General features: G+C 70.9%; 33 protein-coding genes, 1 pseudogene and 2 CRISPR repeat arrays. Of the genes and pseudogenes, 32 read left to right on the top strand and 2 right to left on the bottom strand.

Annotated features, from left to right (window positions below; translation table 11 throughout):
• Positions 1-116: 116 nt before the first annotated feature.
• A complete protein-coding gene (locus tag ACFP3R_RS34425; protein WP_380642600.1) occupies positions 117-491 on the bottom strand; it encodes a helix-turn-helix domain-containing protein in 375 nt (124 codons plus the stop codon).
• Between the two features lie 883 nt (positions 492-1374).
• On the opposite strand from ACFP3R_RS34425, the gene ACFP3R_RS34420 reads away from it, so the two are divergent.
• Positions 1375-3777 carry a LuxR C-terminal-related transcriptional regulator gene (locus tag ACFP3R_RS34420; RefSeq protein WP_380642598.1) on the top strand — a complete coding sequence of 801 codons (2403 nt, stop codon included), beginning with the start codon at positions 1375-1377 and terminating at the stop codon, positions 3775-3777.
• Positions 3778-3835: 58 nt separating this feature from the next.
• Here the strand turns inward: ACFP3R_RS34420 and ACFP3R_RS34415 are convergent, their stop codons facing one another.
• Entirely contained in the window at positions 3836-5077 is a 1242-nt protein-coding gene (locus tag ACFP3R_RS34415) for a cytochrome P450 (protein WP_380642596.1), read from the bottom strand.
• A 905-nt stretch (positions 5078-5982) separates the two neighbouring features.
• Between ACFP3R_RS34415 and ACFP3R_RS34410 the strand changes: the two genes are divergently transcribed.
• The 31 genes and pseudogenes from ACFP3R_RS34410 to ACFP3R_RS34260 all read left to right on the top strand — a co-directional run bounded on the left by ACFP3R_RS34410 (position 5983) and on the right by ACFP3R_RS34260 (position 43130).
• On the top strand, positions 5983-6381 hold the full coding sequence (locus ACFP3R_RS34410; RefSeq protein WP_380642594.1) for an SsgA family sporulation/cell division regulator: 399 nt from the start codon (positions 5983-5985) through the stop codon (positions 6379-6381).
• A 322-nt stretch (positions 6382-6703) separates the two neighbouring features.
• Positions 6704-7261, top strand: a pseudogene (locus ACFP3R_RS34405) (HD domain-containing protein); the annotation flags it as partial.
• A gap of 295 nt (positions 7262-7556) precedes the next feature.
• Positions 7557-8929: a CRISPR direct-repeat array (repeat unit 28 nt; unit sequence GTGCTCCCCGCGCGAGCGGGGGTGGTCC).
• 781 nt (positions 8930-9710) lie between these two features.
• Complete coding sequence (gene cas3, locus ACFP3R_RS34400) at positions 9711-12506, top strand: CRISPR-associated helicase Cas3' (RefSeq protein WP_380642592.1); 2796 nt, start codon at positions 9711-9713, stop codon at positions 12504-12506.
• Complete coding sequence (casA, locus tag ACFP3R_RS34395) at positions 12493-14166, top strand: type I-E CRISPR-associated protein Cse1/CasA (protein ID WP_380642590.1); 1674 nt, start codon at positions 12493-12495, stop codon at positions 14164-14166. Before cas3 ends, casA begins: the two co-directional genes overlap by 14 nt.
• Entirely contained in the window at positions 14163-14846 is a 684-nt protein-coding gene (gene casB / locus ACFP3R_RS34390; RefSeq protein ID WP_380642588.1) for a type I-E CRISPR-associated protein Cse2/CasB, read from the top strand. The genes casA and casB overlap by 4 nt, the downstream gene beginning before the upstream one ends.
• Before the next feature lie 26 nt (positions 14847-14872).
• Positions 14873-16012, top strand: a complete 1140-nt coding sequence (gene cas7e / locus ACFP3R_RS34385) for a type I-E CRISPR-associated protein Cas7/Cse4/CasC (RefSeq protein ID WP_380642586.1) — start codon at positions 14873-14875, stop codon at positions 16010-16012.
• The gene (cas5e, locus tag ACFP3R_RS34380) at positions 16009-16737 is read left to right on the top strand and encodes a type I-E CRISPR-associated protein Cas5/CasD (RefSeq protein WP_380642584.1); all 729 of its coding nucleotides are present in this window, start codon (positions 16009-16011) and stop codon (positions 16735-16737) included. The genes cas7e and cas5e overlap by 4 nt, the downstream gene beginning before the upstream one ends.
• On the top strand, positions 16737-17402 hold the full coding sequence (gene cas6e, locus ACFP3R_RS34375; protein ID WP_380642583.1) for a type I-E CRISPR-associated protein Cas6/Cse3/CasE: 666 nt from the start codon (positions 16737-16739) through the stop codon (positions 17400-17402). Before cas5e ends, cas6e begins: the two co-directional genes overlap by 1 nt.
• A gap of 24 nt (positions 17403-17426) precedes the next feature.
• Entirely contained in the window at positions 17427-18404 is a 978-nt protein-coding gene (gene cas1e / locus ACFP3R_RS34370; RefSeq protein ID WP_380642581.1) for a type I-E CRISPR-associated endonuclease Cas1e, read from the top strand.
• The gene (cas2e, locus tag ACFP3R_RS34365; RefSeq protein WP_380642579.1) at positions 18401-18760 is read left to right on the top strand and encodes a type I-E CRISPR-associated endoribonuclease Cas2e; all 360 of its coding nucleotides are present in this window, start codon (positions 18401-18403) and stop codon (positions 18758-18760) included. Before cas1e ends, cas2e begins: the two co-directional genes overlap by 4 nt.
• A gap of 338 nt (positions 18761-19098) precedes the next feature.
• A CRISPR array of direct repeats spans positions 19099-20834; the repeat unit is 28 nt; unit sequence GTGCTCCCCGCGCGAGCGGGGGTGGTCC.
• Positions 20835-21509: 675 nt separating this feature from the next.
• Positions 21510-23339, top strand: a complete 1830-nt coding sequence (locus tag ACFP3R_RS34360; protein ID WP_380642577.1) for a ParB/RepB/Spo0J family partition protein — start codon at positions 21510-21512, stop codon at positions 23337-23339.
• 626 nt (positions 23340-23965) lie between these two features.
• Entirely contained in the window at positions 23966-25042 is a 1077-nt protein-coding gene (locus tag ACFP3R_RS34355) for a PP2C family protein-serine/threonine phosphatase (protein ID WP_380642575.1), read from the top strand.
• Positions 25039-25503 carry a hypothetical protein gene (locus ACFP3R_RS34350; RefSeq protein WP_380642573.1) on the top strand — a complete coding sequence of 155 codons (465 nt, stop codon included), beginning with the start codon at positions 25039-25041 and terminating at the stop codon, positions 25501-25503. The genes ACFP3R_RS34355 and ACFP3R_RS34350 overlap by 4 nt, the downstream gene beginning before the upstream one ends.
• Before the next feature lie 704 nt (positions 25504-26207).
• Positions 26208-26876, top strand: a complete 669-nt coding sequence (locus tag ACFP3R_RS34345) for a Crp/Fnr family transcriptional regulator (RefSeq protein WP_380642571.1) — start codon at positions 26208-26210, stop codon at positions 26874-26876.
• A 494-nt stretch (positions 26877-27370) separates the two neighbouring features.
• Positions 27371-27835 (top strand): hypothetical protein, encoded by a 465-nt coding sequence (locus tag ACFP3R_RS34340; protein ID WP_380642569.1) that lies wholly within the window; start codon positions 27371-27373, stop codon positions 27833-27835.
• A gap of 230 nt (positions 27836-28065) precedes the next feature.
• Complete coding sequence (locus ACFP3R_RS34335; protein WP_380642567.1) at positions 28066-28434, top strand: DUF6884 domain-containing protein; 369 nt, start codon at positions 28066-28068, stop codon at positions 28432-28434.
• Positions 28431-28703, top strand: coding sequence for a hypothetical protein (locus ACFP3R_RS34330; RefSeq protein WP_380642565.1), 273 nt, complete (start codon positions 28431-28433; stop codon positions 28701-28703). The genes ACFP3R_RS34335 and ACFP3R_RS34330 overlap by 4 nt, the downstream gene beginning before the upstream one ends.
• Positions 28704-28816: 113 nt before the next feature.
• A complete protein-coding gene (locus tag ACFP3R_RS34325; protein WP_380642563.1) occupies positions 28817-29299 on the top strand; it encodes a hypothetical protein in 483 nt (160 codons plus the stop codon).
• 269 nt (positions 29300-29568) lie between these two features.
• On the top strand, positions 29569-29922 hold the full coding sequence (locus ACFP3R_RS34320; RefSeq protein ID WP_380642561.1) for a hypothetical protein: 354 nt from the start codon (positions 29569-29571) through the stop codon (positions 29920-29922).
• A gap of 473 nt (positions 29923-30395) precedes the next feature.
• Positions 30396-30911, top strand: coding sequence for a hypothetical protein (locus ACFP3R_RS34315; protein WP_380642559.1), 516 nt, complete (start codon positions 30396-30398; stop codon positions 30909-30911).
• A 195-nt stretch (positions 30912-31106) separates the two neighbouring features.
• Positions 31107-32357, top strand: coding sequence for a hypothetical protein (locus tag ACFP3R_RS34310; protein WP_380642557.1), 1251 nt, complete (start codon positions 31107-31109; stop codon positions 32355-32357).
• Between the two features lie 265 nt (positions 32358-32622).
• On the top strand, positions 32623-34122 hold the full coding sequence (locus ACFP3R_RS34305) for an ATP-binding protein (protein ID WP_380642555.1): 1500 nt from the start codon (positions 32623-32625) through the stop codon (positions 34120-34122).
• A gap of 71 nt (positions 34123-34193) precedes the next feature.
• The gene (locus ACFP3R_RS34300) at positions 34194-35606 is read left to right on the top strand and encodes a hypothetical protein (RefSeq protein WP_380642553.1); all 1413 of its coding nucleotides are present in this window, start codon (positions 34194-34196) and stop codon (positions 35604-35606) included.
• Between the two features lie 183 nt (positions 35607-35789).
• Positions 35790-36269, top strand: coding sequence for a hypothetical protein (locus ACFP3R_RS34295; protein ID WP_380642551.1), 480 nt, complete (start codon positions 35790-35792; stop codon positions 36267-36269).
• Positions 36270-37136: 867 nt separating this feature from the next.
• Positions 37137-37556: a hypothetical protein gene (locus ACFP3R_RS34290; RefSeq protein WP_380642549.1), complete on the top strand. Its 420-nt coding sequence runs from the start codon at positions 37137-37139 to the stop codon at positions 37554-37556.
• A 119-nt stretch (positions 37557-37675) separates the two neighbouring features.
• Positions 37676-38737, top strand: coding sequence for a DUF4192 domain-containing protein (locus ACFP3R_RS34285; RefSeq protein WP_380642547.1), 1062 nt, complete (start codon positions 37676-37678; stop codon positions 38735-38737).
• Positions 38738-39065: 328 nt separating this feature from the next.
• On the top strand, positions 39066-39986 hold the full coding sequence (locus ACFP3R_RS34280) for a bifunctional DNA primase/polymerase (RefSeq protein WP_380642545.1): 921 nt from the start codon (positions 39066-39068) through the stop codon (positions 39984-39986).
• Between the two features lie 224 nt (positions 39987-40210).
• The gene (locus ACFP3R_RS34275; protein ID WP_380642543.1) at positions 40211-40699 is read left to right on the top strand and encodes a hypothetical protein; all 489 of its coding nucleotides are present in this window, start codon (positions 40211-40213) and stop codon (positions 40697-40699) included.
• Positions 40700-41021: 322 nt separating this feature from the next.
• Positions 41022-42074, top strand: a complete 1053-nt coding sequence (locus ACFP3R_RS34270) for a hypothetical protein (protein ID WP_380642541.1) — start codon at positions 41022-41024, stop codon at positions 42072-42074.
• A gap of 39 nt (positions 42075-42113) precedes the next feature.
• A complete protein-coding gene (locus ACFP3R_RS34265; protein ID WP_380642539.1) occupies positions 42114-42395 on the top strand; it encodes a hypothetical protein in 282 nt (93 codons plus the stop codon).
• A gap of 144 nt (positions 42396-42539) precedes the next feature.
• Positions 42540-43130, top strand: coding sequence for a hypothetical protein (locus tag ACFP3R_RS34260; protein ID WP_380642537.1), 591 nt, complete (start codon positions 42540-42542; stop codon positions 43128-43130).
• Positions 43131-43567 lie beyond the last annotated feature (437 nt).

The following is a 43567-nucleotide window of genomic DNA, read 5'->3' as shown; positions in this document are numbered from 1 at the left end:
GAACAGCCTCACCCCGGCACCGGTTACGCTGACCCACGCCGCATAATCCCGTGTCCAACATCCGGGGTGAAGTCCCGGAGCCTCGAAGTAGCACTCCCTGCTCTGGACGGCATCCATCAACACGACGAGTCGGCCGGTTGTCGTTCCAGTGTGGCATCCGACCACTCCGACCACACCGGCCCCAACGTGTAGCGACCACGATCCCGCTCCAAAGCACGCAGTCTCACCAAGGCCTTGGCCAGACGGTACGTCGTGGGCAGCGGCAACCTGACCGCACGGCTCATTTCGGTCAGGTTCATCGGCCGCTTCTCGTTGGCGACCAGCTTCAGCATCTGAAATGCGCGCTCCAGCACCGAGGATCGGCTGCCGTCACCCGCTGCTGTATCCGGATCTCCCGGGGCGCCGGGGGCTTCCGGCTCGACATGTCGATCCTCCACCGGGCGCTCAGACCGCAGCACGCCTCTGTCCCGGCCGTCGTCGATGAATGACACCTACATTCCTTTCCTTGTCCGACATGACCGGTCGTGTGGCGGTCATGCACATTGTCGAAGATCAAGGGCCCTGCGTGGTCATGCGCTCGATGCTCTTGCCACGGCATCCGCCATCGTTGTGGACCGATTCATCTCCGGCTCTGCGAACCCATGCACGGACATCAGCAGGGCGAGATCGGCACTGGCCCGTTCGTGTGGAGTGTCAGTCATCGCGGTAACTCTTTCGCGGCCCCACGAACTCGGGACGTGGGTGCTGTCGTGTGTCGTGTGCCCCGCAGCAGCCATCGTTGGCCTCTGGTGCTCCACAGGTCGACGACGTTATCCAACCGGGTGTCAGTACCTTCAGCCGTACCGACGCCGTGACATCGGCCATTCGGTAACGGCCTCGGAGCACCGGGACGCTTCAAAGCCCCGTACACCAGGGAGCAGACTTGCGTCGCGTAGCCATTCGCCTCCCGTCCTCGCACAGCCGATTGCTTCCTGCGGCCCTTTGGCCTGTCTTTCGTCCCGGTCTCACCGGGTCGGGTTGGTACGCATCGCACCGCGTGCAGATCAGCATCGCGATCGCAACCTTGTTGGCCATCGGGGCGAGCCCCAGGTCCACCTCAAATCCGCATGATTGCGGAAAATCTCGAAACCTGAATATCACTTCGGGTAACAGCCCACTACCGGCGGTAACACCCCGGTTCGAGGCGATCGACCGGACGAACCGGTGCGGCGATCCCGGTCGATCGAATGGCTCACCGCCAGGCCCTCATCGACGGGGACGGCCACGCCGCACCACGGTGCGCGAAGTCGTGTCGCCGATCCCTGCCGAGGAGGGCAGGCCGTGACGTGCCGAAACAGGCGGCCGGACCGAGCCGGGTGTCGTACGGTGCAGGGCATGGGCACGTCGCTTGGGACCGCAGCATCCGATCAGGACGGAAGCATCGAGACGCTCGACGCCTTCGTGGGCAGGCGTCGGCAGTTGACCGACCTGAGGAACGCGATGGGCGGGTCCAGACTTGTCACGCTGTCGGGTGGGCCCGGTGTGGGCAAGACCAGACTGGCCCAGGAATACGCCAAACAGGTGAAGTCCGTCTACGAGCACGGCTGGGCGTTCGTTGACCTGCGGGGCGTGCCCGCCGGGGACACGGCGTTGTTGGAGCAGGCGGTGGCATCGGCGGTGCGGCTGCCCAGCCAGTCGGCCCGTGATCTGCGGGCGTCGTTGGTGGCATTCCTGCGCGACCGTCGGATGCTGCTGATCCTGGACAATTGCGAACACCTGAAAGAGGACGTGAGCGGCGTGGTGGACACGCTGCTGCGCGGAGCGCCCCGGCTGCGAGTGCTGGCCACCAGCCGTGAACTACTCGGTCTGATCGGCGAAATGCTGATCATGGTGCCGCCGCTGGAGCTGCCCGACGAGGACGAACCGCTGAACCCCAAGGTGGAGGCCGTCCAGCTGCTTGTCGAACGCGCACACGCGGGAGTGCCCGGGTGGAAGCTGACTGAACAGAACTGGCCCGCGGTGCGGCTGATCCTGCGCCGTGTCGGCGGACTGCCCCTGGGCATCGAGCTGGTGGTGGGACAGATGAGGTCGCTGTCGCCGGAGGCCATCGCCGCCCGGCTGGACCGCTCGCCCCACCAGCAGGCCCTCAACGAACTGATCGGTCCCAGCTACAAGGTGTGCGAGCCGGCCGAACGGCTGTTGCTGGCGGCGCTGTCGGTGTTCACCGGCCCTTTCGACCTGGAGGCAGCCGAGCAGGTGTGCGCCGACGAGGCGCTGCCCGAGCACGAGGTCGCCGAGGCACTGGCGGGGTTGGTCGACCGGTCGCTGGTGGTGCCCTCCCCCTCCCGCACCCACTACACGCTGTTGGAACCGGTCGTGCAGTTCGCCGGCCAACAGCTGCAAGAGTTGCCCGACGGGGGCGCCGCGGTCCGGCGGCGACACCGCGACCACTACCGACAGGTCGCGGCGCGGCACGCCGCGGGGTGGCGAGGAGAGAACGAGATCGAGATCCTGCGGGCCGTCGAGGTCGACATGCCCAATCTCCGGGCGGCGTTGGGGGCGCTGGTGGCCGATCCGGCGTGCGCCGGCCAGGGCCTGGAGATGGCCGTGGACGTCGCGCGGACCCGGTGGTGGACCTACTCCGGGCGCCTGCCCGAGCAGTCGTTGTGGCTCAACCGCGCCCTGCTGGCCACCCCGGCCGCGCCGTCGGTGCTGCGCGCGAGCGCGATCGCGCTCGACGCCTGGATGATGCTGTGCCTGGGAGAAGGCCGCGAGGCGGTGCTGCGGCGCATCGCCGATGCCGAGGCGATGGCCCCGGCCGACGAACCGGTCGCCGCGCTGCTGTTCATCAAGGGGGCCCAGGTCGCGCTGCTCGACGGCGACCGCCACGGGATGGATCTGCTGCGCCGGTCGCATCGCCTGTGGCTGTCCTACGGGCCGGACACCCTGGTCGACGCACACCTGACCGAAACGCTGCTGACCATCGGGTCTGTGCTGGTGGAGGACGCCGAGCAAGGTCAGCGCGCCGCGCAGGAGTTCCTGGACGGCTGCCAGCGGCTGGGCGCCGAATGGGGCATGGCATGGGCCCGCTGGTGCCAGGCGGTGGCACTGATCAGGTTCGACGACGAACCGCGCGCGGCCGTGCGGGTGCTGCTCGAGGGCGTACGCGGTCAACAACGGATCAACGACCGGTGGACCCCGCTGTTCACCCTGCCCGTGCTGGCCTGGGCACTGGCCCGCTGCGGACAGCGCTCCGCCGTCGCCGCGGCCCGGCTGCTGGGCGCGGCCGACGGCCTACACCGGGCAACCGGCATCCAACTCTCCCGCGATCTGCGGGTCTTCGCCCTGGTGCACGAGAACGCCGAGGCCGCGGTATCCCAATACCTCTCCCCCGAACGCTACGAGCAGGCCCGTGATGTCCGGGTGGGCACCGTGGACGACGCCGTCACACTGGTGCTCAACGGCAGGTATGCCGATGCGGCCGCCGACGGCAAGGACGAGGCCGCCGCCGACAGGACCGCCGCGGACAAGCCCGCAGAAAGGGAGCCAGATCCGGATCCCGCCTGCGATGACCGGCCGATCGACGGGGCGGTGCTGCCGCACCGCCAGTTCACCGCCACCGAGAACGACGTCGCCCGCTGGCTGATTCAGGGCTTGGGCAACAAGGCGATCGCCGAGAAGTTGTACATGAGCCCCCGGACGGTGGAAAGCCACGTACGCAACATGCGCGACAAAGTGGGCGCGGCCAACCGCGTCGAACTCGCCACCCGCCTGATCCAACGACGCGAAACCCACTGACCCCGGAAGAACGACACGACCGGTCCAGCCGGCCCGAGGACGACGCGGCGGTTACCGCTCACCCGACCAGGACGACGCCGACCTCGGTGAACCCGTTGGTGACCAGGTAGGGGTTGCGCGGCATCCGCTCCACCGCGATCGCCGGACGTGCCCGCGGCCAGCGAGCGAGGACCTCGCCTACCGCGATTTCGGTCTCCATCGTGGCCAGGACACTACCCACGCAGCGGTGCCATCCCATACCGAAGGTCAGGTGGGACCGGGCGGGGCGGGGCCGAAAGGGCACGAATCGGTGCGCGTCCGGGCCGAACGCCTCCGGATCACGGTTGGCCGAGCCGAGGTTGACCATCACCAGGGCGCTGGGCGACAGCGTCACACCTCCGCCCAGGTCGACGGGCTCGCGGACGAGGTAGTGCGGGATGTTGCGGGTGGGCGGGTCCCAACGCAGGCTTTCCCGCACCACGTCGGGGACGGAGTCGGGGGCCGCCGCGACCGCGGACCACTGTCCGGTGTGCAGCAGCGCGGCCAGGGTATTGCCGATGGCGGCGGTGGTGGTCTCGTGACCGGCCAGCACCATGAGCACCGCGGTGGTCAGCACCTCCTCCGGAGCGAGCCGATCCTCGCCGCCGGTGTGCACCAGCATCGACAGCAGCCCCTCGTCGGGCCTGACGCGCTTGTCCTCGATCAGCGCGGCCAGATAACCGGCCATCGCCTCCGAGGCGGGCTGCTGCTGTTCGGGTACCTCGGTCATCATCGCCGAGGACCAGCCGGCCAGCATGCCGCGGTCCTGCGCCGGCACGCCGAGCAGTTCGCAGATCACCATCAGCGGCAGCGGCAACGCCAGACCGGCCACCACGTCGACCGGCTGGCCGGGGTCCACCTCGTCCAGCAGCGCGCGGGTGATCCCGACGACGTTGCGGCGCAGCTCCTGCACCCGTCGTGGGGTGAGCACCGCCGCGACCGGGCGCCGCAACCGGGTGTGCTCCGGCGGGTCGGCGTTGATCATGCTTCCGCCGATGACCGCCGTCACGTTCGGTTCCACCCCCGCCTCGATCATGTGCTCCCTCATCACCGAGGCGATGCCGACGGCATCCTTGGTCAAGCCCGCGTGGTTGTTCAGCAGCGCCCGTGCCTGCTCCCACCCGAGGGTGAGGATGTGGACCCGCACACCATTGGCCTGGTGGGCCAGGTGCACCGGCCCGATTCCGCGCGCGGCATCCTCGACCTGGTGGTGCAGGTATCCGGCGGACTCACCGCCGACCAGCCGGGCGTGGTCGACACGGTCGTGCTGGATTCGAGTCATGGTCCGCAGCTCTCCTCTGGATCTCGGCAGGCCGATCGGCGACGAGGGACACCGGCAACAATGCCGTGTCCCAACCCCGTGGCACATCAGTGTCTACACGAGGACCACCGCCATCACGGCCCGGTCGATACCTCGACGGCTTGGACCGTCGCAAGACACGTTGTTGCTGGTCAAGCCATGATCCATGGCCAAGATACGAGTCGGCGCATCACCCATCCGACCTCAGTACAATGCCGAGAGTAACCGTATTATCACCCAACGCGACATGGCTGGCCCGGGGTTTTCCGCAGTGATGCGGTCTCGCGATCGGCCTCCGGGTTTCGTGCGATGCCGAACCCGCCGGGAATCACGATGCTGATCTCGACACCCGACCGAACCCGTCACCCCATCGGGGACCAGAAGAGCGGCAACTCGAGATCCAGTATGCGGCGAACATCCGACAGCACCACAGACAACCATGGCGAGACGAGCAAGGAAGTACGAACGGCAACCGGACACAGCGACCCGCGGCCGGAAGCCTCCACCCCGAAGACCCGCCCTTCCGGATCCAGCACCGCGAGAACCTCACCGACACCCGGAAGCGCCGGGGCGACCCAAGAGCGCCCCGACCGGCTCGCCGAAACCCTGGCCAACCTCCACCGGGCGGCTCGACCCTCCCGCACCGGGTACAGAAAGCACACCGACTCCAAGTGCACACCCGACTCCGCCCTCCCGACCGGCCACCACCGCCAAGCCCAGGGCTGCGCCACTCGTCGAAGCACCCATGTGCGCTGCCGACCGCGCGATCCGACACTCCCGGCCGCAGAGCACCCCACCCGAGGTCCGACCGCTGCCGCACCCAGGGGTGCCGCGCCACATCGACACCCCGAACCCCTCCACGGCCACACGAGCCAGGGACTACTGCCATGACAGAACCGCTCGAGATCGAAACAATCGGCGTAACAGGCATGACCGGCGTGAAGGTCCGACTGGTATATGACCCCACCGACCCGTACACCATTTTCCTATATGTCTGGAACTGGTACGGCAAACACTGGCTCAAGTGGGTCTGCGAGCGCGACCTCCTCACCCAGGCCCTCCAACACAAAACGGACAACACCGTAACCGGAGAACTCGACATGCTTGTCACTCGCGTCAACAGCCAGACAACCAAGATCACCAAAATCACGCGTGGCGAACAGCTCGAACGGACCGAAGTCGTCCTCGGCAGAGCCAAGCTGGCTTCATTTCTCGAGAAAACCTTCACGCTCGTCCCCCCTGGCCAAGAAAAAATCGACCTCAACGTCGAGCAACTGTTGCACTGACCGGACTCTTCAACACAAAAACACTTATCGAACCGAGCTCATACGGCGACATAATGGACGTAAGGCGCCCGAACCCGGCACGGAGGCACGCTGCTCAACCACCTCGCCAGGCGCCTCGACCGGCCACATCCCCGCCTCCCGATGAATCTGCACCCTCATCCCTCATGACTGCCCTGCCCGATGCCCGCCACACCGCCGAACCCCACACGCCCAGTCCCCGGACAGGCTGGCGTCCGACAATATGTTGGTCGATCGGTTACGAGCAGAACCAGGTCGTCGGCCTTCACCACGCTCTCCGTATTCCGGTCACCAGGGAGAACACGTGCCCGACGACGCCGCGGCCCTCGCCGCCTTCGGCTACGAACTCGGGGTGCTCAAGCGCATGCGCCGCGCCGGATGGTGGCACGCCGGGGTGCGCGACCCCGAGTCCGTCGCCGAGCACACCATGCGGGTGGCCCAACTCGCCGCCCTGATCGCTGCCGAGGAAAGCGCCGACCCCGCCCGCGCAGCCTTCCTGGCCCTGTGGCACGACACCCAGGAAACCCGCACCGGCGACCTACCCCACACCGCCACCGACTACTTGACCAAGCCGGACCCGCAGGCGATCACCGGAGACCAGACCGCGAAGCTGCCGGAGCGTTCACGCGACGCAGTCCGGGACGCGGTGAACGACTACGAGGCGAAACAGTCCGCCGAGGCCCACTGCGCCGCCGACGCCGACAAACTGGAGGTGCTGCTCCAGGCCGTCGAATACCGCGACACCGGCGTGCAACGCGTGAACGGATGGATCGACTCCGCCCGCAAGAACCTCAAGACCCACACCGCACGCCGCATCGCCGAAGCCGCGATCACCCTCTCACCACTCGCCTGGCGAGACCGCCAACACGCACGCGAGGGCAGTCCGACCACGGCTTCGAACAAGAGCGGCATCGCCCGGCCTTCCCTGCATGAGCGAGGAGGGGTCCAGTCTTCGGAGTCCACCGACATGACCTGTTCACCCACAGAACGGCGTGCTCGACCGAAGTCACGGCCGGTTCTTGACGGTACCGGGACCGAACAGCCGTGCCGGTACCGAATACCCCTCCCGGGGACATCAGACGACCACCGATATACGAGACCGGAACGAACCGAATGAAAACGCATACCTCGACCTGTAAAGTCCCTGGTCAAGAAGTGTGCTCCCCGCGCGGGCGGGGGTGGTCCGGGTGTCACGCGAGGCGTCGCAGCCGCAGCGGCGTGCTCCCCGCGCGGGCGGGGGTGGTCCGCGCGCGGATCTCACGGTCAAGCTGAACGTCTGGTGCTCCCCGCGCGGGCGGGGGTGGTCCGCGTGGGCCGACGGCGGGCGCGTGCCGGACCCGGTGCTCCCCGCGCGGGCGGGGGTGGTCCCAGCGGGCCTCCCTCGCTGACTGCGAGGACACGGTGCTCCCCGCGCGGGCGGGGGTGGTCTCCCGTCAGCACTAAATGGGGAAGTGCCTCGCCGTTGTGCTCCCCGCGCGGGCGGGGGTGGTCCCCTGGTCCGCACCGACACGGCCGCGAAGTCCATGTGCTCCCCGCGCGGGCGGGGGTGGTCCCATCTCGGCGGACAACGAAGCCCTCTCGGGGGTGTGCTCCCCGCGCGGGCGGGGGTGGTCCAAGACCGGTGACGGTGTGCACCGGACTGGGGAGGTGCTCCCCGCGCGAGCGGGGGTGGTCCGGCCCGCCGCGAGGCCGCCGGCCGGCAGCTGGAGTGCTCCCCGCGCGAGCGGGGGTGGTCCGACAGCCTCGATGCCGGGCCTCACCCCGGCCGTGTGCTCCCCGCGCGAGCGGGGGTGGTCCACGAACACCCCGAGTTGCGCACGTGGGCGCCGGGGTGCTCCCCGCGCGAGCGGGGGTGGTCCCAGCGCCCAGGCAACCGAGGAACTCGTCGGCACGTGCTCCCCGCGCGAGCGGGGTGGTCCGCGGGCAGCGACCGGGCGAAGTCCAGCACGACCGTGCTCCCCGCGCGAGCGGGGGTGGTCCCTTCACTGCGGACCCTCCACGGGGATGATCGGGGTGCTCCCCGCGCGAGCGGGGGTGGTCCCGGGCTGTACTGGTTGGCGAGGTAGCTCCCGACGGTGCTCCCCGCGCGAGCGGGGGTGGTCCATGCGAACGTTTCCAGTGGGTCTACGTCAAGAGGTGCTCCCCGCGCGAGCGGGGGTGGTCCCACCGAGCCGAACGTGCGGCCCAGGTTGCCGACGTGCTCCCCGCGCGAGCGGGGGTGGTCCCCCAAATCCGCAGATCATGCGTCTGGACGCTTAGTGCTCCCCGCGCGAGCGGGGGTGGTCCGCGGCCGGACCCGCGCTGGCGGGTCTCGCCCTGGTGCTCCCCGCGCGAGCGGGGGTGGTCCGTCGAGGATCGCCGCCGAGTTCGCCTGCTCGCCGTGCTCCCCGCGCGAGCGGGGGTGGTCCGCCTACGCGGGAACCGGCCGTATCCAGCTGCGGGTGCTCCCCGCGCGAGCGGGGGTGGTCCCTCCTCCTTGAGCTGCTCGGCCAGCTCGGCGTCGTGCTCCCCGCGCGAGCGGGGGTGGTCCGCACGGCCAGGTCCACGAGCCCGCCGTTTCTGCTCAAGCAGGCGGTGCGACCAACTGGCCGTGCATCTGAGTCCAGGCCGGACCCAGCTCGCGCTGACCACAGCCCACAAGGACGGACCAGGTGATTTGCACGCCGAAGGGGCGAGCTGTAACCTGGCACACAGCGCAAGCTGTCATAGGTACCAGTAAGGGGCCGCTGGAATGCTGAATTCCCTCGTCGATCTCCGCGCCCGCGGAGGTGCTCCCCTGTCGTAGGTACCAGTTGCGTCTTCCCTGCCATGGCGGGGAGCACTGCCTGCTCGACACCCCAGAAGAGCTGCACCCGTTCGCAAAAGCGAACGGCCCCCGTTGCACCGGGGGCCGCTCTTCTTCCCAACACCCCGACAAGGATGAGGAAGCGGAGGCCATGTTACGCCGCACCCCTAGATCACCAGCCGATGATCCTCCCGGGCCGTTGATGACGGGACGCACACTGCTGATCGTCTTCGTGGCCGTAGCCATCAGCTCCCTCGCCGCAGGAGCAGCCGCTGCAACCGCGTGGTTCAGCGTATCGGGCCTCATCGCCCCTACGGCCGCAATGGTCGTATCAGCCGCAGCCGGTGTCATCGTGTTCGTACCGCTACTGGTTCGCACCACCGAGTTCCTTCACCGTCACATCGACTAGTCGCGTGAGGCCCGACACGTGCGGGCCTCACCGCATATTTGCGGACCCAGCGCTCGTCGGTGCATCCGAATGGGTGTAGTGACTGCAGCGTGAGTAACGCCGTCCGGGTGCTCGAGTATGTCCTCGCAGTGGCGCCGCTACGGCCACCGTTCAGAGGAAGGGTTAGTGGTCGGTTTGATCGACTGGCGTGTGGTGTGGGCGAAGTCCGTGCATGACCCGCACGGTCGTCTCACGCACTGGCTGCCATTGCAGCAGCACTTGGACGACACCGGAGCGATTGCCATCCGGTTGGTGGATGAGTGGCTGTCCCCACAGGTCGTGTCCCGGATCGCCCACGAGTTGCCTGACGGTGCCGCAGGTGTTCCGGTGTTGGCGGCTTGGCTGGCGCGGATCCACGACGTAGGCAAAGCGAGTCCGGCGTTTGCGGTTCAAGTGCCGGTGCTGGCGGATCGGATGCGCGAGGTCGGTCTGGTCGCGCATCCGATCCTGAGGTCCCATCCTCAGCGGAGTCGGGTGACCCATGCGCTGGTGGGGCATTTGGCGGTCCGCGATTACCTCTTGGGCCACCTGGGTTCGTCGAGTTCGATCGTGGCCGAGCAGTTGGCCAGTGTGGTGGGCAGTCACCACGGTGTGACGCCGGAGATGTCGATGCTGCGCGAGGCCGAGGATCAGCTGGATCTGGTCGGTTCGGGTGCGTGGTCGCAGGCGCGGGAGTTCTTTCTCGACCGGGCGTCGGCCGGGATCGAGCTGGGGCGCTACCGGGACGTGCGGTTGAGCCGGCCTGTTTTGGCGTTGTTGACGTCGGTCGTCGTCCTGGCCGACTGGATCGCATCGAACGCCGACCTGTTCCCGCTGCTGGAGGGCCACGAGGATCCTGTCGAGTTCGACTTGGCGCCGCGCGTGGAGTCGGGCTGGGAGAAGCTCGGTCTGCCGGGGCGGTGGCGGGCTCGTCCGGTGGGGTCGGACGTGGACGCGGTGTTCCGGGAGCGGTTCGTCGCCGCGGCGGCCGGGGCGCGGCCGGTGCAGGTGGCGGCGGTGGAGGTGGCGGCGGCGTTCGAGCGTCCGGGGTTGATGATCGTCGAGGCGCCGATGGGGGTGGGCAAGACCGAGGCGGCGTTGCTGGCGGCGGAGGAGTTGGCGGCGAGATCGGGCGCGGACGGGGTGTTCGTGGCGTTGCCGACGCAGGCGACGACGGACGCGATGTTCGGCCGGGTACGGCGCTGGTTGGACGTGTTGCCGGGGCGTGACGGGTCGGTGAGCGTGACCTTGGCGCACGGCAAGGCGTCGTTGAACGACGAGTTCGCCGGGTTGGTGCGGCAGGGGCGGTTCGCCTCCAACAGCAGGAACGACGAGACGCCGGCTGTGGCGCACCAGTGGCTCAGTGGCCGCAAGAAGGGTGTATTGGCGTCGTTCGTGGTCGGCACGATCGACCAGGTGCTGTTCGCCGGGCTGAAGAGCAGGCACCTGATGCTGCGGCACCTGGGGTTGGCGGGCAAGGTCGTGGTGATCGACGAGGTGCACGCCTACGACGTGTACATGTCGCAGTACCTGCGGCGGGTGCTGCACTGGTTGGGCGCCTACGGGGTGCCGGTGGTGCTGCTGTCGGCGACGTTGCCCGCCGAGCGTCGTGCCGAGTTGGTGGCCGCCTACGACGGGCGGCCGGTCGAGGTGCAGCGTGAGCTGGGGTATCCGGTGATCGTCGCGTCGGGCGGGGTGGAGCCGCGGGTACTGCCGGTGCCTTCGCGGGACACCCTGGTGGCGCTGGACAGGTTGCCCGACGATCTGGAGACACTGGTCGCCTACATGGAGGAGCACTTGGCCGGGGGTGGCTGTGCGGTCGTGGTCCGCAACACCGTCGGGCGGGTGCAGGAGACCGCCGCGCGGTTGGGGCGCGAGTTCGGTGAGGACAACGTCACGATCAACCACTCGCGGTTCCTGGGGTGTGATCGGGCGCGGATCGACAAGGGCCTGTTGCGGCGCTTCGGGCCGAAGGGCGAGCGCCCCGGCTTGCACATCGTGGTGGCGTCGCAGGTCGTGGAGCAGTCGCTGGACGTGGACTTCGACCTCATGGTGACCGATCTGGCGCCGATGGACCTGCTGTTGCAGAGGTGGGGTCGGTTGCATCGGCACGAGCGGGTCAGACACGGACCGGTCGCGCGGCCGCGGTGCGCTGTGGTCGGTGTCGAGGACTGGGGTGCCGAGCCCGTGCGGGCGGTGCCGGGGTCGCGTCGCGTCTACGGCGAGCACCTGCTGCTGCGGTCGGCGGCGCTGGTGTCGGACCGGGAGCAGGTGGCGTTGCCGTCGGACATCGCGCCGCTGGTGCAGCGCGCCTACGGCCCCGACCCGCTGGGACCGGTGTCGTGGCGGGTGGCGATGGACAACGCCGCGGCGCAGGCGGCTGAACTGGCCGGGCAGCGGGCGCGGGCGGCGCGGGCCTTCCTGCTCGACGAGGTCGGCTCGACGAGGCATTCGCTGGTCGGGTGGGTGCGTGCCGGGGTCGGCGACACCGAGGACGACCCGCGCGGCGCGGCGCAGGTCCGCGACGGCGCGGAGTCGCTGGAGGTGCTGGTCGTCCAACGTGACGCCGCGGGTGGCTTGTCGACACCGGAGTGGATCGGACGCGGGGGCGGTGAGCCGCTGCCCACGGACCTGCCCATCGAACCCGCGCAGGCCAAGGTGGTGGCGGCGTGCGCGCTGCGGTTGCCGGTGGCGCTGAGCCACCCCGGCGTCGACCTCGACGTGATCGCGGCCTTGGAGGTCAACCGCTTCCCCGCCTTCGACGCCTCTCCCCTGCTGCGGGGCCAGCTGGTCCTGGTGCTCGACGGGAACCGCACCGCCGAGGTCAAGCACGGCAAGGCCGACTTCCGGTTGACCTACAGCCCCCGTGAAGGACTGGTGCATGAGAGTCGATGAACCCGGCTCGTTCAACCTCGTTGATCAGCCGTGGCTGCCGGCACGTCCCCTGGCGGACCGCCCGGTCGCGCACGATCACCCGGATGAGCGGGGCCGCCCGGTCGAACTGTCCCTGCTGGACGTCTTCGACCACGCCCACGAGTTGTCCGGGCTGGTCGGGGACGTTCCCACGCAGGTGTTCGCGTTGACGCGAATGCTCGTCGCGGTGCTGCACGGCGCGGTCGACGGCCCTCGCGACCTCGACCACTGGGAGCGGTTGTGGTCGCAGGAGAGACTCCCCGGCGACGAGGTGCGCGCGTACCTGGAGCGGCACCGGTCGCGGTTCGACCTGTTCGACCCCGAGGTCCCGTTCCTCCAGGTCGCCGGGTTGAGCACCGCCAAGGGCGAGGTATCGGAGCTGAACAAGCTCATCGCCGACATGCCCAACGGACACCCGTTCTTCACCACCCGACTGGGTGGACGGGTGAGGTTGTCGTTCGCCGAGGCGGCGCGCTGGCTGGTGCACTGTCACGCGTTCGACCCGTCGGGCATCAAGTCCGGGGCGGTGGGCGACAAGCGGGTCAAGAGTGGCAAGGGCTACCCGATCGGCACCGGCTGGGCCGGGTACCTCGGCGGTGTGCTGCCCGAGGGGCGCACCCTGCGGGAAACGCTGCTGCTCAACCTCATCGCCGCCGACTCCGTCGCCCTCACCCGGAACACCGCGGTCGACCTGCCCGCGTGGGAACGCCCGCCGGTCGGTCCGGCCGAGGAGGTCGACGGCGGTCGGGAACCCACGGGGCCGGTCGACCTGTACACGTGGCAGTCGCGCCGGGTTCGGCTCGTGCGCGAGGGCGCCGAGGTCGCCGGGGTGTTGATCTGCAACGGCGAGCGCATCACGCCGCAGAACAAGGAGCACCTCGAACCGCACACCGCGTGGCGGCGCAGCAAGGCGCAGGAGAAGAAGCTGCGCGTGGCGCAGGTCTACATGCCGCGGGAGCACGACCCGGAACGGGCGGTGTGGCGTGGTCTGCAATCGTTGCTGCCCGGCGCGGAGAAGAACCAGGACGACGAGGCGGCCCCGTTCGTCTCTCCCCGCGTGCTGGAATGGGTGGCCGAAGTCGGCGGCGTCATCGGCAACGACCTGCCCGTGCGGCTGCACACCCTCGGCATGACCTATGGCGCCCAGAGCGCCACCACCACCGACATCCTCGACGACGGGCTGGCGCTGCGCTCGGTGTTGCTCGGCCGCGACGCCCGCCCGTTGGTGCGCACCGCGCTGGACAGCGTCCAGGCCGCCGAGAAGGCCGCCCAGGCCCTGGGCAGGCTCGCCGCCAACCTCGCCGCCGCCGCGGGCGCGGGCAAGGACGAACGCGACGGGCCCCGCACCCGCGCCACCGAACTGGCCTACGCCGAACTCGACGTGGGGTTCCGCCGGTGGTTGCAGTCGCTGCGGGCGGACACCGTCCCCCTGGAAGCCGCCCTGACCTGGCACGTCACCGCCGAACGCCTCATCCGGGGACTCGGCGCGGACCTCCAAGCCCAGGCTCCGGTGACGGCGTGGGTGGGCCGGGTGGTGGACAAGCGGCTGATGACCTCCGCGCACGCCGACCGCTGGTTCCGCAGGGACCTGCGTACCGCACTTCCCCTGGCCTACTCCGAGACGACCGAGGTGGCGTCGTGACCGTCGCACAGCAATCCGTCCCCGCGGCGGACTCCCGGTGGGCATCGCTGACCCCGGTGGGTACCGAGGTGCACGCCCGCGTCCAGCCCTTGCAGGAGGGGGTGTTGGCCAACCGGTCGGCGGCGGTGGCGGGGTTGGCCAGGCTGCGCCGGGGCGTGGGCAAACCGGCCGGCAGCGTCAACGAGATCCTCCAGTACACCGTGTCGGAGAAGTTCGCGGGCCCCGGTGCCGGTGATGGCCCGACACCCGCCGAGACCGCCGCCCACGTGGCGTTGACCCTGTACGCGGTGCACCAGCAGTCACAGCGCAAACGCATGCACCAACGCGGCTGGGGCCTGGGCCGTTCGGTGCGGATGCTGCACCCCCAGGAGTTCGACGCGAACGTGCCACCGGTGCTGCGCCGGTTCCAGTCCCTGGGCACCGCGCAGAGCATCGACGAACTCGTGCACCACCTGCGGGGAACGGTGCAACTGCTGCGCGGTCAGGCCACTCCGCTGGACTACGCGTTGCTGGCCGACGAACTGGTGCTGTGGCACCGCCCCGGCGGTGCCTCGATCGTGCGCCTGCGCTGGGGACGCGCCTTCTACCGCACTCCGAACCCCGATGAACCGGTCACCGACGACCCGGGCAGCGCGCAGAACACCGGGCTGTCCCCCGATCAGCCCACCGACTCCCCCTGACCCCAGGCTTGCGAAGGATTCCGCCCATGACCCGCACCATCGTCGATGTCCACGTCATCCAGACCGTGCCGCCCAGCAACATCAACCGCGACGACACCGGCAGTCCGAAGACCGCCGTCTACGGCGGGCGGCGGCGGGCGCGGGTATCCAGTCAGGCGTGGAAGCGCGCCACCCGCGACGCCTTCGAGCAGTTGCTCGACCCCGCCGAGCTGGGAGTGCGCACCAAGAGGGTCGTGGAACTGCTGTCCGACGAGATCACCCGGCAGAACCCCGCGTTGGTCGAACGCGCCGGCGAGTTGGCCGAGGCCGTGCTGACCGCGGCCGGGATCAAGATCGTCCCGGCGCGGAAGAAGGAGGCTCCCAACGAGTCGGGCTACCTGCTGTTCCTGAGCAACCGGCAGGTCCAGGGCTTGGCCGAACTCGCCGTGACCGCCGTCGCGCGGGCCGGTGAGAGCAAGCTCGACATCAACAAGGCCGAGGCTCGGGCACGGGCCGATCAGGCGCATTCGGTGGACGTGGCCTTGTTCGGGCGCATGGTGGCCGACGCCACGGACCTCAACGTCGACGCGGCCTGCCAGGTCGCGCACGCGCTGAGCGTGCATGCGGTGGACAACGAGTACGACTACTTCACCGCCGTGGACGACCACAAGAAGGCCGACGAAGCCGAGGACGCCGGGGCCGGGATGATCGGCACGGTCGAGTTCAACTCCTCCACCCTCTACCGCTACGCCACCGTCGACGTCGACCGCCTGCACGACAACCTCGGCGACGCCGAGGCCACCACGCGCGCGGTGGAGGCGTTCACCAGGGCGTTCGTGACCAGCATGCCCACCGGCAAGCAGAACACCTTCGCCAACCGCACCCTGCCCGACGCCGTCCTCGTCGTGGTCCGGCGAACCCAGTCGATCAACCTGGTAGGCGCGTTCGAGGAGGCCGTGGAGGACAACGCCGAGGGCGGACGGGTCGTGGCCGCCATCTCCCGGCTCGCCGACCACGCCCGCGAGCTGCACGAGGCGTTCGACGAGCAGCCCGTCGCGGCGTGGGTGTTCGGCGTCGGTGAGAAGCGGGTCGCGCCCCTGACCGAACTGGCGCAGCGCACGACCTTCGAACCCGCCGTGACGGCGGTGGGCGCACTGGTCGCCGACCGGCTGGCAGGCGAGCGGTGAGCACCCTGCTGCTGCGGCTGGGTGCCCCGTTGCAGTCCTGGGGCACCAGCAGCCGTTTCGTGCGCCGCAACACCGACCGCGCGCCCAGTCGCAGCGGTGTCCTCGGCCTGCTCGCCGCCGCCCAAGGGCGCCGCCGGACCGATCCGCTGGAGGAACTGCTGGGTTTGCGCATCGGGGTCCGCGTCGACCAGCCCGGCAGGCTCGAACGCGACTTCCAGACCGCGCGCACCCGTGACGGGGCGAACTCGATGCCCCTGTCCTACCGGTTCTACCTCGCCGACGCCGTGTTCGCCGTCGCCGTCGAGGGCGACCGGGCACTGCTGGAGAGTCTGGAGCGTGCGTTGCGCTCGCCGGTGTTCCCGCTGTTCCTGGGCCGCCGGTCGTGCCCACCGGCGGGTCGGCTGCTGCACGGGCTGGCCGAGGGCGGTGTGCGGGACCGGCTGGAGCAGCACCCGTGGCTGGCCTCACCCTGGGTGCAGCGCCGCCACCAGGAGCCGACCAAGGACCTCGACATCGTGGTGGACTGCCCGCCCGGCGAGTCCGATGCCGAACTGGTGCGCGACGAGCCGATCAGCTTCGACCCGCGGGAGCGCCGCTACGAGTGGCGTTCGATCCACCGCACCGCGGTCACCGTGCCCAACCCCGCCTACCACGCACCCACCTCAGGCCCCGGCCCGGCGGTCGACCCGTTCGACCCGATGGCGGCGTTCGAGGGGATCGCCTGATGCACCTGACCCGCTTCGAGATCAACCCCGCCCGCCGTGACGCCCGGACCATGCTGGCATCGCCCCAGAAGATGCACGCCGCGGTCATGGCCGCCTTCCCGCCCACCACCGCCGCACCCGAGCGGGGACGCGTGCTGTGGCGGGTCGACCGCCACCAGCACCGGGTCGTGCTGTTCGTGGTCAGCCCGCACCGCCCGGACCTGACCCACCTGGTCGAACAGGTCGGCTGGCCCACCACCCACACCTGGGACACCCGCGACTACCAGCCCCTGCTCGACCGAATCACCGCTGGCCAGCAGTGGGCGTTCCGGCTTCGGGCCAACCCGGTCAGCAGCCGCCGCAAGACCCCCGACTCGACCCGGTCCCAGCGGTTCGGGCACGTCACCGTCGCCCAGCAGACCGACTGGCTGCTCACCCGCGCCGAACGCCACGGCTTCACCGTGGTCCCCGGCGAGAACAAGGAACCCGACGTCGCCGTCCGCGGCCGCGAGCACGTGACGTTCAAGCGACAGGGCGCCGACGTCACCCTGTCCACCGCGGTGTTCGAAGGCCACCTGGAGGTCGTCGACGCCGAGGCGCTGCGCACCGCCCTGGTCACCGGCATCGGCCCGGCCAAGGGCTACGGCTGCGGCCTGCTCACCCTCGCCCCGATCCGCCGGATCTGAGGACTTCCGTGCCCGAGGAGTTCCGTGCCTGACATCCCCGGTGCCAAGCCGGTACCGCTGTCCCAACTCGTCCGCGCCCAGGACCGCCTGTCGTTTGTCTACCTGGAGCACTGCGAGGTCAGTCGGGACGACAACGCCATCACCTCCACCGACAAACGCGGCACCGTGCACATCCCCGCCGCCACCCTCGGCGCCCTGCTGCTCGGACCCGGCACCAACGTCACCCAACAGGCCATGGTGCTGCTGGCAGAGAGCGGCTCCACCGCCGTGTGGGTCGGCGAGCACGCCGTGCGCTACTACGCCCACGGCCGCACCCTGGCCGCCTCCTCCCGGCTGCTGGAGATCCAGGCCAACCTGGTGTCCAACACCCGCACCCGGCTGCGCGTGGCACGCGAGATGTACGCGATGCGCTTCCCCGGCGAGGACACCGACAGCCTCACCATGCAGCAGCTGCGCGGCCGCGAAGGAGCACGCGTGCGCCGCCTGTACCGCGACCACGCCAAACGCACCGGCGTAGAGTGGCAGCGCCGCGACTACGATCCCACCGACTTCGACTCCGGCACCCCGGTCAACAAAGCCCTCTCCGCGGCCAACACCAGCCTCTACGGCGTCGTACACGCCGTCATCGTCGCCCTGGGCTGCGCACCCGGACTCGGCTTCGTCCACACCGGCCACGTCAAATCCTTCGTCTACGACATCGCCGACCTCTACAAAGCCGACATCACCATCCCCATCGCCTTCGACGTCACCGCCCGCGAGGTAGCCGACATCGGCACCGAAACCCGCCGCGCCGTCCGCGACCACATGCGCGACGGCGCCTTCCTCGACACGTGCGTCCGCGACGTCAAAACCCTGCTCCGCGAAGACGACGGCCTGGTCGAATACGGACCCGAAGCCTTCGAAGACCCCGACTTCGACAGCAACGTCGTCCTGCTCTGGGACGACAACGGCCGCGCCGTCGCAGGCGGCACCAACTACGACGACCAGGACGGTGACTTGTGACCGTCATCGTCGTCGCCGCCTGCCCCATCGGCCTGCGCGGCCATCTCACCCGCTGGCTGCTGGAGATCTCGCCCGGCGTCTTCGTCGGCAAAGTCAGCAGCCGCGTCCGCAACCTCATGTGGGTCCGCGTCGTCGAGATGGTCAAAACCGGCCGCGCCATCATGGTCTTCCACGCCAACAACGAACAGGGACTCGACTTCAAAGTCCACCGCCACGACTGGCACCCCATCGACTACGACGGCATCCAACTCATGCTCCGCCCGGCAAACCCCGGCGACACCGACGACGCCCCACCCACCGCCGGTGGGCGCAACTGGAGCAACGCAGCCCGCCGACGCCGCTACAACAAGCGCTGACCAACCTTCCGGCCCATCCGGTCGTCAACCCCTCACACGCTCGACGAAGTGGCATGAGGCCAGAGCCGAACGAACTTGCTGTCCGATGAACGTGATTCCTCCGCGAGCGGGGCGGCGCGGTACTGCGAGGTTCACCGGCCCGGCACACTGGGCTCGCGTAACGGTGTGCCGGGCCACAACTATGTCTCCTTGCAGGTATCGGCCAACAGTTGGCCGCCCTCGGTTACGCCGCCCGCGGTTGGGGTCCATCGGTCGAAGACACAGCCACCGATATACGAGACTGGAACAAACCGAATTAAAACGCACCTCGTGGCCTGTAAAGTCCCTGGTCAAGAAGTGTGCTCCCCGCGCGAGCGGGGGTGGTCCCAAGGGGCAGTGGCGGCACCCCGTGTTCGGCGGGTGCTCCCCGCGCGAGCGGGGGTGGTCCCTCGTTCACCAGGCTCTGGGCGTGCGGCAACACGTGCTCCCCGCGCGAGCGGGGGTGGTCCCACCATCGCCATCCAGTCCCCGAAGGCGTCGACGTGCTCCCCGCGCGAGCGGGGGTGGTCCGTCGTTCGCACCCGGGATGTCGTCGTCGGCCAGGTGCTCCCCGCGCGAGCGGGGGTGGTCCGAAGCTCACCCACGACATGCGGCCGTCGCGCTGGTGCTCCCCGCGCGAGCGGGGGTGGTCCCTGGCCGCCGCGCTCAAGCCCGTGATGCTGGACGTGCTCCCCGCGCGAGCGGGGGTGGTCCCTCACTAGCGTGCTGCTGCGTGATCCGCAGCGTGTGCTCCCCGCGCGAGCGGGGGTGGTCCAAACCGCTCCGTCCAGGGCGAACCCCGGAATCAGTGCTCCCCGCGCGAGCGGGGGTGGTCCCCTCGGGAGCCTCACCGCTTGTGTCCTGGGGCAGTGCTCCCCGCGCGAGCGGGGGTGGTCCGGCGTGCACTCGGCGGCGCGTTGTTCCGCGCGTGTGCTCCCCGCGCGAGCGGGGGTGGTCCGCACGATCGATGGTGTTTCCCCTGGTGGTTGGGGTGCTCCCCGCGCGAGCGGGGGTGGTCCGTCCCTGTCCGACGTCGGCGACGCCGCCGCAGGGTGCTCCCCGCGCGAGCGGGGGTGGTCCGGCGTCGACGTCGCGCGGCAGAGGACGGTGGCGGTGCTCCCCGCGCGAGCGGGGGTGGTCCCCCTGTCCTCCCCGCCCCGTCGACCAGCTCGGCGTGCTCCCCGCGCGAGCGGGGGTGGTCCCAGAGGGAGGGGACCGCGCCGGCGCTTCAGCTCGTGCTCCCCGCGCGAGCGGGGGTGGTCCGTTGTTCGCCGTGGAGAACAGGCTGGAGAACCAGTGCTCCCCGCGCGAGCGGGGGTGGTCCGTGGGCCTTCACCGTGTCGGGGGCCAGGCTCAGGTGCTCCCCGCGCGAGCGGGGGTGGTCCCTCGTCCACGGTCAGGTCGTACCAGTCCAGCTCGTGCTCCCCGCGCGAGCGGGGGTGGTCCGTCCCCGGCGGTCCCGGCCTCCGACGCCACGGCGTGCTCCCCGCGCGAGCGGGGGTGGTCCTGCTTCGGCAGGGTCGTTCATCATCCGGTGTCCGTGCTCCCCGCGCGAGCGGGGGTGGTCCCGCCTGGGGAACCGCCTGCGGCGCCAGGGGCCAGTGCTCCCCGCGCGAGCGGGGGTGGTCCCACAGGTAGCAGCGGTTCCCGTCTTGGTGCTGGGTGCTCCCCGCGCGAGCGGGGGTGGTCCGCCGACCGAGAAGTGGACCGGACACGACGTGGCGTGCTCCCCGCGCGAGCGGGGGTGGTCCCTGTTGCTGGAACCCCTGAGAGGGCTTCGTTGTGTGCTCCCCGCGCGAGCGGGGGTGGTCCCGTCATCGCCGGGGCCGACATGACGATGGTCGGGTGCTCCCCGCGCGAGCGGGGGTGGTCCCCCCGTGATGCGCTCCGCGACGAGGAGGTTGGTGTGCTCCCCGCGCGAGCGGGGGTGGTCCTCTGCCGCAGGTTCGACTCGTACGTGGCCAGCAGTGCTCCCCGCGCGAGCGGGGGTGGTCCCACGATCAGCGTCAGGGGGTGTCGGACGGCGTCGTACTCCCCGCGCGAGCGGGGATGGTCTAGGACCTCCCAACCACCAGGACATGGTGTGCGAACGACGCTCCAGCCGGCCCGGCCCGCTGGCATCGAGCACGCCCAGACCCACCGCGCGAGCACCACCTCGTCGATCACCAGGACGCCGAGCCGGAACCGCCGAGGAGCGCCCGTTGACCGACTCGGCCCTTGACCCTGTCACCGGCTGCCTGTCCGGCCGCCCCGGACCGCGTCACCGGTGGCTCTATGTCTTCGACGGACAGGCGCTACGCGTCTTGCGCAACCAGGACGACCGCCGGTGGGTGCCGATGTAGGACTTCACCACCACTGACCTCGCCGCTCTCGCCGGGGCGGGTCTTCCGGACGTCGGCTTCGATCAACCCCTTACCGATCCCTCGACCGTACCGGTGCTGGGACGTGCCCGTCGCGGCGCGGCCGAGACCACCTGCCCGTCTCATGTGAGCCCGGTGTGCGCGCCGGCCTGGTCCGGTGTGCGTCGCCCAGCGTGCTCTGCCGGGGGTGGGGTGTCCAGCAGAAAGCGCTGGACACCCCACCCCCGGCAGAGCCTCGCGGCAGGCGCACCACCGGACCGGGCCGGCGCGCCACAATCCCGGTTACAACCTTTTTCTTTTCCACATCAACACCTTTCGCATTCATACCAGGGCACCGCCATGCCCCTGACACCTGGAACGAGGCCACCACGATGACCACGATCCCCGACTCCACCGACGTCGACACCGTTGCCCGCGATACAGTGTCCGACCAGGCCGCCACCGACAGCCGGACCGTCTACCCCTACGTCCTGCACAACATCGACCCCAGCACGCTGCGCGCGGTGGACAACAGCCGCGAGGTCGGCGACATCCGCCAGACCCGGCCCACGTTGGTGGCCTCCGTCGCCGAGCACGGCGTGGACCCGAAGGTCTCGATCATCAACGTGGCGCCGGACCCCGACGGTGGCCTGCGGGTGCTCGTGGGACATCACCGTCACGCCGCCGCGGTCGCGGTCAAGGAGCTGGAGAACCCCGGCCTCACCGTCGACGTCCTGGTGCACGCGCCCGGGACCAGAAGGGAGGTGCTGGTGGCCCAGGGCTTGGAGAACATCCACCGCGAGGGCTACACCGCGGTCGAGGAAGCCGAGCTCTACGGCCAGCTCGCCCTCGAAGGGCTGGACGCGGAGACGATCGCCCGGAAGTTGAGCCTGCCCGACGAGCAGATCAACGCCGGTCTCGTCGTCGCCGCCAGCACCCGCACCCGCGCCGCCAGCAGGTCCCTGCCCACCGCCGACATGTTCCTGCTCTCCCAGCTGGCCGAGTTCGGTGACGACGAGGAAGCCCACCAGAGGCTGGTCGACGTCCTGACCACCAGTCCCCGCCAGTTCCCGTGGACGCTGGAGAAGCTGCGCGACGAGCGGGAGCAGCGGGCGGTGTTGGCCCGGGAGATCCGGTGGTTCACCGATCTGGGCTACGCCCTCGTCGACGCCGCGGGTGACCTGCCCGACGGGGTCGAGCGTCTCGAGGAGCTGTGCGCCGGCGACGGCGTCGAGCCGCTCGACCCGGCCGGGCACGCCGACTGTCCGGGACGCGCGGTCTCGGTCTGGGTGGACCGCGGCCAGGAGGCCGAGGTCCACCACTTCTGCGTCGACCACACCGGCCACCGCCACCGCACCCTCGCCTCGGTGCGGATCGCCCAGGCCCACGACCGGCTCCACGCCGACGGTGTGCCGATCGTCGATCCCACCGCCGACGGCGTGACCCACCTGTCCCGGCTGCTGGCCGACGACCGGGCCCGGCACGCCCTCACCGCCGAGGACCACGCCGGCTGCCCCGGGCACGCCGCCTACGTCATCGACATCCCCTTCCGGTCGACCGCGGACGTCGGATACGTCTGCACCGACTACGCCACGCACGGCCACGTCCTGCGCTTCGCGTCGACAGCGCAGCAGCCCCAGCGCGACGCCGCCTACCAGGCCGGCGAACGCAAGCGCGCGACCACGAACAACCGGCTGTGGCGCGACGCCAAGATCGACCGCCGCAAGTGGCTGACCCGCTACTTCGCCGACTGGCGTAAGCGCAAGGCCGCCGCGCTGCCGGCGCGCCTGCACCACTGGCTCGCGCTCGCCCCGATCCTGGCCGGCGACTACCTCGCCGAGGCCGCGCCCGCGCACGCCTACGCCTGCACCCTGCTCAAGCTCGCCGAGCCCAAGGACCCCCGCCGCGACCACAACCCGATCACGGTGCTCCTGCGGCGCAAGTCCACCACCGAGACCCAGGCCGTCCTGATCCGCCTGGCCCAGGTCGTCGGCGCCTGCGAGGCGCACTGGAACGCCAAGTACACCGAGCAGGCCGACGGCAGTTGGCGCTCCCCCTGTGACGACACCCGCTTCTACGTCGAGCTGCTGGCAGCCCTGGGCTACCCCCTCTCCCACATCGAGAAGCTGGTCACCAACCCCGCTCTCGACCACGAGACGTGGCCCCATCTCGCCCCCGCCACCACGGCCGGCGAGCAGACGCCCGACGAGCAGGCTGCGTAGTCACCACGGCCTGGGCCGTGCCGGCTCCCCCGGCCCGGCCCAGGCCCTGCTCGTCCCACACTCCCACCCGGCAGTCGCGACCGCGGCGGATGACGGCGGAGAAGGAAGTCGACCGCCCCGGCTGGAGGGCGAATCGACCGCCGCGGCTGTGGGCCACAGTCTCGCGCCAATCCCGAAACGCCTCTCGGAGACCAGCGCGGAGGCAACACGGCGTGTCCCGACGGGCCCGAGTGCCCGTGAACCACCCACCAGGACCTCACGGCGTCACCACCGGCACTCGGCGTCCACGGTGGCGCAACCACCGTGTCCACTGCCGAGCGGGCCCCGACCGGGGTCACCGGTGAGGGCGGTGGATTGCCCGGCACCGGGAAGAGCCGGGGAACGCACCGGTGCGTCGAGGACCGGAGGTACACCGACCGACGTCCCCCTCGAGTCCTGCACCGGGCCCGGCGGTCCGCCTCCGCGCCACGTGGACCGGCGCCAGGTCGGCACACCGGAGACGGGGTCCGCGGCGATGAACCCGGCCTGAAAAGCACAGGCCGGAACCCCCGTCGCCCCTACGGGCCCCGCCTCCGGCGCGCTGCGCACCACCCGTCCACGCACCACGCCGGCTGAAGGGTCACATCATGAACACCCCGTCCCGCGACATCACACCCACCACCGCCTCGGCCGGGCATCCGCACGAGATCAGGTCCCGGCCCACCGCCGAACTCGACCACTACGAGCGGCAGCGCCTGTTCGGCATCACGACGCCCACGACAACCCTCACCCGGCGCCGCTGCGGCTGCGGCTGCGGCTGGAGCACCGCACCCGACAACGTCCTGCCCCGCCCGACCGCGGTGGCCCACCTCGACCGCGACCCCGCGCTGCCGGTCCACCACGTCGGCGGGCACACCCGCGTCGGCTCGCGCCCGCTCAACGCCGACAGCTACGGCAGCACGGTCGACGACACCACCGGCCTCGCCGCGATCGCCGTGGCCGACGGCATCGGCAGCCACCCCGGCTCCGCGACCGCCGCCGCGACCACGACCACGGCGCCGGGCGCCGCGCTCACCGCCTCCACGTCGAACGCGGCGTCCAACGCGGCGGTCAGCGGTCTGCTCGCGGCCCGGGACGCCCTGACCGCGCACGAGGACCTGACCGGCGGCCGGGACACCGTGACGGTCGTGGCCGTATCCCGGCCGCCTGCCCCGCACGACAGCCTCATCCGGGACATCGCCTGGGTGGGTGACTGCCGCGCCTACCTGCTGGAGGACACCCTGCTCACCCGGCTGACCACGGATCACACCGTCGGCGAACGCATACGACAGGCGGACCGCCCCGAGCCGCCGGCCGCGTGCAACGACAACGTCGTGGTCACCAGCGTGGGCACCGCCGACCCCCTCACCCTCGGTACGGCCGTGGCGCGTACCGAAGGCGGACGACTCGCGCCGGTCGGCGACGGGGGCGGCAAGGGCGTGGAGCCGGCCGTCCTGCACGAGGTGCTGCGCGAGGTCGGCGACCTGGGCGAAGCCGCGGAATTTCTCGTCGGGTTCGGCGTGGACCGGCCGCGAGCGGACAACGCCACCGCCCTGGTGATCGACACCCACCCCCTCCGACCCCGCATCCACCCCGCCGCGAGGCCGGCCGTGCCCGTCCTCGCGGCACTCACCGTGCCCGTCAACCGGCGCTGCGCCGACACCCGGGCCTGGAGGTTGCCGTGACAGCCACGACCGGTTCCGACCAACCCCCGTCCCCTTGCGACATCCAGGCCCGCCCGTGGAGCCCGCACAGCCGGTGGAGCATCGGCTGCCGCGTCCACCACTGCGAGGCGTGGGCCGACTACCCCGACGAGGCATCCGCCCGCGCCGCGTTCTGCTGCGACCACGGCGCCCGCTGGTGGTTCCTCGTCCACCACCTCGACGACGACCCTCCGCCGGCACTGGTGGACCTCACCGGCCTGGTCGACCACGTGCGCACCTACATCCAGAACGACGCCCTGGGCCAACCCTGTCTGCTGGTCGTGTGGCGCTACCTCGGCGGCGAGTGCCGTGCCGTCGACGTCGAGATCACCACCACCGGCAAGGACGAATGGCTGGTGCACGTCACCGACGCACCCGACGACGTCCGACGCGCAGGCCGATCCCCCCGGATCTACCTGACCTTCCACCACATCCTGGAATAGCCAGGCGGCCACCGTCGCACGGTGGCCAGTCCGTCCGGCCACCACCGGCAGCCTTCCAGCGCCCTGTCCCCGCCGCCGGCATCCGGCCCTCGGCGCGCCGGCCATGCTTCGCACGCCCCGCTCTCCGGCGGCGCGTGCTCGTGAACGCGGTCGGCGACGCGCGGGCGAGTTCGTCCACCACGGGATCCTCCAGCACGGGCTCGTCCTGCGGTACCGGCCCGGCGGCACGGACGCAGCTCTCCTGTCCGGTACTGCGTCGCCGGGGCCATACCGGCGCAGGTGCCACCCCGCTCCACGGGCGCTTGGGGGAAGGCTGCGCGAACACGCCTCGCGGTTGCGGGGCGAGCAGGACCGGTGCGGCCTTACCGACCGGGAGCAGCAGCCTCGGCACGCCGCCCCGCTGATGGGCGAGTTGCACCCGCCCGCGTCCACCGAGCGTCAACCGCACGGTAGAGCGTCGAGCGCTGGCCGCACGACATGTGTGGCCCAGCGCCCGCCGGGAGCCCGGTGCCCCACCCACATCGGCTCACCGGTCGATCAGCATCCGCCCCGGGGTCTTGCGGCCCGGCGCACCGACGTGCCCGGCCCGGCACACCGGTCCCGATCGGCACAGCACGAACTCGCGGACCTACCGGTCGAGGGCAGCGTGCCCTTCACCCGCGCGTCCCCGCACACCCGACCGATCCGAACCCTGGAGTAACACGATGTCCACCACCCGACCCGGCACCCCGCTGTCCACCACGGACCCGGTGCGCTCCGCCGTCGAAGCCGTCGACAACCCCGTCGTCTTCCCCCGGCGTCACGTCATCTTCAGCGAAGGCGAACCGGGTGACCGGCTCTACCTCATCCAGACCGGCAAGGTGAAAATCAGCCGCAGGTCACCCACCGGCCGCGAGCACCTGCTCGCCCTCTACGGCCCGTCCGACCTGTTCGGCGAGCTGTCGGTCTTCGACCCCGGCCCACGCGCCTGCACTGCCACCACGGTCACCGAGGTCCACGCGCTGGGCATCGACCGCCCCGCCCTGCACGAGTGGATCACCCAACGGCCCGAACTCGCCGAGCACCTGCTGCGGACCCTGGCGCGCAGGCTGCGCCGGACCAACTCGATGCTCACCGACGTGATCGCCAACGACGCACCCGGCCGGGTGGCCAAGGCCCTGCTCCAGCTCGCCCAGCGCTTCGGCAGCCACGACGGCGGCCTGCTCCAGGTCACCCACGACCTGCGGCAGGAGGAACTCGCACAACTGGTCGGCGCGACACGCGAGACGGTGAACAAGACCCTGGCCGACTTCGCCCACCGCGGCTGGCTGCGGCTGGAGGGCAGGACCGTGCTCATCCTCGACCCGCAACGCCTCGCGCGCCGGACGCGCTGACCGCACTCGGCACCGCACAATGCCGCGGGTTTCGCTCCATTCACCACGCAATCTCCGCGCGAGCGTCCACCACCCGGCTGCCCTACCGGGGAGTTCGTCATGACCGACGTCCACACCGGTCGCGACGACGCGGAGCTGCCCGCGCACCACCACGTCGAGCAGGCACCGGTCCAGCACCAGGGTTCCGCCGCGTCGGCATGGAAGCCGTGCGCCCGAACGACAGGGCGCCGCGACCACACGGTCGCCACCCCCTGGGCGGTGAGGCGAGCGCACTCTGCCCCGGCCGCGGGGAGGGTGCAAGCCCCAACAGCAGGGCTTGCGCCCTTTCCCCGCCGTCGGGGACCGGCGAGCGCGCCCCACCGCCCCTGACGGGTGGCGCCACCCGGTAACCGGGCGGAGCGATCCGAAGAAAACACCCACAACATCGGTTGCGGATCACGTTCGGCCCACTTTCGCCATACCGGGTGAAATCACTTTTTCGGAAAGGTAACGCCATGTCCGCATGGACCGTCGAGAACGGCCACATCGACGTTCTCGTAAACGCTATGGTTCAACTCGGCATTGTTCCGAAAGACCTCGGAGTCGACGGATTCCGGACGCTCGGCCAGAAACTCTGGGACGAGAACCACGCGTCGGTGAACCACCTGTACGACGAGGACACTTCCACACCCCGGTACCGACTGCACACCACCGAGGCCGATCTCGACCCGATCCTGACCCTCCGGGCCGCCGACTGCTACACCTACCAAAGCTGCGAGCACCCGGGCTGGAAGAACAGCGAGGCCCACGCCCTCACCCGCCGCCTCCGCGAGGCCATCCTGGACAGTCGACCGGAGTTCGCGGAAGTCGTGCGCACCTCGATCGGCCCCCTCCACAGGTACACCACCCTGTCCGCCTACCAGCGGGCGCCGTGGGGATTCGACTCGCTCGACCAAGCCGTGCCGACCAAATCCCGATAATCCACGACATGCCCGTACGCGAGTAACGACACCCATATTCGTCCTCGACACGGGCGTCGTCGCGGCTGCGAAGTGCCCTTATCGACCCATCGCCCCGAAAGGTCCGGTTCTCCTGTCTGCGCAGACAGGAGAACCGGACCTTCCCTTTCCCACCCGACGAGCACCCCTGCGCTGTGCTCCGGCGCCGCATGCACCACCCGTGCCGTTCGAACCCGGCAAAGGCCCACACCATGTCCGATCCCGCATCACCCGACGCCACCGCGGCGAGCACCGCCTGGGGCGCACCGACCGTCCACCACGATCACCATTGCGGCACGACCGTGCAGGGCGGCGGACCGGTGACGCCGTCATCCGGCACCGCACCGGCCGACGGGACGCGGCAACTGTTCGTCGTGCCGTGCAGTCGCACCACACTCGGCAGCCCGGCACCGGCCCGGTCGCTCTACACCGGGTCGATGTTCCGGTTCCGCCTCTCCGTCATCGCGAGGGAGACAACCCTCGCCGCAGCGGTAGGCGTTCCCGCACGAGTGATGATCCTGTCCGCCCGGCACGGCCTGCTCGAGCCGAGACCGGGATCGCGCCGTACGAACAGTCGATGACCACGCCGGGCGCGGTGGCCGCCTGGCGGCCGGCCGACCAGCTCGCGGCCCTCACCGCCGGCCACGACACCGAGACCGTCGCCTTCATGCCCAGGGCGTACCTGACCCGGCTGCGTGACGCCTGCGACCTGCTCCGGCCGGAGCACCCGCACACGGTGCTGCTGTGCGACGCCTACGAGACCGCACCGGGCATCGGCCACCAGCGCCGGCTCCTCGCCGAGCTCCGACGGTCACAGGACGTCCGTCACCCCGACGTCCGGGCGCAGTAGCCCCATCCATCACCCACAGCGCCGGAGCGTCGGCGCGCACCGGACACCGCCTTCCCCCGGCGCGAGGGATCACATCGCCTGCGTCGCAACCAAACCGAGTGGAAGAAGCAACCATGCCACCCCGATCCCTGGTCGGTGAACTCGCCCCCGACGGCACCACCTACACGGCCCGCCCGTGCGCGCGGGCGGGTTTTCCCGCGCTCCAGGTGGCCGAGTTGAGCAAGGCCCTGCACCGTCACCACGACGGCGACGTCGACCGCCTCGTGCGCGCACTCCTGAACCACGACTGGGAGTCGATCAACCCTTGGGCGGCGGGCTACGAACTCGACACCGGCCGGCGCACGCCCTTCACGCCGAAACACATCACGCCACACCGGGGCATCGGCTACCACCTCGCCGAGTCGGCTCGACAGCCGATCACCGGCCGCCTGACCGAGAAGCCCGACCCGGCCTACCGGTGGCTCTACTTGTTCGACACGACCGGACTGCACGTGTTGTGCAACCGGCACGACCGCCGGTGGATGCGGCTGTACGACTTCACCACCGCCGGCCTCGACCCGGGGCAACTCACGGCCCTGGAAACCTGTTTTGACTGAGCCATTGTCATCGTGACGCCGCAGGTCACGGCGCAGGCTGAGCGTCGGGGAGCGTGGTGGGCGAGGCTTCCGGCAAGACAGCAGTCGACCAAGATCCGATGCCCCAACCGGAAGCCTCGTCCAGGTCCTCGCCGACCTGGCCGGTGGGTTGGTGTGGGCCTCTCCGGCACTGCGGTCAGGTCACGCACCGCGCAGTGCGGTGCCGCCTCGGGCGTCGCGATCCACTGTGACGCTGCGGCCTGGCGCGGCAGGCCGACGGACCACTGGCGATGCCGATCGACCACCGGGGCACGCCGGAGCCGGCCGCGCTCGCCGAGCACGAGGCCGCCGAGCGCCTCGCCGAGACCGTCGTGTCGGGCGGCACGCACGCCGCCCGCGAACGCGCCGGGGTGCACCTCGGCCACGTGGCAGACCGGTGCGCGCAGTACGGCGACCTCGACGGCGATGCCGCCGTGGGCGTCGTGCCGGCCTCGACGCGCAACCGTTGCCCGGCCTGCCGTGGTGTCGTCACCGATACACCGCCACCGCCGGCGCGCATGACCGTGCAGAGGCCCCCACAGGCGCGCAGCCCAAGCTTTCCGACGAGAGCGTCTTCCCGAGCACACCGCAGACGGCCCGCGTGAGGTCGTGCGCATCACGTCCAACCGCGACGGCCGGCGGCTGCACGAACGCCGGTCACGCCGCAGCTGGCCCGGTCGCAGCCGCCCACCGTCGGGACTGTGCGGCACCACGGGCCTGCCCGGAGTCAACGGAACGCTCCACTGCCGCACCCAGGGGTGGGAAGGGTGCCAGGCCAGGCGTCGGGCTCCCGGTGCGGTGGGGCTTGCGCACTCTGCGCCCGCGTCGGGCCGGGAGCAAGCCGCGGAAAAGCTGCGGCTTGCCCCCTTACCCCGCCACGGACGCCCTCCGAGTGCGCCCCACCGCACCGGGGCCCGGCGCCGACAACGCTGCGACAGAGTGAGCGAGCGACGCCGAGCGATAGTCACGACGCAAATTTCCAAGTCGATGAATGGTGCGCCATCGATTGACGTGATCCGTCATGCCGCACCCGATGAATCAAAAGTCCGGGGACGGCACGCGAGTGAGGAAAAGTCGTATGCGCCTCAGGAATTCGGCCGGTCTGTTCGTGGACACCATCCGCTGCCCGGGTAGTCGCACGGCCGCGATCGACCGCAGCATCGGCCCGCGGGCCAACGGCCACCCGTCCTCGATCTACGGGCGATGCCGGGTGTGCCGGCAGGTCCGCCCGGTCAGCCCGAAAGGCACCATGGTCGGGCACGACGAGCCGTTGCGGCTGGTGGTGCAGCCGCACGTGGCCGGCGGCGAGAGCTGGACCGCGTACGGCCCGCTGTGGCACCCCGCCGAGCTGGCCTCGATCCCGACCAGGATCGGCGCCGAACTGGCGTGGCGGCACGAGGACGAGATCCTCATGACCTTCTACGGCGGCACCGGACACCGGCCGGCCACCGGCACCCTGCCCCGCTCCGTCCGCACCTGGCTGGACGTGCACGTGCGGTTCGTCGAACAGTGGACCGGGGACCGCGACATCATCGACTTGATCCCGGCGTCACAGGCATACCGATTGCCGATGTTCTCGTCCTTGGTCGCGTAACTCTTTTCTGTTAGCCGGCCACCATATCCGGTCGCATTTCACCCGATACCCCTGTTCGTTCCTTGTCGGTGGGGCGGACACCACGATCGCCAACGCCCGGCGGTGGCGATCGAACACGCCGACGCCACCAGACCACCCGAGTGCGAGGGCCACACACGCCATGTCGTGCGCGGCCCTCGCGGAATGGAGTTTCCCGTGTCCACGACCACCTCTGTGCGCAACGCCGGCTTCGAGCACATGCTGCACATGCTGCGCACCCAGAACGCCGCGAAGATCGACGTGGTGGCCCCGGCCACCGCCCTGCGGGCCCGGGGCGGGGCGATCGAGCTGTCCGGGATCGAGCCGGTCGTCGACGGCCACGGCGTGACCCTGGTCGACGGCCTGTACGTGCCCACCGCCTCGGCGGACACCACGATCGCGGCGAAGCTGGGCATCGGCTCGAAGTACCTGCGCTTCCTGCGCACCGAGCGGCCCGACCTGTTCGACGCCAACGTCAACGGGCTGCTGCACGGCAAGTCCAAGCGCACCGCCACCGGCGCGACCAGCGTGATCTACCCGGCCGACGAGCGCTCGTTCCTGCTGCGGCTGTTCCGCGGCCAGGACGGCGAGCCGGGGGTGCTGCGCGCGCTGTTGTCGGACCGGTTCGGCATGGTCGACAACCTCGACCTGCTCACCGCCGTGCTCGACGGCATCCGCCAGGCCGACGTGGAGGTCGAGATCCGCTCCTGCGACCTGACCGACTCCTCCATGCACTGCAAGGTCTACTCCCCCGCAGTGGAGCAGCTGGCCCCGACCCTGTTGGCCGGTTACCGCAATCCGTTCGCCGACCCGACCCTGGAGGCCGACCGGCAGCGCGTCACCACCGACCTCGACGCGGGGCGCCGCCTGGCCGCCGCCGAGGGCCAGGGCTACGAGCCGGGCAGCGAGCCGGTGGTGTTCGCCGGGTTCCGGTTCTCCAACTCCGAGGTCGGTTCCGGGTCGGTGACGCTCAAGCCGGAGCTGTTCGTGCGGATCTGCCGCAACGGCCTCACGCTGCCCGCCTTGGCGTTCCGCAAGGTCCACCTGGGGCAGCGGATGGAGGGCGGCACGATCAGCTGGTCGCAGGACACCGTCAAGAAGCAGCTCGACGTCATCTCCGCGCAGGCCCGCGACCACGTCCGCGAGTGGCTCTCGCCGGCCTTCCTGGCTCGGCAGGTGGCGACGCTGGAGGAGCGGGCCGGGGCGCCGGTCACCGAGCCGCAGTCGGCCGTGCGGGTACTGGGCCGGGAGCTGGGGTTCACCGAGGCCGAGCGCGAGGGCGTGCTGCGGCACTTCATCGCCGGGGCCCAGCCCACCGCGGCGGGCATCGCCCACGCCATCACCAGCTACAGCCAGACCGTGGCCGACCCCGCCCGCGCCGACACGCTCGACGACCTGGCCCTGCGCGCCATGGCCCTGGCCGGGTAACCGACGGGCCGCACCCAGGCGTCCTCGGACACACCACGGGCCCACCCGGTCCCAGACCGGGTGGGCCCGTGGTGCCGTGGCAGGGCCTGTCACCGACTTCCACCGTCAGCGGGTGCGGCCGACCGTGGTGATCAGGCGCACACCGCGACCGCGGCCGCACCATCACCGCCTGCTCCACAGGCTCTCCCCCGCCTGTCTCTGCGCGGCCCCGTTCCGCCCAGCCCCTTGCACATCACCCCCTTCGGGTTCATCCACAGGGAAGACCATGACCACAGCTCGTATCCGCTCCCTCGTCCCGGCCGCCGGCGGCGCCCAGGACCTGGTGATCACCGCCGTTCTCGAAGTCGACCACCACGCCCACACCACTCCGCCGGGCCGTCGTCGGATCACGCCGGAGCGCCACGACCGGGTCAAGGCCGCGATCCGCAACTCCGACCGCCCGTACCCGACCACGCCGGTGAGCATCGACAGCAACGGGTTCACCGGCCGGGAGCACCCGCTGCACGACCTCGCCGTCGCCGTCGCGGTGCTGACCGCCTCCGGCGAGATGCCGCAGCTTCAGGACACCGTCTTCCTGGGCGGTCTGGGCCTCGACGGCAGCGTGCGCCCGACACCGGAGGTCCAGGCGTGTCTGCGATACCTCCGGGGCCGCACCGACCTGCGCCGGGTCATCGTCCCCGCCGCGGAGTTGGACGGCGCGCCCACGCTCGACGGGATCCGGGTGCTCGGCGCGACCACGCTGGCCCAGGTCGTGGCCTACGCCCACGGCCGCCGCGACGCGCTCACCCCGGCCCCTTCCGGTAGGCAGCCGCCCGAGCGCCCGATCCCGTCGTTCCTCGACGGCGTGGTGCTCCCGCCGTGGGTGGCACGGGGGTCGGCGACGGCAGCCGCCGGTCGACACCACGTGCTGCTCACCGGACCGGAGCCCACCGACCGCAGCCTGCTCGCCCATACCCTGGCCGCCCTGCTGCCCACGCTGACCGACCAGCAGGCCCTCGTCCTGGCCCGCAACCGACGCCACGGCGATCCCGTCGCCGAGGTCCCACTCGATCACACCCCGCCCTACCGGGCTCCCCACCGCGCCGCGTCAGTGTCGGCGCTGATCGGCGGCGCGCACGGGCCCGGAGAGGCGCTGCTGGCCACCCACGGCGTGCTGCACCTGACCGCCGCCGGGCATCGCTCGCGGGAGCAGTGGGAGGCACTGCTGCGGATCGTCGACAACCGGAGCGTGGTCCTGCCCGTCGACGGCACGCCCACCGGGTTCACCGCGGACCCGCTGATCGTCGTGTCCTGCCCGGACCTGGCCTCCGAGATGCGGCAGGTGCCGCCGTCCGTCTACGACCGCGTCTCCGTCCGGCTGCACGTCCCCCACTGCGACCGCGACCACCGAACCGGGCAGGAGCAGACCGAGCAGGAGCAGACCGGGCAGGAGCAGACCGGGCAGGACCCGGTGACGTTGCCGGTGCTGGCCGACGCGGTCGCCGCCGCACGCCTGCGCGCCGCCCGCCGATGGCGCGACACCGGGGTGTCCACCAACACCGAGGTCCCCGCCGACGTCCTGACCCTGAGCAGCGTCTTCCCCCGCACCTCCTGGCAGTTGCTCGACCGCCACCACCGTGCCGGGGTGCTCAGCGAGCACGGCGTCGACGAGGTCCGTCGCGTCGCCTGGTCGCCGGCCGACCTCGACGCCTGCGAGCACCCCGAACCACGCCACGTCGAGCAGGCCCTCGCCCTGCGCCTGCAAAGCCGCCCCACCCCGCCCTGAACAAGCCCGCAGCCCACCACACCACTCGTCCCCCTACCGACTCCGACACCACCGACCAGCAAGGACACCGCATGAACACCGCACCCGACGCTCCGCTGCCGCTGCTGCGCCGCCGCACCCTGCTCCCCGAGGTCTCCGCGGAAGCGCCGTGGACGGGCATCGACGAAGTGCTGCGTGTGCTGCGCGACGCCACCCCACCGGTCCCCACCCGCGACACCGGGTCCTGGGAGACCGGTCGGGCACGCACCATCGGCATGATCGAATCCGCCACCGACCTGCGCCTGTCGCCCACCCGACGCCTGCTGTCGTTCACCGCGCGCTCCACCCCCGCCACGCGCCACGGCCGCCGCCACGTCGTCCACATCGCCACGGCCACCCACGTGCCCACGCTCGCCGACCTCGCCCACGGCCGCGCCGACGCGACACAGGCCGGGCTGGACCTGTCGGACGAGGCGTTCAGCGACTACGTCGACGCACTGGAGCGGCTGCCCGGCGCCACCGGAACCCCGATCGACTGGGGACGCCGCCCGCAGGAGGTCCTGGAGCAGGTCGCGTCCTGGCGCGACCCCCTGCGCGGCGGGCCCGACCGCGCCGAACCGGACCCGGTCGCCGGAGCGGACCTGGCCGCCGGAGCGCGGGCACTGCACACCGCGGCGATGCTGCACGCGCTGGCCGCCGCTCCGGCCCGCGACGCCGCCGCCCACAGCGTCGTCAGCCTCCTGCGCGAGATCCTGGACGGGCCGCTGCCCTGGGTGCACGGCCGCAAACCCGAACCGTTCCTGCGCCCGATCGGCACCGTGCTCGGCGACCTCAACGGCGGACGCAAAACCGGCCGCGCCGACCAACGCCCCACCCAGACCCGCGTCGAGGACGGCGTGTCCACCACGGTCGTCGTCGACGCGACACTGACCGCCCTGGGCGGAGAGCCCCACCAGGCCGTCGACGCGCTGCGGCACCGCGCCGGGCAGCTCGACGCCATCGACGACTGGTACATCCCCGCCGACCGCGCCGCAACGCTGCGAGACCTGGCGTTGCTGCTGGCCGAGCTGTTCTCGCCCGCACCGACCGAACTGCAACTGCTGCGCCGGGTCCAGCCCGGCGACGTCATCGCCTTCCTGACCCAACCCGCCTGGGGGCCGGAACTGCGGGTCGTGCATGTGACCGGACCGGTGCAGTACCTGGCGCTGGGCACGATCGGCGGAACCGAACGCGTGGCCATCCCGGTCAACGACATCACCACCCCGCCCGTACGCGCCGGCGGACTGCTGGTGGTCAATCCCGCCTCCGACCACGCCTCGCCGATCGACCTCACAATCGTCGACGGCCGGTACTTCCCGCCTCTGACGGCAGGACACGTCGCCACCGACCGGTGGGCGATCCTGCCCTCCACCTTCGCCGGCGCCGACCACGACGTCGTCACCGCCGAACTGCGCACGCAGTCACACCGCGCCGCCCGCGAGTTCGACACCACCGCCCACCCCTGACCACACCGGCCACGGTCCTCATCGCACCGCACACGAATCCCCGGCCACGAGAGCCTTTCCCGCTCGTCGCGACAGCCTCCCGCGGCCCGTTCGTCACCTCCCCGCCGCCTGTGTGCCGGCAGGCCCGCGCCCGCCGGCACACAGGCGACATCCGCATACGCAATCCAGAGGAGAGACATCCCGATGCAGACAACGCACGACACCCGGGAAAGCCCGTCGGACCAGGCCGAGGCAGGCCGCTGGGTGAACTACCGCGGATCGCTCGACGACCACTGGGGGCGCTACCGGATCATCTCCGTCGACGACACCCTCCACGGCCCGCGATACACGCTCGTCGACAACCACGACCACATCACCCTGACCAACGTCAGCCGCACGTCCTTCACCCTCGTCCCCGACGGCCCGCCGCACCACGTGCACGACCTGCACGAGCGGCTCGCGGCGGTCCGGCAGGCCGCGCACCTCATCCACGGCGCCACCCTGCCCGACCTGCTGGAGAACTCCCTGCGCAGGCTGCCCGAGGTGGTCGCCGCCAACCGACACGCCGAGGCCGAGCACTACCTGTTGTCGCTGGAGGCCACCGTCGGCTGCATCGACGACGAGCAGTTCCAGCGACACGCCTCGGCGGTCGTCGTCACGACCGGCGACGACTCGTGGTCGTAGCGGCCTCAAGAGCCGACAACGCCCACTGCCGCGGCCCCCGGGGCCGCGACAGGTCCCCGCATCGAGTCGCGGCCTCCGGCCACCGAAGCGGAAGACCATCGTCCGCTCCGCCCGAACCCGGCGGCCAGAACCTCCGGCAGTTCGAGCGGCGCCGGGACGGGCATGCCCGGTGCCCGCCCCGGCACCGTTCAGCAGCCCTGCCCCGAAGGCATCGAGCCGGCGGAGCGTACCGGCTGCATGTGAAACCCCGTGGATACCATAGTGCACATTTGTTGATCTCGTTTCGTCCTGTTCGCAATCGACGGCACGGTACCGACTTTTCGTTGAACGAAAAATGCCCGCCGGACAGACGACACCAAGTACGGCGCGGCGCTCCACTGTGACCAGTGCGCTTCTCGTGGAACGTCAACGCGCGTGAACAACCACGGCCTCAGGGGAAATCGCGCGTGCCGAGAAGGACCGCGCCGGCGCCTTCCACATCGCTGCACGGCCGGCGGGGATCGGAACCCTGTCCCTCGCCGAGCAACTGTGCCCCATGCCGGTTTCACCATGCCGTCGGCCGACGGTTCCGGACCGCGGCAGCCAACCGGCCATGGGGTGGCCGACGCCGGGCACCGGTTCCCGTCATGCCGGTTCCCGCCGAGTCCACGGTGGCCGTCGCGATGGCGGGGCGTGCCCACGCTGCGCCGGCACCGGACCGGGGTCAAGCCCCCGGGACACCACACCCGCGGGCTTGACCCCGCCCGTCCGGCACCGACGCGGACGCGAGTGCGCCCCGCCACCACGACGACGCCCACCAGCAACCCGCCGACGCCGGACTCACCAGGTTCGGCAACAGCCACCACACCCGTGAAGGAGCACCAGCCCATGCCCTCTCACCGCCACCGAATCAGCCTGATCGTGGTCGCCGCCACCGGAGACGAGGTCACCGGCACCGTCCACGACACCGAAGCCGCGGACCGCCACCACAACGTCGGCAGCATGCGCCCGAACACCACGCTCACCGAATTCCTGTGCCGCCACGACGAGTCCACCATCCCCGACGGGATACCGATCGTGCGCTTCGACACCACCGACGAGGCGGTCTCCTCCACGTTCCGCACCCGAGGCCCGTCGCACCTGGAGTACCCGACCCCTGGCGTCATGCAGCACCCGGACGGCATTCCGGTGCCCTACGACCGCCGGGCGTGGCACCAGCTGACCGGCTTCCCCATCGCCGACGACGTCTACGCCCTGCTCGCCGACCAGGCCGGCATGCGCGTCGCACGCACCACCCGACACGCCTGACCCACAGGCCAGGCAACCTGCCGCGCTCCGTGCCCCCCAGGAGGCACCCGAGTGCGGCACCTCGTGGCGTCCGCGCCGCGCGACCACGTCCACCACATCCCCGAAGGAGCACGTCCGTGATGTCCGACCCGACGCCCGAGCCGACTTCGTCCACATCCCGCCTGGGTCGAATCGCACCGGTCGCACTGAACCAGCCCGGCGACCTGATCGCCGCCGTACCGCACCTGCTGCACTACTACCCGGCGGATGCCGTGGTGGCCAACGTGTTCGTCGGTGACACGATCGAGGTGGTGCTGTGCAGCACACTGCCCCCCGACGCGCTGTCCCGGAGGCTCGTGGAGCAGACCGTCGCGTCCGCCGCGCGCCACCCCGGTGCCGCCGTCGTCGGGGTCCTCGTGGGCGGGGTCGTCGGCGGCGGGCCCGTCGATGGCCTTCTGCCGCATGCCGCCCTGGCCGCGCGGATGCGAGACACGCTCGCCGAGCACGACGTACCGCTGCGCATGTTCTGGACCGAGGCGATCACCGCCGGAGCGCGCTGGTACGACTACCACGACCCGTCCCACACCGGTACCGTGCCGGACCCGAAGACCTCCGTGCTCGCCGCGATCTCCGCGGTGCGGGGCCGGCGGACGTTCGACAACCGCGAGGACCTCGCCGCCACACTGCGCCCCGACCCCCACGACGCCCTGGCCCGCCGGGCGCGTCTGATCGACAACCCGGCCGGCCGCAGTGGTCGGCCGCAGTCGACGGGTGAGTCCTACCGCCTGGTGATGGAGCACGTGAAGCGCACCGAGGACCGGTCCGAGGCGCTCTCCGACCAGGACGTCGCCGACCTGGCGGTGGCCCTGTCGGACAAGGCGGCGCGCGACGCGTGCCTCGCCACCGCCGCCGGTGACCACGCCCAGGCCGCAGAACGGTTGTGGAGCGAACTCACCCGGCAGTGCCCCGCCCCCGAATGCGCGGAGCCCGCCACACTGCTGGCCGTAGCCGCCTACGTGCGTGGAGACGGCGTGCTGGCCTCCCTGGCTCTCGACCGTGCCGAGGCGGCCTTTCCCGGCCACCGCTTCGCCGAGCTGCTGCGCGCCGCCCTGGACAGCCAGATGCACCCGGACACGCTCCGCCTGCTCGTGGACCACGCGGTCGAGCGCGTCGAGCGGATGGACCCGGCCGAGCCCGCGTAACCCCGGCCGGTCCCCGTCCACACCGCCGACGGCGTGCCTGCACAGCGCACACGACACCAGGCCCGACGCCTGACGCTGTGCAGGCGCGCCGCGTCACGAACTCCGCACGCACACGGGCGGCAGCCCCGCCGGAACGCACCGGAAGCAGACCACCGCGATCACCGTCCGCTCTGCGCGACACCGTGTGCGCCTCGGCGGGCACGGGACCGGCGACCCACCTCACCGGGACGCGAACGCCCCACCGCCGGTCGACCCGCCGGCCCGACCGGACAGCTCACCCACCCTGAGCCCGCCCATCACCGGCACCGGCAGAAAGGACAGGACTTCCTTGCGCATCGCGACTACCGCTCGATCGACCGGCACCCACACACCCGCCCTGCCGCGCCTGATGCGCGTCGCACTCAACGCCGCCCGCGACGGCCACTACGTCCTCCCGCTGTGGCCACGCAGCAAAATCGCCAAGGACAAGGACTGGCAGATCATCGCCACCCGCGACCCCGAACGGATACGCGACACCTGGAGCGCGCGGCCGTTCAACATCGGTATCGCCTGCCAACCCAGCGGGCTGTACGTGCTCGACCTCGACGACGCCCACGGCCACGAACCGCCACCGCGGTGGGCAGGAGCCAGGCACGGCCGCGACGTCCTGGCACGCCTCGCCGACGCAGCCGGGCAGCCCTACCCGAACCGGACCTACACCGTCCGGACCCCCTCCGGCGGGCTGCACCTGTACTTCCGGGCCCCCGCCGAACCGGAGTTGCGCAACACCATCGGCCGCCTCGGCTGGCGGATCGACTCCCGCGGCGCGGGCGGCTACATCGTCGCCGCCGGATCAGTGGGCACCCGTGGCGTCTACCGGCCGATGAACCGCGCGCCGATCGCCGCACTGCCGCAGTGGCTGATCCCGCTGCTCCTGCCGCCCGAGCCTGCGAGAGCGTTGCGGTCGGCGAGCACGGCGCCACGCCACCCGGACGCCTACCTCGACGCCGTCGTCACCGGCGAAGCCGACAAGGTGCGCAGAGCCGCTCCCGGGCAGCGGCACGACATCCTGCTGCGCGCCGCGAACAAGCTCGGCCGGTGGGTGGGCGGCGGCGAACTCGACGAGCACGAAGCCCGCGCCGTCCTACACGCTGCCGCAACCCGGCACAACGGGGTCGAAGGCTGGAGCGCCCGCGAAGCCGAAACCACCATCAACGACGGCCTCGCCTGGGGCATGGCCCGACCACGCACCCTGGCCGACCTGCGCTGACCAACCAGCCCAGCACAGAGGGCCGCTTCCGCCCCCTCCGGCCCGACCGCGTGGTGAGGGTGCGCGCCTGCGGCCGGATGTGCCCGTGGTTGCGGGGCGCCGCACCGTACAGGGGCAGTGGGCGGGGGGCGGCACACAACGCCACCCCCCGCCCACTGCCCCTGCTTCGGCGGACGCACCCCGCAACCGCGGGCCATCCCCGACCCGCAAGAGGGTGCGACACGATGACCATCCGACCGACCCGACACCACCTCGCCGAAGCATTCGACCGGTGCAGGCACACGCTGCTGCGCTGGGCACGCCGCCCCGTCGACATCCGGGTCTTCCACAACCTGCACGACCGCGCACTGCTGGTGGGCTACCAGGGACAGCCGGTCGCCGAAGTCCTCACCTACCGCGAGCCGCCCAGCGCCCGCAGCCGCGACCTGGACCTGGTCGAGTCGGCCTTCCAGTTGTGCAACGTCGGCGACGACCCCGCGTTCGGCAAGCCCGACCCGCGCGCCGTCCGCTACCGCCACCGGGGCAACCGGTCGCTGTCCATCGGCGACGTCGTCGCGGTCGACGGCCGCTTCCACGCCTGCCAGCGCATCGGCTGGCGCCGCATCCCGGAACCGCGGCAGCTCAACGAGCGGCGGCACGGCACCACGCCCCTGCACCGCGACCAGCGCCCGGTACCGGGAACCGATCCGCGATCGACCGACACACGGCACTGACCCCGGCACTCCAGCGCACCCCACCGGGCACAGCCTGCTCGCCAAGGCCATCGATGACGCACACCGCAACACCAGGCCCCATCAGGCGACCTGCCTCCCGCGCCGAAGCATGCGCCTCGACGGCATGAGCACGGGGCACCGACAAGGAAGCAGTAGCCGACCCCGAACACCACGGGCCGCAACCGCGACCCTGCCCCACAGGCCACCCCCAGCCCGCACCGCGGGCCCCGGCTTCAACCGGGGCCCGCGGTGCCTGCGCACGCTCCCACCCTGCCGCAGCACCACGTCAGCCACTCCTTCGCCCTTCGGGAGCCACACCACCGTGCCCTTCAACCCCGACACCGGCATCTGGGACAGCACCTACACCCCACCCACACCCCGAGACCTGCCCGCTGTGCGGCTCTACCTGCGCGAGGTCTTCGCCCAGCCCGAAACGCTCGCCTTCCATACCACGATGGTCATGGAAGGCCGCTTCTCCCGCGACCTGATCCGCTCACCGCACCCCCAGCGGGCCGCGCGGCTCATCCTCGACGGCGAACGCGAACGCCTCACCCAAGCCGCCCTGTACTGGGTCTCCCCGGAGATGACCCAGGTCGCCACCGCCGCCGCCGACACACTGCCCGACGACCTGCGCATCGACGAGACCCACCAACCGGCCGAGCACGGGTTCATCGTCTTCGCCGAACCCATCGGCTCCTACCTCGGCGACGCGCTGGGCGACCGGCGCGTCGACATCGCCGCCGCCTCCTGGGGACCACTACCGGGCGTGCCCGACGCCACCGGGGTCACGTTCTACAGCGTCCGCGACCTCGACTACGCCCGCCACTGCCTGACCAGGATCCTCGGCCGACCGCCCAAGCGCACCGAACTCGACGCCGCGCTGAGGGCCTCGCCCGAGTGGATGTGGGACAACGAGATCACCCTGCACCACGGCAACACCATCGCCGACCTCGACCTCATCGGCCGGTTGACCACGCTGGTGGTCGGCCAAGCCGTCGTGCCGTGGACGAAGGTGCTCTACGCCGCCTGGCTGCTGATGACCCAACCGGGCATCAGCCAGACCGAGCAGATCACCCCCAACCGGCGCCTCCAGCGCCGCGAGGCCCGCGAGGGCGTGCGCGGCTCCGAGGTCCGCATCGTGCATGTGCACCGTCGCCACCGCGACAAGCCCACCGGCAACCGGCCCACCGGCAGCGGTGAGCGCCAGTACACCGTGCGGTGGCTGGTCCGCGGCCACTGGCGCAACCAAGCCCACGGACCCGGTCGGTCCCTGCGCCGCCTCGTCTGGATCAACCCCCAGATCCGAGGCCCTCAGGACAAGCCCCTCAAGACCGGCCACACCGTCCACGTCTGGGACCGACCCACGAACCGGTGACACCCGCAGCCCGCAGCACACCCCGGAAGGCACAACAGCATGACCGATTCCCTCACGCCGGCGCACAACACCGCGGTCCTCGTACCGAGCGACCGGCCCGTGGACTTCCACGGCCTCTCCCGAGAGTACGTCCACCCGGACAGGCGGTTCGTGCACGTGCCCGACCGCACCTGGCCCGCCGAACAGCCCGAGGTCTGCACCTGGGAATCACCCCCCGGCACGTGGTTCGACCACCACGGCCACCCGGTCGACTCCGACAGGTCGGACACCGACGCGGGCGTCTTCCTGCTCTGCCCCGGCTGCGGCCTGGACGCCACGTAGACGCCACCCGCCCGATCCCGAACGCACCCAACCCTGGTCGACGGCGACAGCGGCCCGGCTCCTGCGACCACGAGGGCTGTACCGGGCCGACCGCACCCAACCTCCACAGGCACCCGGCACCCGGCACCGAAGGGACACCACGTCATGGACAACTCCATCGCGAAGCCCACAGCCCTGATCCAGCAGCTGCCCACCATCGCCCCCCTGCACGACCCAACCGTCGCGCGACCCGACACCGACGCGGCTACCTTCACCTCGACGTCTCGGCCGCACTACCGGCTCGGCATGTTCTGCCACGACGAGCAGGTCTACTTCCTCACCCTGCCCGACGACCCGAACGAACTCGCCCTGCTGCCGATCCGCCTGGTCGGTGACCCCTTCGCCGACCGCGTCCACGTCGTGCGCGGCCTCGACTTCTGGATCGGGGACCGCAGCCTGGAGAACCACCCGCCCAACCCGACCATCAACGTCGTGCTCGACGACCTGCTCGACGACATCGCCTCCGGCAACTACCCCGCCACCGACAACGACCGGGCCTTCGCCCGACGACTGCTCGCCGCGGACAGGCCGCGCATCTCCGGGCCCTGTCTGCTCCTGGGACGCGACGAGGTCACGGGCACCAGCACCGGCCTGCCGGAGACGTTCCTCAACTGGTTGCACCGCACGACAGTCCAGGCCGTGACCGACCTGGTCCAGACGACCAGCACAGCCGACGGAGACGATGCCAGCAAGTAGACACCCTGGCGCCTGCGCACCGCGCCTGAGGACGCATCGGCGAGCACGGAACCCGGTGCTGCACCTGCTGCCATCGACATGCTCACCGCTCACCGGGGAGCTGCGGCGGGCAGGTGCCGAGCCGGAGGAACTCAGGAAAGATGCTGAGGGCGTGCCTGGCCGAAGCCAGGCACGCCCGTGTCCCCCCGCAGAAGCCCGAAGGCTTACCACCGCCAGGCAGTGGCTCGACCAAGACCGCAGGGACACAACGCACCAGGACCGTACAGGCTCCGAAGTGCCCTATCCCGATACGCTGCACCAGTGTAGCGACCCGATGGATCATCACCGCAGCCCTGGTCGCGTAGGGCACCTGCACGTGTTAGTGCCCGTTTCCGAGCTTGCGCAGGTGAAGGGGCCTTTGGTGCACAGACGGGGAACTCCTGGTAGATCGGACGTTG

The sequence above is a fragment of the Saccharothrix lopnurensis genome, from assembly GCF_042658445.1.
Lineage (GTDB): Bacteria > Actinomycetota > Actinomycetes > Mycobacteriales > Pseudonocardiaceae > Actinosynnema > Actinosynnema lopnurensis.
This window is presented reverse-complemented; position numbering and strand designations above follow the sequence as displayed.

Excerpts from the sequence above, each read along its gene's own strand:
- cas6e (WP_380642583.1), top strand. The coding sequence starts at position 16,737 with ATGCACCTGACCCGCTTCGAGATCAACCCCGCCCGCCGTGACGCCCGG.
- ACFP3R_RS34285 (WP_380642547.1), top strand. The coding sequence starts at position 37,676 with ATGTCCGACCCGACGCCCGAGCCGACTTCGTCCACATCCCGCCTGGGT.
- ACFP3R_RS34355 (WP_380642575.1), top strand. The coding sequence starts at position 23,966 with ATGAACACCCCGTCCCGCGACATCACACCCACCACCGCCTCGGCCGGG.
- ACFP3R_RS34320 (WP_380642561.1), top strand. The coding sequence starts at position 29,569 with ATGCCGATCGACCACCGGGGCACGCCGGAGCCGGCCGCGCTCGCCGAG.
- cas7e (WP_380642586.1), top strand. The coding sequence starts at position 14,873 with ATGACCCGCACCATCGTCGATGTCCACGTCATCCAGACCGTGCCGCCC.
- ACFP3R_RS34260 (WP_380642537.1), top strand. The coding sequence starts at position 42,540 with ATGGACAACTCCATCGCGAAGCCCACAGCCCTGATCCAGCAGCTGCCC.
- ACFP3R_RS34330 (WP_380642565.1), top strand. The coding sequence starts at position 28,431 with ATGACCACGCCGGGCGCGGTGGCCGCCTGGCGGCCGGCCGACCAGCTC.
- ACFP3R_RS34315 (WP_380642559.1), top strand. The coding sequence starts at position 30,396 with ATGCGCCTCAGGAATTCGGCCGGTCTGTTCGTGGACACCATCCGCTGC.
- ACFP3R_RS34295 (WP_380642551.1), top strand. The coding sequence starts at position 35,790 with ATGCAGACAACGCACGACACCCGGGAAAGCCCGTCGGACCAGGCCGAG.
- casA (WP_380642590.1), top strand. The coding sequence starts at position 12,493 with ATGAGAGTCGATGAACCCGGCTCGTTCAACCTCGTTGATCAGCCGTGG.
- ACFP3R_RS34265 (WP_380642539.1), top strand. The coding sequence starts at position 42,114 with ATGACCGATTCCCTCACGCCGGCGCACAACACCGCGGTCCTCGTACCG.
- ACFP3R_RS34410 (WP_380642594.1), top strand. The coding sequence starts at position 5,983 with ATGACAGAACCGCTCGAGATCGAAACAATCGGCGTAACAGGCATGACC.
- ACFP3R_RS34415 (WP_380642596.1), bottom strand. The coding sequence starts at position 5,077 with ATGACTCGAATCCAGCACGACCGTGTCGACCACGCCCGGCTGGTCGGC.
- ACFP3R_RS34360 (WP_380642577.1), top strand. The coding sequence starts at position 21,510 with ATGACCACGATCCCCGACTCCACCGACGTCGACACCGTTGCCCGCGAT.
- ACFP3R_RS34300 (WP_380642553.1), top strand. The coding sequence starts at position 34,194 with ATGAACACCGCACCCGACGCTCCGCTGCCGCTGCTGCGCCGCCGCACC.
- ACFP3R_RS34325 (WP_380642563.1), top strand. The coding sequence starts at position 28,817 with ATGCCACCCCGATCCCTGGTCGGTGAACTCGCCCCCGACGGCACCACC.
- ACFP3R_RS34275 (WP_380642543.1), top strand. The coding sequence starts at position 40,211 with ATGACCATCCGACCGACCCGACACCACCTCGCCGAAGCATTCGACCGG.
- ACFP3R_RS34420 (WP_380642598.1), top strand. The coding sequence starts at position 1,375 with ATGGGCACGTCGCTTGGGACCGCAGCATCCGATCAGGACGGAAGCATC.
- ACFP3R_RS34335 (WP_380642567.1), top strand. The coding sequence starts at position 28,066 with ATGTCCGATCCCGCATCACCCGACGCCACCGCGGCGAGCACCGCCTGG.
- cas3 (WP_380642592.1), top strand. The coding sequence starts at position 9,711 with ATGTCCTCGCAGTGGCGCCGCTACGGCCACCGTTCAGAGGAAGGGTTA.
- ACFP3R_RS34305 (WP_380642555.1), top strand. The coding sequence starts at position 32,623 with ATGACCACAGCTCGTATCCGCTCCCTCGTCCCGGCCGCCGGCGGCGCC.
- ACFP3R_RS34345 (WP_380642571.1), top strand. The coding sequence starts at position 26,208 with ATGTCCACCACCCGACCCGGCACCCCGCTGTCCACCACGGACCCGGTG.
- ACFP3R_RS34290 (WP_380642549.1), top strand. The coding sequence starts at position 37,137 with ATGCCCTCTCACCGCCACCGAATCAGCCTGATCGTGGTCGCCGCCACC.
- ACFP3R_RS34340 (WP_380642569.1), top strand. The coding sequence starts at position 27,371 with ATGTCCGCATGGACCGTCGAGAACGGCCACATCGACGTTCTCGTAAAC.